Below are 55,674 nucleotides of genomic sequence, written 5' to 3'. Positions count from 1 at the left end.
GCTCGACAGCGAACTCGATGATGTCCGGTACCTGAGCGATATTCTGCCGGGTGATCGGTACGTTGAGCACCATGGGGAAGCCCATTGACTTGATCAGCCGCGCCATGCCGAGCTTGCGCTCCAAGACATCGACGCCAGCCAGCTGACGGGCCACATCGCGGTCGGTGGATTGAAAACCGAGCTGGATGTGGCGTAACCCGGCATCCTTCAGGGCGCGTAGGCGCGCCTCGGTCAGTCCTATGCCGGACGTGATCAGGTTGGTGTAGTAGCCCATGCGGTCAGCTTCGGCGACCAACGTTTCGAGGTCCTTGCGTAGCGTCGGCTCGCCGCCGGAGAAGCCGATCTGCATCGCACCCATGGCACGGGCCTGGGCCATCACGTCGATCCACTCGGCAGTGCTCAGTTCATCCTGGCGGTAACCGGCGAAGTTGCGTGGATTACTGCAGAACACGCACTGCAACGGGCACTGATAGGTCAGTTCCAGCAGCAACCAGACCGGGTTGCCACTGCCATCAAGCCTTAGCTCGGATCCAGCCCTTGCCATGAGATACCTCCAGGAAGTTCAGGACGCCGTTGCGAATCGCGTCGACGTTGGATGCGTTGTAGCTAAGCGCGAGCTGGTCGATCAGTTCGGCGACGCTGGTCTTGCCGTCGCAGCGCTGAAGAATCTTGCCGCCGGTGGTGTTCAGCTTGACGATGCCCTCGGGGTAGAGGAGCACGTGGGCTTGCTGCGAGTCTTCCCAGCGAAATAGGAAGGGCGGGCGAATCTCGTAGCAACAGGCTATTGAAATGATTGTTGTCGTCATGTTCATATCCTCGCTCGACCGGCGTGAAGCGATGTGCGATCACGCCGGTCAGGGGCTCAGCGTACGTAGACGTACGCGGTGACTTCGAAGCCCAGACGCAGGTCGCAGAAGTCCGGATCGATCCACTGCATGGCGTATCTCCTCATTGGTTGTTGTCAGGAAAAGCGATGTCGCACCCCGAAGCTAAGGCGCTTTTCCGGGGTGGCTAATAAGACTTTGGGGTTGGTTTTGCCGCCTTTTGGTCGCACTTTTCTTGCGTTGCAGGAGAATTTGCGCTCGGGGTCGACGCTCTTGTTCAGCGTCATTTTTAGCGTGCGGTTCAGGGCCTATCCTGCTCGGCTTTTTTCTCCGTTTCGGGCTGATCGAATCAATCGCAAAGCGCCATCAGCTCTGCCTCTGCGCCTTGCCATCTACTACCAAATGAGGAGCCCTCCGCTGCCATGGGTGCATACCGGAGCGAAGACCCCACTGCCTAAGATCGGTCCATGTCCTGTGCACTTTCCGGCACAGGCTCCGACAAGCAGAAGAAGAGAGGCCCATCATGATCTACGCCCAGCCCGGTACCCCAGGCGCCGTCGTATCCTTCAAGCCGCGCTACGGCAACTACATCGGCGGCGAATTCGTCCCGCCGGTCAAAGGCGAGTACTTCGTCAACACCTCGCCGGTGAATGGTGAAGTCATTGCCGAATTCCCGCGGTCGGGTGCCGAAGACATTGAAAGAGCGTTGGACGCCGCGCACGCTGCTGCCGATGCCTGGGGCAAGACCTCGGTGCAGGACCGCGCACTGATTCTGCTGAAGATCGCCGATCGCATCGAAGCCAACCTGGAAAAGCTCGCAATCGCCGAAACCTGGGACAACGGCAAGGCCGTTCGTGAGACCCTGAACGCCGACGTACCGCTGGCTGCAGATCACTTCCGCTACTTCGCCGGCTGCATCCGCGCCCAGGAAGGCAGCGCCGCCGAGATCAACGAGCACACCGCGGCCTACCACTTCCATGAGCCGCTGGGTGTTGTCGGCCAGATCATCCCGTGGAACTTCCCGCTGCTGATGGCGGCCTGGAAACTGGCTCCGGCCCTGGCCGCTGGCAACTGCATCGTGCTCAAGCCGGCCGAGCAGACACCGCTGTCGATCATGGTATTCATCGAAGTGGTAGGCGATCTGCTGCCACCGGGCGTGCTGAACATCGTTCAGGGCTTCGGCAAGGAAGCAGGCCAAGCGCTGGCCACCAGTACCCGCATCGCCAAGATCGCCTTCACCGGCTCGACCCCGGTCGGCTCGCACATCATGCGCTGCGCCGCCGAGAACATCATTCCGAGCACCGTGGAGCTGGGTGGCAAGAGCCCGAACATCTTCTTCGAAGACATCATGAATGCGGAGCCAGCGTTCATCGAGAAAGCTGCCGAAGGCCTGGTGTTGGCCTTCTTCAACCAGGGCGAGGTCTGCACCTGCCCGTCGCGCGCACTGATTCAGGAATCGATCTTCGAGCCCTTCATGGAAGTGGTGATGAAGAAGATCAAGGCGATCAAGCGTGGCAACCCGCTGGATACCGACACCATGGTCGGCGCTCAGGCATCCGAGCAACAGTTCGACAAGATCCTCTCCTACATGGAGATCGCCCAGCAGGAAGGCGCACAGATCCTCACCGGCGGTGCCGCCGAGAAGCTCGAAGGCAGCTTGTCGACTGGCTACTACGTGCAGCCGACCCTGATCAAGGGTCACAACAAGATGCGTGTGTTCCAGGAAGAGATCTTCGGGCCGGTGGTTGGCGTGGCGACCTTCAAGGACGAGGCCGAAGCCCTGGCGATCGCCAACGACACCGAGTTCGGCCTGGGCGCCGGCGTCTGGACCCGCGACATCAATCGCGCTTACCGCATGGGTCGTGGCATCAAGGCCGGTCGCGTCTGGACCAACTGCTATCACCTGTACCCGGCGCACGCAGCGTTCGGTGGCTACAAGAAGTCCGGCGTTGGCCGCGAAACTCACAAGATGATGCTCGACCACTATCAGCAAACCAAGAACCTGCTGATCAGCTACGACATCAATCCGCTCGGATTTTTCTGATGAGGGCCCCGGCGTGTGAGCTCCAGCGCGCCGGTTTATTTTGCTACGCACGTCATGTGCAGGGACCTGCGCCGCTTCTGCTGTAATCCCCCTCGAACCGAGCGTAAGGTTCCTATCGCAACGCGGCCCCGGCCGCGTTTTTTTTGCCCGGTGGTGAACCAGCCATCGCGTACATCGAACTCCCCGCCACTGACACGCCTCCCATCAACATGCCCCTGTGCCGAAGATGAGGAGAATCCCATGTCGCAACTGCTCGAACCCTGTTCGCTGAAACACCTGAAGCTGCGCAATCGTGCAGTCGTTGCGCCGATGACCCGCGTCAGTGCCGAAGCCGAAGGTGCCGCCAATGAGTTGATGCGCGATTACTACGCCTCGTTCGCCAAGGGCGGATTCGCCATGCTCATCAGCGAAGGCATCTATACCGATACGGCCTACAGCCAGGGTTACTTCAACCAGCCCGGGCTTGCGACCGAAGCTCACCGGGACAGCTGGAGGCTGGTAGTCGACGCCGTGCACGACGCTGGCGCCGCGTTCATCGCCCAGCTCATGCACGGAGGCGCGCAGACACAGGGCAACATCCATCATGCCCGGCACGTTGCGCCATCGGCGGTGCAGCCTGGTGGCTCGCAGCTGACCTTCTACGGCGGCGAAGGCCCCTATGCAACGCCCGCGCAGATCAGCGAAGACGAGATTCAGGAAGCCATCGCCGGGTTTGCACAGGCCGCGGTCCATGCTCGTGAAGCCGGTTTCGACGGCGTCGAGTTGCACGGTGCGAACGGCTACCTGCTGCACGAGTTCATCAGCACCGAGTTCAATCAGCGCGACGATCACTGGGGTGGAGATTTCCTCGACCGCCTGCGCTTGCCGCTGATGGTCATCGCGGCGGTGCGGGCCGCGGTTGACGATGAATTCGTGGTCGGCATGCGTCTGTCGCAGAGCATGGTGTGCGACAGCCAGCTGAAGTGGGAGGGTGGGGCGGACGAAGCCCGGCAGCGTTTCCGCACGCTGGCTGAGGCCGGCCTCGATTATCTGCATGTCACCGAGCCGGATGCCGCTGCGCCGGCTTTCGGCAGCGGATCGAGCTTCGCTGCGCTTGCCAAGGGTAGCGTTTCGATCCCGGTGATCGGCAATGGCGGCATCGTTACGGGCGAGCAAGCCGAAAAGTTGCTGACTCAGGGGGAAATGGACCTGGTCGCTGTCGGCAAGGCCGCGTTGGCGAACAACGACTGGCCGCAGCGAATCGCGCAGGGACTGCCGCTGAATGAATTCGACGGCACGATGTTCGTACCCATGGCGACCATCACCAATGAACTGGCCTGGCGTAATGCCAACGGTCGGCCGGCACTGGGTTCAAGTTGACAGCGCACCAGCGCCGGGCGTTAGCTGGTAATCGAAACGCAGCAATGACAGCCGTCTGTCGGGCACTACCAAGGCACGGCGCTGTCTCCTTCCAAAGTACCATTCTGCTAAAGGCAGAACAGGGGGCTTAATTGGGCTGTCGGAATCTTCCGGCACCATAAAAAGAGGACCGACCTATGTGGACTAAACCCGCTTTCACCGACATGCGTATTGGTTTCGAAGTCACCATGTACTTCGCAAATCGTTGATCGATCAGCCCCGGCTCCGGCCGGGGCTTCGCTTTTGGGGGCTGTCCATGTTCATCCGTATTCTTGGGTCCGCTGCGGGCGGTGGTTTTCCGCAGTGGAACTGCAATTGCGCCAACTGCGCCGGCCTGCGCGCCGGCACGCTCAATGCGAAGGCGCGCACCCAGTCGTCGATCGCCATCAGCGACAACGGTGTCGATTGGATTCTGTGTAATGCCTCGCCGGACATCCGCGCTCAGCTGGAGTCGTTCCCGACGCTACAGCCAGCCCGGGCGCCGCGAGATACCGCCATCGGTGCCATCGTTCTGCTGGACAGCCAGATCGATCACACCACCGGCCTGCTGACCTTGCGTGAGGGTTGCCCGCATGAGGTCTGGTGCACCGAGATGGTTCATCAGGACCTGACCACCGGGTTTCCGCTGTTCAACATGCTCGAACACTGGAACGGCGGCTTGAAATGGAACCCCATCGCCCTGACCGGCAGCTTCACCATTCCCTGTTGCCCTAGCCTGCACATCACGCCGATTCCGCTGCGCAGCTCCGCGCCGCCGTATTCACCGCACCGCAATGACCCGCATCCCGGCGACAACATCGGCCTTCTGATCGACGATCGCAAAACCGGTGGCACGTTGTTCTATGCGCCGGGCCTGGGCAAGGTCAGTGACGAACTGCTGGAAACCATGCGCCAGGCTGATTGCCTGCTGGTCGACGGCACCCTGTGGCGCGATGACGAAATGCTCGTGCGCGAGGTCGGCACCAAGCTCGGCAGCGAGATGGGACACCTGCAGCAGAGCGGCCCGGGCGGCATGATCGAGGTGCTCGACGGCATGCCCGCGGTTCGCAAGATCCTCATCCACATCAACAACACCAATCCGATCCTCGATGAAGATTCCGTCGAACGCGAAACCCTCGGCGAGCATGGAATCGAAGTGTCCTTCGATGGCATGAACATCGAGCTATAGCACCCGAATCGCGGCCTTCAGCCGCCTGGTGCTGCGATACGAATATCGGAACGATAAGAAAAGGAAAGACACTGCCATGATCCTGCCAGCCATGAGCCCCGCGGAATTCGAACAGGCGCTGCGCGCCAAGGGCGAGTACTACCATATCCATCACCCGTTCCACCGGGCCATGTACGCCGGGGAGGCGACACGCGAGCAGATTCAGGGCTGGGTCGCCAACCGTTTCTACTATCAGGTCTGCATTCCGGTGAAGGATGCGGCGATCATGGCCAACTGCCCGGATCGCGACACCCGTCGGGAGTGGATCCAGCGCATCATCGATCACGACGGCGCGCCAGGCGAAGAGGGGGGGATCGAGGCCTGGTTGCGACTGGCGGAAGCCGTCGGGCTGGACCGCGAGCAGGTGCTGTCGCAGGAACTGGTGCTGCCCGGCGTGCGTTTCGCCGTGGATGCCTACGTCAACTTCGCCCGCCGCGCCAGTTGGCAGGAGGCCGCCAGCAGCTCGCTGACCGAACTCTTCGCCCCGACCATCCACCAGTCGCGCCTGGACAGCTGGCCGCAGCACTATCCGTGGATCGATGCGTCCGGCTACGACTACTTCCGCAAGCGCCTGAAGGAAGCCCGCCGCGATGTCGAGCACGGCCTGCGGATCACCCTGGAGCACTACCGCACCCGCGAGGCGCAGGAGCGTATGCTGGAGATTCTGCAGTTCAAACTCGACGTGCTGTGGAGCATGCTCGACGCCATGAGCATGGCCTATGAACTGGATCGCCCGCCGTACCACACCGTGACCCGCGAGCGTATCTGGCACAAGGGCATCAGCCTCTAGGCGCGAGCCATATAGGCAAATCCTGCCCACCCATGAGGTATCCGGCCCCTGTAGAGTGGGCCGCCTGACGACCATGAACACGTGGCCAGGCAGCCACCTGCCCACTGGCGAGACGATGACGATGAGCGATATCCAACTGACCCAGATTCCAGCATTCCGCCGTGGCTTCCGCTTCCAGTGGGAACCCGCGCAGAGCTGCCATGTGCTGCTTTATCCGGAAGGGATGATCAAGCTCAACGAGAGCGCCGCGGCGGTGCTGACCGAAGTGGACGGGACGCGTAGCGTCGGTGCGATCGTCGCCGATCTGCAGGCCCGCTATCCCGATGCCGAAGGGATTCAAGAAGATATCGTTGCGTTCCTGGAGGTTGCCGTTGAACGGTTCTGGATCGAGCTTCGCTAAACCCGGCTACGAGCCCGGCCCGCCGCTCTGGCTGCTGGCGGAGCTGACTTATCGTTGCCCGCTGCAGTGCCCGTACTGTTCCAATCCGCTGGATTTCGCCCGTAGCCACGAAGAGCTGAGCACCGCCGAGTGGATCGAGGTGTTCCGCCAGGCACGCGAGATGGGCGCCGCCCAGCTGGGCTTCTCCGGAGGCGAGCCGCTGGTGCGTCAGGACCTCGCCGAGCTGATCGCTGTTGCGCGTGGGCTCGGCTACTACACCAACCTGATCACCTCCGGTATCGGCCTGACCGAAGAGAAGATCGCCAGCTTCGCCGAGGCCGGCCTGGACCATATCCAGATCAGCTTCCAGGCCGCCGACGAAGAAGTGAACAACCTGCTCGCCGGCTCGAAAAAGGCCTTTGCCCACAAGCTGGAAATGGCCCGGGCAGTGAAGAAGCACGGCTACCCGATGGTGCTCAACTTCGTCACCCATCGGCACAACATCGACAACATCGACCAGATCATTCGTTTGTGCATCGACCTCGAGGCCGATTTCGTCGAACTCGCCACCTGCCAGTTCTATGGTTGGGCCGAGCTGAACCGCGCCGGGCTGCTGCCGAGCAAGGAACAGCTGGTACGTGCCGAGCGCATCACCAACGAGTGGCGCGACAAGCTCGCCGCCGAAAACCATCCGTGCAAGCTGATCTTCGTGACGCCCGATTACTACGAAGAACGCCCGAAGGCCTGCATGAACGGCTGGGGCAACCTGTTTCTCGATATCACGCCGGACGGCACGGCGTTGCCTTGTCACAGTGCGCGCCAACTGCCTGTTGAGTTCCCCAACGTACGCGAGCACAGCATCGAGCACATCTGGCGACATTCCTTCGGCTTCAACAAATTTCGTGGCTATGACTGGATGCCGGAACCCTGCCGCAGTTGCGACGAGAAGGAGCGTGACTTCGGCGGCTGCCGCTGCCAGGCATTCATGCTCACCGGCGATGCCGCCAATGCCGACCCCGTTTGCAGCAAGTCGGCGCATCACGGCAAGATCCTTGCGGCTCGCGATCAGGCAGATCACGGCGCGCTGGGGCTCGATCAGCTGCAGCATCGTAACGAGAAGGCTTCCAAGCTCATCCTCAAGGTATGAAATCGCCCCGCAACGATTCGTCCACGTCCCTCCCATACGGCGAAGCGCTGCCCTATGGCTTCTGGCCGAGCGCCTGGAGCGCCGAGGCCGCCGCGGCCGCGAGTCGGGATTATGCCGAGTTGCGGGCCGGGCACGGAGGGCTGTTCTGGATCGAGTACGACCCCGTTCAAGGACGCTGCACGCTGTGGTTCTGGCAGGCCGGCCGCGCATGTTGCCTGACTCCGGCCGGCTTTTCGGTACGCAGTCGCGTCTATGAATACGGCGGCGGTGCGTTCTGCCTGACCGGGCAGGGCATCGCCTTCGTCAACGAGGCGGATCAGCAGATCTACCTGCAGCTGAGCGACGGCATCGATACCGCACCGCCGCCAATCGCGCTGACGGCCGAGTCTGGGCGCCGTTATGGCGATCTGCAGCATGACTCCGTCAGCGATGCGATCCTGGCGCTGGAGGAATCCCATGAGGCCGGAGGCGTCGTGCATCGCCTGGTGAGCATCTCCATGGTCGATGGCGCACGTCGGGTTGTTGTGGAGAGTGCCGACTTCTATGCCTCTGGGCTGCTCAGTCCGGACGGCGCACGGCTGGCCTGGATCGAATGGGATCGTCCTGAGCAGCCCTGGACCTCGACGCGCCTGTGCGTGGCTGAGCGACTGCCCGGCGGGCACTGGGGCAGCAGGCGCTGCCTGGCCGGCGCGAAGGGTGGTGAGTCCTTGCAGCAGCCACGCTTCGCCGCTGACGGCCGGCTGTTCTGCCTCAGCGACCGTCTGGGCTTTTGGCAGCCTTGGTATGAGGCAGACGGCCAGCTGCTTCATCATCCGCTGACGGCCTCTGGAGAGGCGGATACGGTACAGAACTTCGATTGTGCACCGGCACCCTGGCAGCTGGGCACCAGCAGCTACCTGCCACTGGCCGACGGCAGCCTGTTGTTGACACATATGGTCGATGGTTACGGCTGGCTGTTCGCGCACGCTGCCGATGGCAGTCGGCGCCAACTGGCTGAGGACTTCACCCGTTGCCGCCAATTGGCCGCCAACCAGACCCATGTGTTCTGTATCGCTGGCGCTCCGGAGCGAGCACCCACGGTCCTTGCCATCGAACAGATCAGTGGAGCGGTGCAGATTCTCGCCGGCGGCGCGCAGCCGCTGGCGGTCGATCAATTGTCGCGCCCGCAGCCCATGCGCTTTCCGACCGGCGCTGGCGAGGTCGCACATGCTTTCTTTTACCCTCCCGCCAATGCGAACTGCCGCGGCGAGTCGGGGGCCTTGCCGCCGCTGGTGGTATTCGCCCATGGCGGGCCGACTTCGGCGAGCTATCCGGTATTCGATCCACGCATCCAATATTGGACCCAGCGCGGTTTCGCCGTGGTCGACGTGAACTACCGCGGCAGCAGCGGCTTTGGTCGGGCCTACCGGCAGCGATTGCGCGAGCAGTGGGGCATTGTCGATGTGGAGGACGCCTGCCAGGCCGCACGAGCACTGGTGGAACAGGGCGAGGTCGATCCGCAGCGCTTGTTCATCCGTGGCTCCAGTGCCGGTGGCTTCACGGCGTTGAGTGCGCTGGCCACGACAGCGCTGTTTCGCGGCGGCGCCAGTCTGTATGGCGTCAGCGATCCGCTGGCCCTGCGGCGGGTGACGCACAAGTTCGAAGGTGATTACCTCGACTGGCTGATCGGCGATCCGCAACAGGTGCCGGAGCGCTTTCGTGAGCGCGCCCCTCTGCATAATGCCGATCGTATCGGTGCGCCCGTCATCTTCTTGCAGGGCGGGCAGGATGCAGTGGTGTTGCCGCAGCAGACCGAGTCGATGGTCGCGGCTTTGCGTGATCGCGGCATCGAGGTCGAGTACCGCCTGTACCCCGAGGAGCGGCATGGGTTTCGACAGGCGGCCAACCTTGCGGATGCGCTGCAAGGTGAATTGCTCTTCTACCAACAGCTGCTCTGAAGCATTCAGGTAGAGGGGTAGCGACCAGCCATTTGGCGCATTGCTTTACCTGAGCAATGCAGTAGGCTTGCGATCATTAGTTACAAAAAATAAAAAAGGCCGTAGTCATGAGCCCGAATATCAGCCTTCAGCGCAAGTTCGTCTCCCCTGAAATCATCTTTGGTGCCGGCTGTCGCCACAGCGTCGGCACTTGTGCAGCCAATTTCGGCGCACGAAAAGTGCTGGTGGTATCCGACCCCGGGGTCGTGAAGGCGGGCTGGGTGGCTGATGTGCAGGCCAGCCTCGACCGGCAGAACATCGAACATTGCCTGTTCACCGGGGTTTCACCCAACCCCCGTTGCGAAGAGGTGATGCTCGGCGCCGAGCTGTATCGTAGCGAAGGTTGCAACGTGATCGTCGCGGTAGGCGGTGGCAGCCCAATGGATTGCGCAAAGGGCATCGGCATCGTCGCGGCGCATGGGCGCCATATCTATGAATTCGAAGGGGTAGATACGCTGCGCGTGCCCAGCCCACCGCTGATCCTGATTCCGACGACTGCCGGGACCTCGGCGGATGTCTCGCAGTTCGTGATCATTTCCAACCAGGAAGAGCGGATGAAGTTCTCCATCGTCAGCAAGGCAGCCGTGCCGGATGTCTCGCTGATCGATCCGGAAACCACACTGAGCATGGACCCGTTCCTTTCCGCCTGTACCGGCATCGATGCGCTGGTGCACGCCATCGAGGCATTCGTATCGACTGGCCATGGCCCACTGACCGATCCGCACGCGTTGGAAGCCATGCGACTGATCAACGGCAATCTTGCGCAAATGATCGCCAATCCGGCGGATATCGCGCTGCGCGAGCAGATCATGCTCGGCAGCATGCAGGCCGGGCTGGCCTTCTCCAACGCGATTCTCGGTGCGGTGCATGCCATGTCCCATAGCCTCGGCGGCTATCTCGATCTCCCCCATGGCGTCTGCAATGCCGTGCTGGTCGAACATGTCGTCGCATTCAATTACGACGCTTCGCCGGATCGCTACCGCAAGGTCGCCGAAACCCTTGGCATCGATCCGCGCGGGCTGAATCACCGTCAGGTTCGCGAGCGGCTGGTGCAGCATCTGATCGATCTGAAGCAGCAGATCGGCTTCCGCGAAACGCTGAGCCTGCACGGCGTTAACCTTTCCGATATCCCGTTCCTCTCGCAACATGCGATGCAGGACCCCTGCATCCTCACCAATCCACGCTCGTCGACGCAGCGGGACGTCGAGGTCGTCTATGCCGAAGCCCTCTGACGACCAGCATCAGGCCCTGACGCAACTGCTCGGCTTCGGCAGCCATTCCGCACGCAAGAGCCACTATCCGGAACTGGTGGCACGCCTGGAGGAGCTGGAAAGCGAGCGCAACCGCTACAAGTGGCTGTTCGAGCATGCCGTACACGGGATCTTCCAGGCCAGCCTCCATGAAGGTATTCGTGCCGCCAATCCCGCGTTGGCGCGCATGCTCAGTTACGACACGCCGGAAGAGGCCCTGTGGGCGCTGACCGATCTGTCCCACCATCTGTTCATCGGCGGAGAGGAGGAGCTGCGGCAGATCCGCCATATCCTGAGTCAGCAGCATGGTTTGTTCGGCTACGAGACACGCCTGCGGCGCAAGGATGGCAGCACTATCCACGTGATCATGAACCTGCTGCTCAAACCGGACGAAGACGGCTTGGTGGAAGGCTTCGTCGCCGACGTGACCGAGCGCAAACTGGCACAGTTGCGCCTGTTGCAGCTAAACGAAGAACTCGAACAGCGCGTCGCCGAGCGCACCTGTGAACTGCGCGAAGCCCGCGATGCGGCTGAAGCGGCCAACCTGAGCAAGGACAAGTACCTCGCCGCAGCCAGTCACGACCTGCTACAGCCGCTCAATGCCGCGCGCCTGCTGATCTCGACCTTGCGCGAACGGCAACTGCCGCAGAACGAGTTGCATCTGGTCGAGCGGGCCCATCAGGCCCTGGAAGGCGCCGAAGACCTGCTGACCGATCTGCTCGACATTTCCAAGCTCGATCAGGCCGCGATCAAACCGGATATCGACATCTACCCGCTAAACGATGTCCTGCTGCCGCTGGTGTCGGAATTCCAGTCGGTTGCTTCGGCTGCGGGGCTGCAGTTGAAACACTACATCCCGCGTTTCGCCATCAAATCCGATTTCCGCCTGCTGACGCGAATCCTGCGTAATTTTCTCAGCAATGCCTGCCGTTATACCGATCGGGGTAGCGTCCTGGTGGGTGCGCGCATACGCGCCGGGGCGCTGCGTATCGAGGTTTGGGACACCGGGCGGGGCATTCCTGAGGAGGAGCTGCAGTCGATCTTCCTCGAGTTCAATCAGCTCGGGATCGGTCGATCCGCGAAACGCAGTGGAGTAGGGCTGGGGTTGGCCATCGTCGACCGAATCGCCAGCATGCTCGGCTACCCGGTGCTGGTGCGATCGAAGCCGGGGCGCGGCTCGGTGTTCAGTATCGACGTGCCATTGGCCGAGGCGATGCCCCGCGAGCGGGTTGCGGCTCCGGTGGTCGTGCCGCAGCTGGGCGATCCGCTGCCTGGGCGGCGCCTGCTGGTGATCGACAATGAGGAGAGCATCCTGCTCAGCATGGCTGTCTTGCTCGAACAGTGGGGCTGCACGGTGGTGACCGCCACCGACGAGCAAAGCGCAGTGACGGCGCTGGATGGAGTAGCGCCGGATGCGATCCTCGCCGATTACCATCTGGATCAAGGGCTGACCGGCTGGGACGTCGTGCTCGCGGTGCGAGCTCGCTTCAACCAGGCGCTGCCGGTGGTGATGATCACCGCCGATCGCAGCGACCAATGCCGTCAGCAACTGCAGGGCTGCGGCGTGCCGGTGCTGAATAAACCGGTCAAGCCCGGCAAGATGCGTTCGGTGCTCAGTCATCTGCTCACCGCCAACAGCAATGGCAGCGGACCGGATGCGGGGTGACACGATCTGGATCAAGTTTTACCGGGCGCCGTCTCGGATAGACTGCTTGCCATGAAAGCCCATCTGCATCTGCTACTCGTCCTGTTGCTCAGCCTCGCGCTCCCCGTGAGCAGCATGGCTGCGCTCGAGCTGAGGGCAGATCCGTGCCAGATGCAAAGCGACATGGAGACCTCCGGGCATTTCGCACACCAGGCTGAAGCCCAGGACGAGGGTGCGCATTCGCACGAGAGCAGCCCACTGTGTAAAAGCGGCCACCAGTGCAAGACCGGCAGCATGTTGCAGACCGGCGTAGCGCAGCCGCAGCTCGCCGTCTCCCTGCCGCAACTCGCAGTACATTATTCTGAGTTCTTTCCTGCCCGCTCCAACGCCGACGTCTGGCGCCCCCCGCGTTACTGATTCCATCGCTGACCTGACTCGCCCCACGTTCATACGTTGAGGCGCTGTAAGCATGCCTTGCGGCATGCAGGAAACCGAGGAATCCAATTCATGATCTCCCGACTGATAGGGAAATACCGGCCGTTCGCGGGCGTGGTTTTTGTCGCCGCGTTCGGCCTGCCCGGCGCAGCCGCCGGGCTTACATTCGACGATGCCCTGAGCCTTGCGCAACAGCAGGCGCCATCGCTGCGTGCCGAGGCGTCAAGGCTGCAGGCCGCGCGTAGCGAAGCCGTCGCAGCGGGCGAACTGCCCGACCCAAAATTGTTGCTGGGCCTGCAGAATCTGCCCATCGAGGGTGCCGAACGCTGGAGCCTCGATGATGATGGCATGACCATGCGCATGGTCGGCGTGATGCAGGAAGTACCGAATCGCGACAAGCGCAAGGCGCGTAGCGATGTGGCACAGGCGTCTGTAGCGCGCGCGGGCGCCTCGCGCGAGGTGGAAACCCTCAGGGTACGTCTGGCGACTGCCCAGGCGTGGATTGCCACGCACGCGGTGGAGCGCAAGATCCGGCTGTTCGACCAATTGTTCGAGGAGAACCGCCTGCTCGCCGAAGCGATTCGGGCTCGCATCGCCGGCGGGCAAGGGCAGTTGACCGACAGCGTCGCGGCGAAGCAACAGGCAGCGCTATTGGCTGATCGCCAGGACGAACTGGAGCAGCAGCGCCGCCAGGCACGCGCGGCGCTGGTGCGTTGGGTCGGCAGCGATGGCAACCGGCCGCTGCTCGGCGAACCGCCGCGCTGGACCATTGCCCCTGAGCAACTGGCGCAGCGGGTCGAGCAGCACCCGCAATTGACCGCCTATGCACCTATGACCCAGGTGGCGCAGGCACGCATCCGTGAGGCGACCTCCGAGAAACAGGTCGACTGGAGCTGGGAGGTCAGCTATCTCAAGCGCGGTCGCGAGTACGGCGACATGGTCAACCTGCAATTCAGTTTCGACCTGCCGCTCTTTCAGCGCTCGCGGCAGAACCCGCGGATCGCCGCCCGCTACGCCGAGCTCGAACAACTGGAAGCCGAGCGCGAAGCCATGACGCGCGAATTCGTCGAGCGGCTGGACAGCGAACTGGCCGAGCTGGATCGCTTGCAGCGCGCACTCGAACGCAACGCCGAGGTGCTGCTGCCGCTGGGAGAGGAGAAGGTGGAGCTGGCGATGACCGGCTACCGAGCCGGAACCAACGAGTTGGAAGCATTGCTGACAGCGCGCAACGAGCTGATCGAGACCCGCCTTGAACACATCGACCTGCAAGGTCTGGTAGCCATCGCGGCTGCGCGCCTGCACCTCGCTTACGGAGAAGCCAAATGAGCCGGAATATTCTCGCAAGCGTCACCCTGGCCGGAGTGACGGCACTGATCGGCGCGGGGGGCGGCTATTGGCTGGCCAGCTCTGATGACCAGACTTCAGAACCGCCTGTATCCGCGCTCAAGCGCGACGCCGAGGTACTGTACTGGTACGACCCGATGGTTCCGCAGCAGCGTTTCGAAAAGCCCGGCAAGTCACCGTTCATGGATATGGACCTGGTGCCGCGCTACGCAAACGAAGATGGCGATGTCGCCGCCATCAGTATCGATGCCGGCGTCACGCAGAACCTTGGTATTCGCCTGGCAACCGTCAGCCGCGGACAGCTGGCGAATGTGGTCGAAGCGGTCGGCGTGCTCGAATACAACGCGCGTGATGTCGCGCTGGTTCAGGCGCGAGCCGGCGGGTTCGTCGAACGCGTGTATCGGCATGCACCAGGCGATGTGCTGGACGAGGGCGCAGCGCTGGCCGATCTGCTGATCCCCGAATGGACGGCCGCCCAGGAGGAATACCTGGCCCTGCGGCGCATCGGCGAGCCAGCGCTGCTGGCAGCCGCACGGCAGCGCCTGCGTTTGGCCGGCATGCCGGCATCGACCATCAGCCAGCTCGAGCGCAGTGGCAAGGTCAACGCGTCCATTACCATTTCCACCCCGATCGCTGGCGTACTGCAGGAACTGGATGTTCGCGAAGGCATGACGCTTGCGGCCGGTGCGCCTCTCGCGCGGGTCAATGGGCTGGACAGCGTCTGGCTGGAAGTAGCGGTGCCAGAGGCGCAAAGCCAGGGCATCCGCGTTGGCCAGCGCGCCACCGCGCGGCTGCCGGCGCTGCCGGGTCAGCTCATCGAGGGTGAAATCACCGCGGTGTTGCCGGAAGCCAATGCCGCAAGCCGTACCCTGCGGGTGCGAGTACAGCTGCCCAATCCAGACGGACTGCTGCGGCCCGGGCTGACGGCTCAGGCCAGCCTGGCCGGTGGAGACAATGCGTCGGTTCTGCTGATTCCGGGCGAAGCTGTCATTCGCACCGGGCGCCGCAGCCTGGTGATGCTGGCCGAGGCTGGCGGCCGCTATCGTCCGGTGGAAGTCGAGACTGGGCGGGAGAGCGGCAGCCAGACTGTCATTCTCCGCGGCCTGGAAGAGGGCCAGCAGGTAGTCGCGTCCGGCCAGTTCCTGCTGGACTCCGAGGCCAGCCTGCGCGGCATCGTTGCGACGCCTGCGACTAGTGATATCCAGCACGATCACGATCACGATCACGATCACGACCATGGCCATGCTCAGCCGGCACCGGCGCTGCATGAATCCGAGGGCCGCGTCATGGCGCTCGCTGATGCGCGCGTGAAGATCGCACACGGCCCGTTCCATACGCTTGGCATGCCCGGCATGACGATGGCGTTCGCGGTGGCCGATGCGGCATTGCTGCAGGACATCGAGGTCGAGGACCGGGTCCGTTTCGCCGTCCGGGAAACCGATGAAGGCCTGCTGATCGAGCGAATCCAGCCGCTGGAGAAGCAGCCATGATCGCCGCGCTGATTCGCTGGTCCATCCTCAATCGGTTCCTGGTGCTGATGGCGACGTTGCTGATGACTGCCGTGGGCATCTGGGCGGTACGTACCACGCCGATCGACGCGCTGCCTGACCTGTCCGACGTGCAGGTGATCATCCGCACGCCCTATCCGGGGCAGGCGCCGCAGATCGTCGAAAACCAGGTGACCTATCCACTGACCACCACCATGCTTTCGGTACCCGGGGCAAAGACGGTGCGCGGCTATTCGTTCTTCGGCGACAGCTTCGTTTACGTGCTGTTCGAGGACGGTACCGATCTGTACTGGGCGCGCTCACGGGTGCTGGAGTACCTGAGCCAGGTGCAGAGCCGGCTGCCCGCAGGTGCCAAGCCATCTCTCGGGCCGGATGCCACCGGCGTCGGCTGGATCTACCAGTACGCGCTGGTCGACCGCAGCGGTACGCATGATCTCGCGCAGCTGCGCAGCCTGCAGGACTGGTTCCTCAAGTACGAACTGATCACGCTGCCCAACGTGGCCGAGGTGGCGACCATCGGTGGCATGGTCAAGCAGTATCAGGTCGTGCTCGATCCACTGAAGATGGCCAGCCTTGCCGTCACTCAGGCGCAGGTGATCGAGGCCATCGGCGCCGCCAATCAGGAGACCGGCGGCGCCGTACTCGAACTGGCCGAAACCGAATACATGGTCCGCGCCTCCGGCTACCTGCAGACGCTCGAGGATTTTCGCCAGATTCCATTGCAGCTAAGCGCCAGGGGCGTACCGGTCACGTTGGGTGATGTGGCACATATTCAGCTCGGCCCGGAAATGCGCCGGGGCATCGCTGAACTCGATGGGGAGGGAGAAACGGTCGGCGGGGTGGTGATCCTGCGCAGCGGCAAGAACGCGCGGGAAACCCTGGCCGCTGTACACGCCAAGCTGGAAGAACTGAAAAGCAGCCTGCCCGAGGGCGTCGAGATCATCACCACCTACGACCGCAGCGAACTGATCGACCGCGCGGTGGAGAATCTCAGCTTCAAGCTGTTGGAGGAGTTCATTGTCGTCGCGCTGGTGTGCGGAGTCTTTCTCTGGCACCTGCGCTCCTCCCTGGTGGCGATCGTCTCGCTGCCCATCGGCATACTGATCGCCTTCGTCGTGATGCGTTACCAGGGCATCAACGCCAACATCATGTCGCTCGGCGGTATCGCCATCGCCATCGGCGCGATGGTCGATGCGGCGGTGGTGATGATCGAGAACGCCCACAAGAAGGCCGAGGCCTGGCGCCACGCCAACCCCGGCAAGGCGCTGGAGGGTGAAGAGCACTGGCAGGTGATGACAAGCGCGGCGCAGGAAGTTGGGCCGGCGCTGTTCTTCTGCCTGTTGATCATCACCCTGTCGTTCATTCCGGTGTTCACCCTCGAAGCGCAGGAAGGCCGCCTGTTCGGCCCGCTGGCCTTTACCAAGACCTATGCCATGGCCGCAGCGGCCGGGCTTTCGGTCACCCTGGTGCCCGTGCTGATGGGCTACTGGATTCGCGGCAAGCTGCCGGACGAGGCGCGCAATCCGCTCAACCGCGGGTTGATACGGGTCTATCGTCCTGCGCTGAATGCAGTGCTGGATCACCCGAAATCGACCATCGCCGTAGCCGTGCTGATCCTGGCTACCACGCTGTGGCCGATGTCGCGACTGGGCGGGGAGTTCCTGCCGCCGATGGACGAGGGGGATCTGCTCTACATGCCTTCGGCGCTGCCGGGACTGTCAGCACAGAAAGCAGCGCAGCTGTTGCAACAGACCGATCGCATGATCCGCACGGTTCCGGAAGTCGAAACCGTGTTCGGCAAGGCTGGCCGCGCCGAGTCGGCGACCGATCCGGCACCGCTGGAAATGTTCGAGACCACCATCCGCTTCAAGCCGCGGGAGCAGTGGCGCGCCGGCATGACGCCGGAAACGCTGATCGATGAGCTTGACCGGGCGGTGCAGGTGCCAGGCCTGACCAATATCTGGATTCCGCCGATCCGCAATCGCATCGACATGCTCGCCACCGGTATCAAAAGCCCGATCGGGGTGAAGATCGCCGGCGCCAACCTGGAGGAGATCGACCGTGTCAGCCAGCAGGTGGAGGCCGTTGCCAGAAAGGTGCCGGGGGTCAGCTCGGCGTTGGCCGAGCGCCTGGTCGGCGGGCGTTACGTCGATATCGATATCGATCGTCAGGACGCCGCCCGCTACGGACTGAACATCGCCGACGTGCAGTCCATCGTCTCCAGTGCCATCGGTGGCGAAACCGTAGGCGAAACCATCGAGGGCCTGGCGCGCTACCCGATCAACGTTCGCTATCCCCGAGAGTGGCGCGACACTCCCCAGGCGCTGGAGCAGCTACCGATCCTCACGCCGCAGGGCGGCCAGATCACCCTGGGTAGCGTGGCGCGAGTGCGCATCAGCGACGGTCCGCCGATGCTGCGCAGCGAGAATGCGCGGCTGGCGGGTTGGGTTTACGTCGACGTGCGCGGCCGGGATATCGCTTCGGTCGTCGCCGATCTGCGCGATGCAGTCAGCACCGAAGTCAGCCTGCTGCCCGGCATGAGCCTGGCTTACTCGGGCCAGTTCGAGTTTCTCGAGCGTGCCAACGAGCGCCTCAAGCTGGTGGTGCCAGCGACGTTGCTGATCATTTTCTTCCTCCTGTACCTGACCTTCGGCCGGCTGGACGAGGCCGTGCTGATCATGCTGACCCTGCCGTTCGCACTGACCGGCGGCGTCTGGTTCCTCTATCTGATGGACTACAACCTGTCGGTGGCCACCGGCGTCGGCTTCATCGCATTGGCGGGGGTCGCTGCGGAATTTGGCGTGATCATGCTGCTGTATCTGAAAAACGCCTGGGCCGATCAGCGGCGCGACGGACCGAACGGCGAGGCCGCGCTGTGCGAAGCAATCCGTGAAGGTGCGGTGCAGCGGGTACGCCCGAAGGCGATGACCGTGGCAGTGATTGTCGCCGGTCTGTTGCCGATCCTGCTGGGGACGGGCACCGGCAGTGAGGTGATGAGCCGCATCGCGGCGCCGATGGTCGGCGGCATGCTGAGCGCGCCGCTGCTGTCGCTGTTCGTGATCCCGGCCGCCTATCGCTTGATGCGCAGACCTGGGAGATGAATCGCAGGCACGGCCAGCTCGACTACATCAGCAATAGAAGGAAGGAATAGCCGAGCGACCCGAGCAGGAATGCACCGAATCGGCTGTTCCGTTCCGTCGGCAGCTCCTCCTTGAGCACGTTGAGGATTATCGCGCCGGCGATGAAGGCGGTTACAGCCGAGACACCCAGCTCGGAGAGTTCGATGACCGAGCCGAACGCCCAGCCGATCAGTGTTGACCCCGCCAGGATCCAGCGGCCGCGTCGAGCGAACAGATCCTGGTGGTCATGCTGAAGGGCCACATCGTTGACCATGAAGTGCAGCGCCATGGCCACGGTGTACCAGACCAGTTCCAGCATCTGGCCAGGATCACGGTTGGCGAGGATATTCCCGATCAGTGCGTTGTAGCCGGCGAAGGCACCTATGTGCAGCCAGAACACGCCCGCGTGGGAAGGTGCGCCGTCAGGCCGCTCGTCTCGGTGCTGCTTGATCAGCCGCTCGAGTCCGTAGAAGCAGACCAGGCCGCCTAGCGCCAGCAGATAGGCGTGGTGCTCAAGGTAGCGCAACGGGTGAAACCCGCTATCCTCCATCACCCTCTGCCCGTCGGCCAGTTCGGGGAGCAGGTGCACGAAGACATACGCGACGGCGACGCCACCGGCTGCGGACAGCCAGCGGCTGCGCGGCAACTGATGTAGTTTGCTCAGCCTTCCGGCCAGCATATGGGTGGCTGTCAGCACCAGTGCGGCGATCAGGGTGAGCATGAGATATCCGCGGAAAAGGCCATCAGCTTTGTGACTTTGGCCGCCCATCGGCGTTCAGCATGCAGTTCGTCGGTTGGCACGCCGGACTTATGATCTCGATCAGTTACCTGCGTCGTGATCGGCCAGGTCGATGATTTTTTTGATAGAGTGCGCTCCTGAAAAAGCGAGCAGCCAGCCAGCTTTCAATTCGGTCAATGAGGTGTCTGCTTGATTAGGGTGCTGGTGGTCGATGACCACGATCTGGTTCGCACAGGCATCAGTCGCATGCTGGCGGACATCTCTGGGCTGCAGGTGATCGGTCAGGCGGATTCTGGCGAGGATGCGATCCGCAAGGCTCGAGAGCTCAAGCCCGATGTGGTGCTGATGGACGTCAAGATGCCGGGCATCGGTGGTCTGGAGGCGACCCGCAAGCTGCTGCGCAGCTACCCGGACCTGAAGGTCATTGCCGTGACCATCTGTGAAGAAGATCCCTTTCCGACTCGCCTGCTGCAGGCCGGGGCGGCAGGCTATCTGACCAAGGGCGCGGCGCTGGAGGAAATGGTGCAGGCCATCCGCATGGTGTTCGGCGGCCAGCGCTACATCAGCCCGCAGATCGCTCAGCAGCTGGCGCTCAAGTCCTTCCAGCCGCAGCTCAGTGAGTCACCGTTCGACCTGCTTTCCGAGCGAGAAATACAGATCGCGCTGATGATTGCCAACTGTCAGAAGGTACAGCACATTTCCGACAAGCTCTGCCTGTCGCCGAAGACAGTCAACACCTACCGCTATCGCATCTTTGAAAAGCTATCGATCACCAGTGATGTCGAGCTGGCCCTGCTGGCGGTTCGCCACGGGATGGTCGATACCGTCAACTGATGACAGAAGCCTTCGATTCCTCGGCGTTCCTGGCCGCCTGCAGCGGCCGGCCGGGCGTCTATCGCATGTTCGATGCGCAGGCCAAGCTGCTCTATGTGGGCAAAGCGAAGAACCTGAAAAAGCGCCTGGCAAGCTACTTCCGCAAGACCGGGCAGGCGCCGAAGACCGCGGCGCTGGTGGCCAAGATCGCGCAGGTCGAGACCACCATCACCGCCAACGAGACCGAGGCGCTGCTGCTCGAGCAGACCCTGATCAAGCAGTGGCGGCCGCCGTACAACATCCTGCTACGGGACGATAAGTCCTACCCCTATGTGTTCCTCTCGGCCGGTGAATTTCCAAGACTGAGTATTCATCGTGGCGCCAAGAAGGAGCCCGGACGCTACTTCGGCCCCTATCCTAGCGCTGGCGCGATCCGCGAAAGCCTGAGCCTGCTGCAAAAGGCCTTCTTCGTGCGGCAATGCGAGGACAGCTATTACCGCAACCGCACCCGGCCCTGCCTGCAATACCAGATCAAGCGCTGCAAGGCGCCATGCGTGAAGCTGGTCGACCCCGAAGAGTACGCCGAAGACGTGCGTCACTCGGTGATGTTCCTCGAAGGTCGCAGCAACGCGCTGGCGGAGGAGCTGTCGCGCAACATGGAAAAGGCGGCGATGAATTTGGATTTCGAGCGCGCCGCCGAGATCCGTGACCAGATCGGCATCCTGCGCCGCGTGCAGGACCAGCAGAGCATGGAAGGGGGTTCGGGCAATGTCGACATCGTCGCCGCGGTGGTCAGCCCAGGCGGCGCTTGCGTGCATTTGATCACCGTGCGTGGTGGGCGAGTGCTGGGCAGCAAGAACTTCTTTCCGCAGGTCGCCATCGAGGAAAGCGTCAGCGAGGTGCTGCAGGCCTTTCTGGAGCAGTACTACCTCGGGGCTACGGAACGCGACCTGCCCAGCGAGCTGATCGTCAATGCGGTGCACGAGGATTTCGCCACGCTGATCGACGCCATCTCCGAGCTGCGTGGCGTCGAGCTGACCATCACCCATCGGGTACGCGCGACGCGGGCACGCTGGCAGCAACTGGCGCTGACCAACGCCGAACAAGCGTTGGGCGCGCGCCTGGCCAATCGTCAGCATCTGTCGGCACGCTTCGACGCACTGGCCGAAGCGCTGGAGCTCGACGAGCCACCGATGCGCCTGGAATGCTTCGACATCAGCCACTCCAGCGGCGAGGCTACCGTCGCCTCCTGCGTGGTGTTCGGCCCGGAAGGCCCGCTGAAATCCGACTATCGCCGCTACAACATCGAGGGCGTCACCGCCGGAGACGACTATGCGGCAATGCATCAGGCACTGTCGCGGCGTTTTCGCAAGGCGGCGGAGGGCGAGGGCAAGCTGCCGGACATCCTGCTGGTCGATGGCGGCAAGGGCCAGCTGAACATGGCGCGAGAAGTGCTCGAAGAACTGGCCGTGCCGGACCTGATCCTGCTTGGCGTGGCCAAGGGCGTGACGCGCAAGCCAGGGCTGGAGACCCTTTACCTCAACGATGCGGCTCACGAGTTCACGCTCCCCGCAGACTCGCCGGCTCTGCACCTGATCCAGCAGGTGCGCGACGAGGCTCACCGTTTCGCCATTACCGGCCACCGTGCCAGACGGGGAAAAGCGCGACGAACTTCGACCCTGGAAGGCGTTCCGGGCATCGGCCCGAAGCGCCGTCGCGAACTGCTTACGCATTTCGGCGGTCTTCAGGAGCTGTGCAGAGCGAGCCTCGACGAGATCGCCAAGGCTCCTGGCATCAGTAAAAAGCTTGCCGAGTCGATTTATGCCGCTCTGCACAGTGAGTAAACTGTCCCCGAATTCCGCCGATCAGTGGTACCGATGAATATCCCGAACCTGCTCACCGTTCTACGCGTGCTGCTGATACCCATCTTCATTCTGCTGTTCTATCTTCCGTTCTACTGGAGCTATCTGGCTGCGAGTGCGGTATTCACCGTCGCCGCGCTGACTGATTGGCTCGATGGCTACCTGGCCCGCCGGCTGGAGCAAAGCACGCCGTTCGGTGCCTTTCTCGATCCCGTGGCGGACAAGCTGATGGTCGCAGTAGCCCTGGTACTGCTGGTCGAAGAGCACTCCAACCTCTGGCTGACATTGCCGGCAGCGATCATCATCGGCCGGGAGATCGTCGTCTCGGCGTTGCGCGAATGGATGGCCGAGCTCGGCGCTCGCGCACAGGTGGCGGTGTCGAACCTGGGCAAGTGGAAGACCGCCGCGCAGATGGTCGCGCTGGTGATCCTGCTGGCCAATCCGCCTCAGCCAACAATCTGGGTGGGCCTGGGCTATGCGCTGTTGATCGTCGCGGCGGGGCTGACGCTTTGGTCGATGATCAATTACCTGATGGCTGCCTGGCCGCACCTGAGCACCTCAGAAAAGAAATAAAAACTTTTTTAATCAAAGGGTTGACGGCAGCATTCGATCGTATAGAATGGCGCCCGTCACCAAGACAACGCGGGAATAGCTCAGTTGGTAGAGCACGACCTTGCCAAGGTCGGGGTCGCGAGTTCGAGTCTCGTTTCCCGCTCCAGTTTGTAAGATCGCGCCGCAGTAATCATGCGGCGCCTTCGTTTTGAGGCCGGTTGGCAGAGTGGTTATGCAGCGGATTGCAAATCCGTGTACGCCGGTTCGATTCCGACATCGGCCTCCATATTGAAAGCCCCAAGCAATTCGTTGCTTGGGGCTTTTTATTGCGCGAGCAAAAAGCTAGCTTCTTAAAAAGCCATGCTTGTTGGTGCACCAATTCGTTCGCCAGCGAGCGGCTCCGCAAAGGCTATCTATACTTCGTGAGCGACTTCCTCGCGAGGAGAACAGCCATGCGACGCCTCACAGCTTTTACCTTTGCCGTCCTGTTCAGTACGCCACTGCTGGCAATGCATTGTCCCATGGACATGGCCAAGATCGATGAGCGGCTCAAGACCAATCCGCCCAAGGATGCCGCCACGCTGCAGCAGGTTCGCGAGTTGCGCGCCGAAGGTGAACAGCTGCACCAGGCTGGCAAACATGCCGATTCGGTGCGGGTGCTGGGTAAAGCGCTATATCTGTTGGGCTTGAAACCCTGATCAGCGCGCCCGGCGCAAGCCAACCAGCAGCCAGAACAGCAAGTCCCGGTATCGGGAGGACGGCAATAGCGATTGCCCAAAGCGCTTTTGCGCCTACGGTTCGCTGGCTTTGAAGGCCATCGCAGCGGCGATGACGAATGCTGGCAACAGGCAGAGGATCACATGTTCGCGGGCATGCCACAGCGTCAGGCGCAGGCCTTCCAGTACTGCATTCTCGAAACGCGGCTGGTCCATCGGCAGAAAGAAGATCAGCAGGAATGCGGCGCAGCAGCTTCGCTTCGGTAGGGCGGCTCCGCCAGAAACTGCCCAAATGCACCCCTTGTTGAGGGCGGCGTATCGCTGGCCGGTGCAGGCTGCTCTTGTACGGGGCTGTCCATGCCTCTGTCGTCAGTAGGCTGCATTGATGGAGCCAGCCTGTGCGCAGCTCAGGATCAAGTGCTGGTCGGCGCTCCTTGCTCAGTCAGCAGGCAGTGCGCGGTGGTACCAGTCACGACTGCGGTTGATGCTGCGCACCAGCCAGAGCATGACCGGTACCTCGATCAACACGCCCACCACGGTGGCGAGGGCCGCTCCGGAATTGAAACCATAGAGCACAATGGCGACGGCAACCGCCAGTTCGAAGAAGTTCGAAGCACCGATCATCGCGGAGGGGCCGGCAACATCATGGCGAACCAGAAAGCGACGATTGAGCCAGTAGCCGAGCCCGGCGATAAGGAGTGTTTGTAGCAGGATCGGTACCGCGAGCATGGCGATGATCAATGGCTGAGCAACGATCGCTTCGCCCTGGAAGGAGAACAGAAGCACCAGGGTTGCCAGCAGCGCTACGATGGAAAATGGCTGCACTTTCGCCAGTGCCGCCTGGAAGGCCGATTCATCGCGCCTCATCAGCCGGCTGCGGATGAACTGGGCGATGGCCAGCGGAATGACGATGTACATCACTACCGAGAGCAGCAGGGTGTCCCAGGGCACCGGTATCGAGGACACGCCGAGCAGCAGCGCGACGATTGGCGCAAAGGCGAACACCATTACCACGTCGTTCAGCGCCACCTGGGTCAGGGTGAAGTTGGCGTTGCCGTTGCAGAGGTTGCTCCAGACGAAGACCATCGCCGTGCAAGGTGCGGCACCCAGGAGGATCAGGCCGGCCATGTAGCTGTCGAGTTCGGAAGCCGGGAGCCACGGGGCGAAAACGTGCTTGATGAATACCCAGCCAAGCAGCGCCATGGTGAATGGCTTGACTGCCCAGTTGACGAACAGCGTGATGCCCATGCTCGTCCGCTGCGCATAAACCTCGCGCAGTGCCGAGAAATCGATCTTCATCAGCATCGGGATGATCATCACCCAGATCAGCAGGCCGACCGGGATGTTCACGTGGGCGATTTCCAGCGCACCGACCGCTTGCGCGGCGGCGGGCATGCCCAGCCCGAGGAGGGTGCCGGCGATGATGCAGAGGAACACCCAGAGCGTCAGATAACGCTCGAAGAAGCCGAGCGGGGCGCCGTCGGCTTTCTTGCTGGCGACTTCACATTGACTGGACATCGCTAATTACACCTTCTGCACGGTAGTCGGGATTGCATTGATGGTGTCGCTACGGGCGCCGCGAAGGCGTTGCGGTCAATGCCTGAACGACCTGATCGGCGGTGCTTCGCGCCGTGCGGGTGACGCCGATCAGCGTGGCAGACGCCATGCCGGTCCAGTCGCCATAGCCCACCAACCATAGATTGGGCTGCTTCACGACACGGGTATCCTCTACCTGTACTTTGCCATCTGCCTCGACGACGCCGAGCTCACGAAGATGGTCCAAGGCTGGACGAAAACCGCTGCACCAGATCACCGCATCGAGGTTCTCACGACGCCCATCCGCCCACTCGACGCCCGTTTCGGTGAAGCGCGCAAAGGGGCGTTCGGCGACCAGGACGCCACGCTCGCGGGCTTCGCGCACCGGCGGCACCATGACGATGTCACCGAAGCCGCCGGCCGGCTCGTCGATGCTGCGCCCCTCCTGCTGCGCCTTCCAGCGCGCAGTGGCGCGCTCGAACAGCACGCGACCGTCTACCTCGTCGGGCAGAAACGCAGGTGGCTCCTGGGTGATCCAAAGCGTTTCGCTGACACTGGATAGCTCGGCGAGGACCTGCGCACCGGAGTTGCCGCCGCCCACCACCATTACCCGTTTCCCTGCGAAGGGAGCAGGGGTACGGTAGTGAGCTGAGTGAATCTGCGCACCCTGAAAAAGCTCGCGTCCTTCATAAGGCGGAATGAAAGGCTTGCTCCAGGTGCCCGTCGCACTGATGACCGCGCGAGCCAGCCACTGCTGATCGCCAGCTTGCACACGCCAGAGATCGTCAAGACGGGTGACCGTATCGACGCGAACCGGACGCTGAATCGGAAACTGATAGCGGTCTTCGTAACGTCGCAAGTAGTCGATAACGTCGTTGCGCGTTGGATTGCCCGGCTCGGTTGGGCTGGGCATCGGCCAGCCGGCAATCGAGCTCCAGGCGGCGGGCGAGAACAGCCGCAGCGAGTCCCAGGCATGCAGCCATGCGCCGCCGGGACCGGGCTGCTCGTCGAGTAGCAGGTAAGACAGCGAGGTGCGACGCAGGAAGTACGCGGTTGTCAGCGCGGCCTGTCCGCCGCCGATGACGATCACATCGAGAATGGGGGGCATCAAGCGGCTCCCGGCAAAAGTTCATATTCGCTTGAAAAGATATATGTGATCTCGAATATACGCTCCTTGCTTCGTCTGAACAAACCTCTGCAAAAGGCTTTGCATTCCATGCCCGGTAAAATAAAAGGGCGCTTTACTTGTTCATGCGATAAACAATATATTCGGCCAGACGCATATTGCTGAGATGCGAACAGCGACCAGCCGGATGCTTGCCAGCGCGCGCTTTACGAGATGCCGGGCGGATCAAGGTGTTCGTGCTGGTCAAGAACAAGCGCTGAGAAGATAGCAATGGTCGAGCACCTGACACCCACCACCGTATTCAAATGCCTGGCCGACGAGACGCGCGTGCGGATCGCCTTGCTCGTCGCTCGAGAAGGCGAACTGTGTGTCTGCGAACTGACCTGCGCGTTGGCTGAGAGCCAGCCGAAGATCTCGCGGCATCTGGCGCTACTGCGCGGCTGTGGAATCCTGGAAGACCGCCGTCAGGGCCAGTGGGTCTATTACCGACTCCATCCGCATCTGCCCGACTGGGTGACCGACATGTTCAAGCCGATCCTCGCCGCCAACAAGAACTGGCTGAGCGACAACGTGCAGCGCCTTGAAAGCATGCGCAATCGTCCCGAGCGGGCGGCGGCGTGTAATTGAATCGCTTCGTTCACTCGCCACAACGTTCAGGAATGCCCCATGCACGACGACCTGCCCAATATCGATCCGGAACTGCTCGATCTGCCCGACATCGCCAAGCTAGGCCTCCCAGACGGGCCTGCGCACAAGCCGCGCATCCTGCTGCTCTATGGCTCCAATCGGGAGCGCTCCTACAGTCGCTTGCTGGTGCAGGAAGCTGCGCGTCTGCTCGAGCGTTTCGGTGCCGAAGCACGCATCTTCAATCCGTCCGGATTGCCGCTGCCGGACGATGCTCCGGACACCCACCCTAAGGTGCAGGAGCTGCGCGAGCTGATGCAGTGGTCGGAAGGGCAGGTGTGGTGTTCGCCGGAGCGTCATGGTTCGATGAGCGCGGTGTTCAAGGCGCAGATCGACTGGGTGCCGCTGGCCATGGGCGCAGTGCGGCCGACCCAGGGCAAGACGCTGGCGATCATGCAGGTCAGCGGCGGCTCGCAGTCATTCAATGCGCTCAATCAGATGCGCGTGCTGGGTCGCTGGATGCGCATGCTCACCATCCCCAACCAGTCCTCGGTGGCCAAGGCCTTTCTCGAATTCGATGATGCGGGCCGGATGAAGCCCTCGGCTTATTACGACCGTGTGGTGGACGTGATGGAGGAGCTGATCAAGTTCACCCTGCTGGTACGCGGCCGGGCCGACTACCTGGTCGATCGCTATTCGGAACGCAAGGAGTCGGCCGAAGCGCTGTCCCGTCGCGTCAATCAACGCTCCATCTGACTTCCAGGAATCGCTCGCGTGTCCCATCCCTACGACATCCTCGATGTGCCCGGCAGCGCCGGTCAGCTGATCTTCACGCCGTGCCCCGGTAGCAAGGGCACCAGTGTTCAGGCGCTTCGCCCCAAGGTTATCCAGCATCCGGCGCATGTCGGCTGGATCGAGCGCTTCGGCGCATGACGGGCCTCTCATGCTGAATACGCTTGGCCTGTTCATCATTACCGCGATAGCGGAGATCGTCGGCTGCTATCTGCCGTACCTCTGGCTGAAACAGGGCAAGAGTATCTGGTTGCTGCTGCCGGCTGCGCTTTCCCTGGCGCTGTTCGCCTGGCTGCTGTCGCTGCATCCCACCGCCGCTGGGCGTGTGTACGCGGCATACGGCGGCGTGTATGTCGGCGTAGCGTTGGTCTGGCTGTGGCTGGTCGATGGTGTTCGCCCGACCTGGTGGGACCTGCTTGGCTGCGCCGTGGCGATGTTGGGCATGGCGATCATCATGTTTGCGCCACGACCCCCCTGATGCACCTTTCCAAAAGCGAGTCATCCATGAGCATCAAAGTTGGCATCAATGGCTTCGGCCGCATAGGACGTCTGACACTGCGCGCGGCGTGGGATTGGCCGGAGCTGGACTTCGTGCAGATCAACGATCCAGCAGGGGACGCGGCCACCCATGCGCATTTGCTGAACTTCGATTCCATCCACGGCCGCTGGCAGCACGAAGCAGGAGCCGATGGCGACTGCCTGGTGATCGACGGTCAGCGCGTGAAAGTCAGCGCCAACAAGGCGATCGCCGACACCGACTGGTCGGGCTGCGATCTGGTCATCGAGGCCAGCGGCAAGATGAAGACCGTTGCCGTGCTGCAGCAGTATCTGGAGCAGGGCGTGAAGCGCGTGGTGGTCAGCGCGCCGGTGAAGGAACCGGGTGCACTGAACATCGTCATGGGCGTCAACGATGGGCTGTTCGATCCGGTGCAGCATCGCATCGTCACCGCGGCGTCCTGCACCACCAACTGCCTGGCGCCGGTGGTCAAGGTGATCCACGAGCAGCTCGGCATCCGCCACGGTTCGATCACCACCATCCATGACCTGACCAACACGCAGAGCATCCTCGATCAGCCGCACAAGGACCTGCGGCGTGCGCGGGCCTCCGGCATGAGTCTGATTCCTACCACGACCGGTTCGGCCACGGCGATCGCCGAGATCTTCCCGGAGCTGCGCGGCAAGCTCAACGGCCATGCCGTGCGGGTGCCGCTGGCCAATGCTTCGCTGACCGATTGCGTGTTCGAAGTGGAGCGTGCTACCGATGCCGCCGAGGTGAACCAGCTGCTCGAGGCCGCAGCAGAGGGCGAGCTGAAGGGCATTCTCGGGTATGAGGAGCGGCCACTGGTTTCCATCGATTACCGCACCGATCCGCGCTCGTCGATCATCGATGCGCTATCGACCATGGTGGTCAACGGCACCCAGGTGAAGATCTATGCCTGGTACGACAACGAATGGGGCTACGCCAACCGCACCGTGGAGCTGGCGCGCAAAGTGGGATTGGCCGGCTGAGATGCCAACGGCTGGAACTTGCGGGTGAGTGAAGATCGGATGGAAGTGAGCTGACGGCCACTCCATGACTCTGACGCCCCATCGCTCTTTGCTCCAGTGCAGAAAACTGATCGGCAGTCTCATCCCGACGACCACGCAGCACCCCAGGCCAATCAATCCGGAACCTTATGCGAGCCCTTGCCCGACTGTCCCCCGAGGTGCGCCAGTACCTGATCGTCACTGGTAACTACTGGGCTTTCACGCTCACCGATGGCGCGCTGCGCATGCTGGTGGTGCTGCATTTCCACACGCTGGGCTACACGCCGCTGCAGATCGCGGCCCTGTTTCTGTTCTACGAGGTGTTCGGTGTCGTCACCAATCTGGTTGGCGGCTATCTCGGCGCTCGGCTCGGCCTGAACCGGACGATGAACCTTGGCCTGGCGATGCAGGTGGTGGCGCTGCTGATGCTCACCGTACCAGCTGCGTGGCTGACGGTGCCCTGGGTGATGGGTGCGCAGGCGTTGTCCGGTATCGCCAAGGACCTGAACAAGATGTCGGCCAAGAGCTCGATCAAGCTCCTGGTACCCGACAGCCAGCAGGGCACGCTGTACAAGTGGATCGCCATCCTCACCGGCTCGAAGAATGCGCTCAAGGGCGTAGGTTTTTTCCTCGGCGGTGCGCTGCTCACGCTGCTAGGATTCGGTGGCGCGGTCCTGGCGATGGCTGCGGTGCTGGCGGTGATCTGGATCAGCAGCCTGGTGCTGTTGAAAAAGGATCTTGGCAAAGCGAAGGCCAAGCCGAAATTCAAGGACATCCTCTCCAAAAGCCAGGCAATCAATGTGCTGTCGGCAGCTCGGCTGTTTCTCTTCGGGGCTCGCGATGTCTGGTTCGTCATCGCGCTACCGGTGTACCTGAGCACCGTCTTCGGCTGGAATTTCTGGATGGTCGGCGGCTTTCTGGCCTGCTGGATCATCGGCTACGGCATCGTCCAGTCGATGGCGCCGGCCATTACCGGCAAGCGCAGCGGCAAGGTGCCGGATGGCCGTGCAGCCTTCATCTGGGCTGCACTGCTGGCGGTGCTACCGGCGGCGATCGCCGTGGGCCTGACAACCGATGCGTCGTCCCAATGGGTGTTGATCGGCGGGCTGCTGCTGTTCGGTGCGCTGTTCGCGGTGAACTCTTCGCTGCACAGCTATCTGATCGTCAGCTACGCCAAGGAAGACGGCGTCTCGCTGGACGTGGGCTTCTACTACATGTCCAACGCCATGGGCCGACTGATCGGTACCCTGCTTTCCGGCTGGGTATCCCAGGCCTATGGGCTGCAGGCCTGCTTGTGGGTTTCATCCTTGTTCGTGCTGCTCGCCGCGCTCATCTCGCTGCGATTGCCTCGTCACGCGCGATAGCGGATAGGGCAGGTCGAGCGCGAACGCCCGACCTGAACCGGCTCAGTAGCTGTACTGCAGCTGTGCCCAGAGCTTTTCGGTGTCCACCGAGTAGTCGTCCGCGTCGTAGCCGGCGTATTTGACCGTTGCCACCAAGCCTTTGACCAGCGGAATGGCGCGGCTGTAGGCGATATCGATTTCCTCGCCATACTGCTGGCTGCCGCGCTCGGCGCGGAAGTCGTGGTACCAGGCCTGCAAGGTGCCGCCGAACAACGGCAAGGTGCCGCCGAGATAGACATCCTGCATGCCGTCTGCCGGCGTCAGCAGAAAGGTATCGGCCCAACCCTGAAACGCATGCTTGGTCGCAAGCGGCGTCTGGAAAGCGCGATTGCCTGGCCCCGAATCGCCACCCAGCACCTCCATGCCCGCTTTCAAAGTCGCGCCGTGCAATGCATAGCCGAGTTCGGCCAGGTAGTACTCGCTGCTCAGCTCCTGCGGATTGCCTGCGTAGTCCTGCTGGCGCGCATATTCAAAGGCGTAGCTGATGTCGTGGAGGGCACCGTTCAGGCGCAGGCCTGTGGTCTTGCTGGACAGGGTGCCGAGTTCCGCGGTGGGCGCAGTGGCGATGTTGTTCAACCCCAACAGATAGCTGTAGGCGGTGGCCGTCAGCGCCGGTGAATACGCATAGCGAGCGTTGATCAGATGGCTGTGGCCTTCGATATCGGCCGGGTTGCTGCGATTGTCGAAACGATTGTCACCCGGGCCGAAGATCGTGTTGATGTTGTCGATGTAGGCGTAAGTCAGCGTCAGCTTGTCGAGCGGTTGCAGTTGGCCGAGCACACCGTCGTAGGTTTGTTCGTTCTGCCGCCAACCGACGCCACCGACGAAGCGCTGGTTGTCCAGATTGATGCGCTGACGGCCGGCAATCGCGTTGCCGAGATCGTGGTCGTAGCGCAACAGCGCCTGGTTTATTTCGCTGCCGTCGGGGTCGGCTACCACGGAATAATCGCTCTGGCCGTTGCGTGTGCTGTTGTAGGCGGCATCACCCAGGCGGCTTACGTTGTCTGCCTCGAGCAGAGCCGATAGGCCATACCACTTGCCGGTCTGAAAGCCGACGCGGGTGCGCAGCGTCTGCGCGTTGGCGTGCTTGAGGGCGTTGTCCTGATCGACATGCTCGTAGCGATAGCGCAGATCCAGAATCGGCTTCGCATCGGTGAATATGCTGCTGAAGCTTTCCTGAGCGAAAGCCGCTGGACTGCATAGCAGACCGGCACTCAACAGGTAGGGGGTCAGGTGATGAGGGTGCAGGTTCTTCATGTGCCGCTCCTTGGTTGACATCGGAGCGAAAGATAGGCTGCTTACTATTTTTGCCATTGACAGCCGTCAAGGCCGTAAAAAAGCTCTGGAACGAGCCCTGTGGCCCGTTCGCGAGGCCTGAAGGAGTCGAGCTTAGCTGTGCGCGGCGGTTCTCAATATGCCGATATCATGTGTGGCGCGCTGAATCAGCGCTGCTGCGTTCGGTCCGGTTCTGTCCTGACCGTTACGACGGCCGCGGCGCCAATGCACCATGGGCTGGAGTGAGCTGATATCCGATCGGGTAACCAGTTCTTCGAGTGATCGCTTGCTCATGTTCGCGTCCTCACGTCGTGAGTTCGGTGGAGCGTCCTTGCGCCATGGGGAGTCCATGAGCAGACGATGCGCGATGATTGTTACAGCGGTTTGGCAGCAGGGCGCAATCGGATGGCCGGTGCAGGGAGGAGAGGGCGGCTAACGCACCTGGGTGCATCAGACTTCGGTAATCGTGCTGACGCTGGTGATGCCAGCGTTCCAGATCATCTCGTAGTGCGCAGTCTGAACGATGGACAATACGCGCCGCGGCGTCATGAGTGCCCAGCAGAGCCGGCCTGGGCTGCGCACCGAGTGATACCGCAACCCGGGGAATCCCTCTTGTCTGACGAGACGACCGAACTGGCGGGAGTGAGCGTAATCATCGGTGTCGTAGATAGGATCCGACATCGCCACGCTCGTGGCATCCAGCAGCCCGGCCTCGTTGAACTGGCATGACAACCCGCGAAAAACGAACCGCTCGAAGTTCAAGCCCACGACATTCGACCAGTATTGCTCCTGGTGATGCCTCACCTCGGCCAGCGCCGTTTCCATGCTGTCGGCCAGATACAGCACGCCGTAACTGCCATCGCTGAAGCGCGAACCGGCGGGGTTCACGTGGGTGAACGGTGCCGTTGCGTAGGAGCAGCCCGGAATACCGAACGGTATCTCTGATCGTGGGATCAGCTCGAGGTGGCCAGTCTCGTTGTGCAACCGCGGGTTGGTCAGCGCCTGCAACTGATAGAGGATTTCAAACTCCTCGGCGTCGGCTACGTCATCAAACAGTTCGATGGGGGGATACTTGGAGTTCACCAGCCGGTACGACTGACAACGGGCATCGGCCCGTATTGGCAGTCGCTGCGGCACTACCACTGCGCGCCTCGCAGACTGTCGATACGGCGGAACGACTCGTACAGGGAAATCATGTCCCCTTGAGCCATTACCTCCAGCGGCGATCGTCCGTTGAAGAATTCGTTGTGATTGGGCATTGCCGGAAAACCGTAAGTGTTCTCCGGGTTATCGAAGATCAGCCGCAGTGCTGCATGGATGTTGAGAATGAAACTGACGCGCTGCATCTGGTCGGGATCCAGACTGACCGACCAATCCGCATTACGCAGCTTGGCCCGCGCGTGAGTACTGCGGGAAATACGCAGTATCCGACAGGCCTGCTCGGTAGATGCCTGCCATTTTTCGAGAATGTTCACCGCCGTTCGAAGGCCGGCGGCGCACTGGTCTTTGCTAAACGCGGGTGCCTGAAGAGTCGCAGTCATGGCAATTGCTCGATTAATTCCATGGACTCAGCATAGCACCATATGTGTCTGCAGACACAATTGTGCGCGCACTAACTTTCTGGACATTTAAAAAGAGAAGTGGCGCAATGCCAGCAAGCTCGATAGGAACTTCAGTCAAAACAGCCTGGTAATTGCGTTCGATTGCGGTGTGACGGGAGCGCTCGCGCTATTGCAAAAATCAGCAATGCACATGACAGGACGAAGCTGGAAGGCTGAAAGCCGCGTGGTGACTGGTGCCCGGAGCGGGGGTCGAACCCGCATACCCTTTCGGATGAGAGATTTTAAGCCAGAGCATGGCTTCCGCACCGGGGCAACGATAGGGTTGGATGGGGCTTGCTGTAGCAGGTTTTCCAGCTAACCAATGCCTTCCATCATATCCCGGTGCGCGATGCAAACCGCCCCGGTTCCCTTTCGCTTGGCTCCTAGCCGGCCCCTGGAATCGGGGCCTTTAAGGAGCACCCTCATGGCGAAAATCAAACTCACCAAGTCCGTCGTTGACACGGCACAGGCGCAAACCTGCGACGTGGAACTCCGGGATACGCTCGTTCCGGGTTTCTTGTGCAAGGTTACACCAACCGGGCGCAAGGTATTCATGCTTCAGTACCGCACGAACTCCGGCGTGCGGCGCAAACCGTCGCTCGGCCAGTTCGGGGAGCTGACGGTCGAACAGGCCCGATCGCTGGCGCAAGACTGGCTGGCCGAAGTCCGGCGCGGCGGCGACCCCGGACTGGACAAGGCGGATGCCCGCAAGGCCCCGACGGTCAAGGAACTGTGCGGCCGGTTCATGGATGACCACTCCAAGCCGCACAACAAGCCGAGCACCCAGGCCGGCTACCAGTACCAGATCGACACCTTCGTCATTCCGGCCTTTGGAACCAAGAAGGTCCACGAAGTCACGCGCAACGACATTACCGCGCTGATGAAGCGCATGGAGAAGTCGCCCACCCAGGCCAACCGGGTGCTGTCGCTCGTGCGCAAAATGTTCAATCTGGCCGAGCTATGGGGCTACCGGCTAGACGGCTCCAACCCGTGCCGCCATGTGCCCAAGTACCCGGAGAAAGGCTCGACCCGGCTCATTACCGATGACCAGATGGTCAAGCTGTTCGCCTATCTGGACAAGGCCGAGGCCGAGAACTTGGAGCATCCCATCCTCTTGCTGGCCGTCCGGCTGCAATTTGAGTTCGCGGCGCGCATGTCGGAAATCCTGCTGTTGCAGTGGGATTGGCTCGACCTGCCCAATGGCCGGGTGGTCTGGCCGGACAGCAAGACTGGCGATATGTCCAAGCCCTTGAGCGAGGAAGCCAAGCGGCGGCTGACGAGCGCCCCCCGCTATGGCGATTCGCCCTATGTCTGCCCGGCGATCATCGACCACCGCAAGCCCCTCAGCACCCACACCTACTATCAGGGGTGGCGGCGCATCCTTCGCAATGCCGGCGTGCCGAAGGTCGGCACCCACGGCATTCGCCACCGCTCCGCGACCGACATTGCCAATTCGGGTATTCCGGTCAAGGTCGGCATGGCGCTGACGGCGCACAAGACCGTGGCGATGTTCATGCGCTATGTCCATACCGAGGACGATCCGGTGCGCCAGGCCGCCGAACTGGTGGCGACCCGGCGGCAGACCATCACCGGGGCGCGGCAGCAGCAGCCGCAGGAGGCCACGGCATGAGCGCCCGGACGCCCAAGGCATCCAAAGACGCCGCCCTGCCTGCCGGCTACGCCGGCATCCACGGCGGCATCGTGGAACTGCTGGACGCTGCGCGCCAGGCGGCGGCGCGCAGCGTCAATGCGCTGATGACGGCCAGCTATTGGGAGATTGGCCGCCGTATCGTGGAGGCCGAACAACAGGGCAAGCGGCGTGCGGGATATGGCGAGCAGTTGATTGCCCGGCTGTCCGCTGACCTGACCGCGCGCTTCGGGCGCGGTTTCAGCCCGGACAATTTGGAGAACATGCGGCGGTTCTTCGCCGCATACCCTCGGCCCGTGATTTCCGAGGCACTGTCTCGGAAATCGGGTGACGAGCTACCTGCCGAGATTTCCGAGACAGTGTCTCGGAAATTCACCCTGACCGAGCTGGCGCAGGTGTTCCCGCTGCCGTGGTCGGCTTATGTGCGCCTGCTGTCGGTCAAGGACGACCATGCCCGCCGCTTCTACGAAGCCGAAGCGCTACGCGGCGGCTGGAGCGTGCGCCAGCTTGACCGGCAGATCGGCAGCCAGTTCTACGAGCGCACGGCCTTGTCCAAGGACAAAGCGGCAATGCTGGTCAAGGGCGCAGCGCCGAGGCCCGAGGATGCCGTCAGGCCGGACGATGCGATCAAAGACCCCTATGTGCTGGAGTTCCTGAACCTCAAGGACGAGTATTCCGAATCCGATCTGGAGGCCGCGCTGATCCAGCGGCTGGAGGATTTTCTGCTGGAGCTGGGCGAAGGGTTCACCTTCGTCGGGCGGCAGCGACGCTTGCGCATCGACCAGACCTGGTATCGGGTGGATCTTCTGTTTTTCCACCGACGACTGCGCTGCCTGGTCATCATCGACTTGAAGCTGGGCAGCCTGTCCCATGCCGACGTGGGCCAGATGCTCATGTATTGCAACTACGCCAAGGAGCATTGGGCCTATCCCGATGAAAACCCGCCCGTGGGTTTGATCCTCTGCGCCGACAAGGGCCATGCGCTGGCGTGGTATGCGCTGGAAGGCTTGCCGTCGAAGGTGATGGCGGCGAACTACCGTACCGTGCTGCCGGATGCCGAGCTGTTGCAGAAGGAATTGGAGACTACGCGGCGCTTGCTGGAATCGCGCACGTCGAAGCAGCCCAAGAAACTCCAGCAGTAACCGGGCGTCCCGGCGTTCCGCCGTCGGGTTCGCGGGCTGCGCCCCGCGCCTCGTTCCGAGTCACGGCCATTCGGCTTTGACCCCTGACGCCTCCGGCCCTATCGGGCCTGCGCGCTCCGCTTGCCCCGAAAGCCGAGGGTGTGCAGTGGGCGGGTGTGGGCGGTCTTGCTGTTCCCTTCACCGTATCACGGCGTTCTCGCCGTCAAGGGCGGCGCGCGCTTGAGCGCGCTTGCGTCCTGGCGGCCGTCTGCGACCCCTGACTGCTTGCGCTGCGCCGTGCCGGTGCCGGTTCCGGGCAATTCCGCCCGAGCAACCGGAGCACGATCATGTCGCAACTCACACTCTCTCTCGATACCCCGCTGATGGTGCGCGATGGCCGAGGGCGCTATCGGCCGGCGGACGCTGACCAGATTCTGGAAGCCGCGCGCCAGGTCATCGAACAGAAGATGCAGCGCGGTGCATCGTTCAGTTCGCCGGCGGCAGTCAAGGATTATCTGCGCGCCAAGCTGGCCGGCTTCGAGCACGAAGTCTTTGCCGTCCTGTTTCTCGATACGCGCCATCGGCTGATCGACTACGTGGAGATGTTCCACGGCACGATCGACGCGGCCGAGGTGCATCCGCGCGAAGTGGTGAAGCAGGCACTGCGGCTCAATGCGGCGGCGGTCATCGTTTCGCACAATCATCCAAGCGGCAACCCCGAGCCGAGCGCGGCCGACAAGGCGCTGACCTCGCAGCTTCGGCAGGCGCTGGCACTGGTGGACGTTCGCACGCTGGATCACGTGATCGTCGCAGGCAGTAGCACCACGTCCTTCGCCGAACGCGGCCTGATCTGACCAAGGGGGCTTCGGCCCCCTTTTTGCTACGTCCGGCGCGTAACTCGGTTTGTGAACAAGCATCCTTGCCTCGACATATCCCCCCTGGGGGGATATAGTTCTTGCATGACGGAAGCACACAAGCACTCAAGTCATCCCGATTTGATAAAGCGTCTCAAGCGTGCCGAAGGCCACCTTCGGCACGTCGTCGGCATGATCGAGATGGGGAAGCCCTGCCTTGACATCGCCCGCCAGCTATCGGCGGTGGAAAGCGCCGTGACTGCGGCAAAGCGTGCTCTGATCCACGACCACATCGACCATTGCCTTGACCATGACGCCGCTTCCGTCATGAGCGAAATGAAGGCACTCGCCAAACTTCTTTAAGGCCGTCCGATGCTCGCTGTCCTTAAAAACCGAACCTATCGCCACCTGTTCGCCGCGCAGGTGATCGCGCTAGTCGGCACCGGCCTGATGACAGTGGCGCTGGGCCTGCTCGCCTACGAACTGGCGGGCGCGGACGCCGGAGCGGTGCTTGGTACGGCGCTGGCTATCAAGATGCTTGCTTATGTTGGCATCGCCCCAATCGCTCAGGCGTTCGCTGACCGTCTGCCGCGTAGGTCGCTGCTGGTCGCCCTTGACCTAGTTCGGGCAGCCGTGGCTCTCTGTCTGCCATTCGTCACCGAGGTCTGGCAAATCTATCTCTTGATCTTTGCCTTGCAGGCAGCCTCTGCCGGATTCACGCCGACCTTTCAGGCGACGATCCCGGACATCCTGCCGGACGAAGATGAGTATACGAAGGCGCTGTCGCTTTCGCGGCTGGCATACGACCTTGAAAGCCTTGTTTCCCCGATGCTGGCGGCTGCGCTGCTGACCATCATCAGCTTCCACAACCTGTTTGCCGGGACAGTGCTTGGCTTCCTTGTCTCGGCCGCGCTGGTGGTCAGCGTGGTGTTGCCCGCCTCGACACCTGGCCCACGTCGCGGCATCTGGGAGCGCACCACGCGGGGCGTTCGCCTCTACCTTGCAACGCCGCGGCTGCGGGGACTTCTAGCAGTTAGCCTCGCCGTGTCAGCAGCAGGTGCGATGGTGATAGTGAATACGGTGGTCATCGTGAAGGCACGCTTCGGCCTGGGCGAAGCAGAAGTAGCTTGGGCTTTGGCGGCGTTTGGGGGCGGTTCGATGATCGCTGCATTTGCACTGCCTGGGCTGCTCAACAAATTAGCGGATCGACCTGTCATGGTCACGGGAGCGGCGGTGCTGGTTATCGGTACGGCCATCGGGGCGCTGATTCCGTCTTATGTTCTATTGCTTCCACTTTGGCTGGTGATCGGTTTCGGCTACAGCGTGGCACAAACGCCTTCTGGTCGGCTGCTGCGCCGTTCCGCCCATGCCGAGGATCGGCCTGCGCTATTCGCTGCACAGTTTGCGCTGTCACATGCCTGCTGGCTGATCTGCTACCCGCTGGCGGGACGCTTCGGTGCTGCCTTCGGACTGCAATCAACCTTCATCGTTATGTCGTTGATTGGCCTCGCCGGTGTAGTGCTTGCGCTAATGCTTTGGCCTGCCGGCGATCCATCGGATATCGCCCATGACCACCCGGATCTACCGCCGGATCATCCGCATATGCGCGAACATTCAGGCCAGGGCCGACACCACCACCTTCTGATCGTGGACGACCTACATCAAGGGTGGCCACGCATGTAGCGTTGTGTCCTTCGCCAAACGCGATCTAACTTGACCAAGGGGGGGCTTCGGCCCCTTTTTGCTGCGTCCGTTGGCGCAACTCCGGCCCTCACGGGCCTGCGCGTGCTACGCACTTTCCCCAAAGCCGGGGTGCGTGGAGGTGCGAGGGAGGCGGTCTTGCTGTTCCCCTCATCGTGCCACGGCGTTCTCGCCGTCAAGGGCTGCGCGCCGATGGCGCTTGCGTCCTGGCGGCCGTCTGCGACCCCTGACTGCTTGCGCTGCGCCGTGCCCCGGAAGGGTCGGGCAATTCCGCCCGGCAACCTTTCAGGAGTTCACCGTGAACAACGCACTCATCACCGACGAGCAGCGCATCGTGCTGCTGGCCAACGGCCACGAATCCTTGGAGAGCGCGGACTTCGATCCGGCCCCCGTGGTCAAGCTGTTCACGCCGGACGCCGGCGCGACCTGGCTGCTGACCGAGATTGATCCCGACGACCACGACCACGCCTTTGGTCTTTGCGACCTGGGCCTGGGGGAGCCGGAAATCGGCTGGGTCAGCCTGGGCGAGTTGGCGACGGTGCGCGGCGGGCTGGGCCTGCCGATCGAGCGCGACCTGTCTTTCCGTGCCGAGAAGCAATTGAGCGCCTATGCGCGCGATGCGCGGCTGGCCGGGCGGATCGTCGTCTGACTTCGCCCTTGGAGCGCCGCAAGGCGCTCCTTGCGCTTTCTCAATCATCGAAGGAGATCAATGCCATGAGCAGCCATCACGACTACATCATCGAAATCACCGCGCAGCACGATGCACTCCAGCCGTTCGCACCGGAGAACGGCAAGCCCTTGCGCTTCAAGATCGGCGACGCGGTGATCTTCACCAACGAGTTCGGCGCACAGTTCCGGCGCCGCGTCACCGGGTTCTACCGGCCCACCGGGCTTTCGGGCATGTACGCCCGCGGTGCGCGCTACCTGCTGGACTCGTCATCGCCGTGGATGCCCGTTGCGGAATCCAGCCTGCGTCTTGACGACTCGGCGTGATGCCTACGCGCCCCTCACGGGGCGCTGCGCGCTTCGCTTGCCTCCAGGGGAAAGCCCTGCGGGCTATCCCCGCCGCGCGATGCTTGGCACCCCTAAAGACCGCCGAACCGGCTGCGCCGGCTCGGCCAGAAATCCGCAGCCACAGCAGACCCGGCTTTCCGATGCCTGGGGTGTAGTGCATCCCTTGCGCATGGTGCTCATCGAGCCTTGAAGGCTGGGCGTCCCCGGCCACCTGGGAGATGGCCGGTCGCGCTGTCGTGCGCGTAGCGCATCGAGCCGCCTGCGGCGTCTCGCCCCTGACGGGCTTCCATCGTTCCCTCGCTCCGCTCGGCTGACGCCTCCGGCCCGGCTTCCAGATCCGGGCCTGCGCGCTTCGCTTGCCGTGCGGTCAGCGCAAAGGGAAGGCCGTTGCCATGTCCAGCCGTCTTCCCTGACTCCATCACCTTGTCCGCGACTGTAGCCCGCGTCCGTGTGCAGTCAAGGCGCGCAGGGCCGTGTCCTCGGCTGCGCCTGCGGGCCGCACCACCCCCTGCGCTTGTTTCCTTGACAGCCCCCGTCCGCGCGCTCCTGACCGTCGCGGGCGATGAACTCAGGAAAGACGGTGGCAACAGGGCCAACCGGGTTCCTCGTGCCGACCGCACCAAACAGCCGAAAGGCTGGGCTCCGAATCTTGGAATCCGGTGTGCGGTGAACAGCAGACCCTTCTTTCTATGTCAGGAGAAATGCCATGCAACTCGCATCCCGCTTCGCTTCCCGTTCCCCGGTGCTGCGTTCGGAACGTCCCTTGTCGGATGACCAAATCCGGGCCATAGCCCCGTCCATCTTCGCGGAAGCCCCGCACGAAAGCCGCTCGCAGCGGTACAGCTACATCCCCACCGCGACCGTGCTGCAAGAACTGCGCGGGGAAGGCTTCGAGCCTTTCATGGTGACGCAAACCCGCGTGCGCCACGACGACCGCCGCGACTACACCAAGCACATGATTCGGCTGCGCCATGCCAGCCAGATCAACGGCCGCGAGGCCAACGAAATCATCCTGCTGAACTCCCATGACGGCACCAGCAGCTATCAGATGCTGGCCGGAATGTTCCGCTTCGTTTGCAGCAATGGCCTTGTCTGCGGCGACACCGTGGCGGACGTGCGCGTGCCCCACAAGGGCGACGTAGCCGCCCACGTCATCGAAGGCGCTTACGAAGTCCTGCACGGCTTCGACCGGGCGCAGGAATCGCGCGATGCCATGCGCGCTATCACGCTGGATGCCGGGGAATCGGAAGTGTTCGCCCGCGCTGCGCTGGCATTGAAGTACGACGAGGACAAGCCCGCGCCCATCACGGAATCGCAAATCCTGATGCCGCGCCGCCACGACGACGACCGCCGCGACCTGTGGAGCGTGTTCAACCGCACGCAGGAGAACTTGACCAAAGGCGGCCTGTCCGCCCGCGCCGCGAATGGCCGCCGCCAGACCACCCGACCCGTGCAGGGCATCGACCAAAGCGTGCGCCTGAATCGCGCCCTGTGGCTGCTGGCTGACGGCCTGCGCCAGTTGAAAGCCTGAATCCCCACGCGGCAGGGGCAGGCAGCAGCCCTTGCCGCTTCTCTCGCTGCTGCATCCCAAACCGCTAGGAGAAATCACCATGAACGCCGTACCCAAAACCGAAGCCGTCGCCATCGAAGCCGCCGCACCGCTGGAAGTGGCCGACCCGACCAAGAACCTGATCTTGGTTTCCCTCTCGCAGTTGTTGCCGCGCCGCTCCAAGCGCAACGTGCGGACGACCCCGCGCCAGTCCATCCCCGAACTGGCCGCGAGCATCGCCCGCATCGGCCTGCTGCAAAACCTGATCGTCATCCTTGCCGCCGATGGTGAGCAATACGAAGTCGTCGCAGGCGACCGCCGCCTGACCGCCTTGAAGCTGCTGGGGAAGAAGAAGCGCATCCCCGCCGACTACGAAGTGCCGTGCCTGCTGGTGGCCGATGCTTCCGCCCGCACCGTCAGCCTCGCCGAGAACGTGCAGCGCGAGAACATGCACCCCGCCGACCAGTTCGCGGCCTTCGCCGCGCTGGTCAAGGAAGGCCGGCCCATCGAGGACATTGCCGCCGACTTCGGCGTGTCCCCGCTGGTGGTGCAGCGCCGCTTGAAGCTGGCGAACGTCTCGCCGCGCCTGATGACCGATTACCGGGCCGGTGGCGTGACGCTGGAACAGTTGATGGCCTTGACCATCACCGACGAGCACGCCGCACAGGAAGCCGCGTTCTACGGTGCGCCGGAATGGCAGCGCAGCCCGTCCAAGCTGCGCGAGCGCCTGACCGAGCGCGAAATCGACGCCACGCACGCGCTGGTGCGCTTCGCCGGACTGGACGCCTACAGGGCAGCGAACGGCGGCATCCGCCGCGACCTGTTCGCAGAAGGCGATGCCGGAACCTACCTCACCGATACCGGAGTGCTGGAAACGCTGGTGCGCGACAAGCTGGAAACGCTGGCCGAGGACGTGCGCGCCGAGGGCTGGGCATGGGTGGAGGCCGTGCCGCATCTTGCCTACGAGGAACGGCAGGCGTTCCAGAACGCCCCGCGCCACCGCCGCGAGCCGACCACCCGCGAGGCCCGCCGCATCGCCTCGCTGGAAACCCGCCTCGAAAGGATCGACGCCGAACTGGAAGAAGCCTGCGACGCCGAGGACGAGGCCAAGGCCGAGAAGCTGGAACAGCGGCGCGATCAGGTGGTCGGGGAACTGCAAGACGCGGAGGACGCCTTGCAAGGCTATGCGCCCGAGGTGCGCGACGTGGCCGGCGCCATCGTCACCATCGACCGCAACGGCGAGGCCGTCATTCATCGCGGCCTGCTGCGCGAAGCCGAAGCCAAGGCGCTGCGCACGCTCGACAAGCTGCGGCGCGGTTTCGGCAGCACCGAAGGCGAAGCCGCCAACGACGGGCACGAGGACGACGACGACGCGCCCAAGGCCGCGAGCCTGTCCGACCGGCTGGCGCAGCGGTTGAGCGCCCACCGCACGGCGGCGCTGCAAATCGAAGTGGCAAGGCATCCGCAAGTGGCGCTGGCCGCGCTGGTGCATGGCATGGTGCAGGAGGTTTTGCAGCCTGACGCCTACGGCGACGGCCTGCCGCTCGGCGTGCGCCTCAACGTGCAAGACCGGCTGGAAGGCATGGCCCCGGACTGGCCGGAATCGCCCGCCGCCGTGGCGCTGCGCGAACTGCAACAGGTGGCAGGTGTTGCCTTGCCGCAGGACAGCGCCGAACTGTTCGCCGTGCTGCTGGCGAAGCCGCAAGATGAACTGGTGCGGCTGCTGGCCGTATGCGTAGCTTCCACCGTGGACGTGGTGACACCTCGCGCCACGCCGCACCAGCCCGGTGAGGAACTGGCGCAGGCCGTGGGCCTCGATATGGCCGCATGGTGGAAGCCGACCGCAGAAGGCTACTTCAAGCACGTTTCCAAGGCCGTGATTCTGGATGCCGTGGGCGAGTACGCGCCCGAGCAGGTTTCCCGGCTGGCGAAGTTGAAGAAGGCCGACATTGCCAGCGAGGCCGAGCGGCTGGCCGATGGTACGGGCTGGATGCCCGCCATCTTCAAGGCCGCAGGCCCGCAGGAGGCCGCGCAGGAAGAAGGCCCGGAGCAGGACGCCCCGGAGGATGCCGAAGCAATGGCGGATGAACCCGCCGAGGCGCTGGCCGCTTGACCCGCGCCGAAGGCAAACGCTCCGGCCTCGACCGGGGCGCTTCGCTGGAAGGAGAACCGCCCATGACCCGCACCACCACCAGCCGCCCACGCATGGCGGCGACCTATGCCCCCGGCACGGTACGCGCCCGCCACTGGCACGGCGAAGGCGACGTGCGCGGCTATCGTCCGCCCTCGGGCTGGACGGCCTGTGCCGACCTCACCGACATTCACCCCATCACGGGCCGCGCCTTGCCGCGTGCCGTGTGGTGGCTCATCGAGACGAAGGAATAACCCGAGCAGCACCGCGCCCAGGCCGTTCCGTTCTGGGCGCGGTGAAATGCAAATCCGGGCGCGGCGGTGGCCGCGCCCGGCGTTCAAGGCCAACAGCCGAATCAGAACACCGCCGCCTTCGCGGTGGCTCAGGCGGCGGTGTTGAAGCAGCCGCGCATCTTGCGCGCGTTGCCGTCTTAGCCAATCACTCCACTTTCCTGCTTAGACACATCTGCGCCGTTGCGTCTCAACGCTCGGCACGGACACACAATGCGCAGTCTCATGTAATATACCCCCCTAGACTATATTGGACGCTCTCTCATGTCCCATACCACCCGACAAAAAGACAAGCTGATCGCTCGCGTGCGCCGCATCAAAGGACAAATGGAAGGCATCGAACGTGCCTTGGAGGCCGAAGCCGCCTGCGTCGAAGTGCTGCGCCAGATTGCATCCGTGCGTGGCGCGGTCAGCGGCTTGACCGCCGAGGTGATGGAAGACCATTTGCGCGAACACGTCCTGGCCGTTCCCACCGACAAGGAGCGGCAACAGGGCGGCGAGGAAATGATCGAGGTCATCCGCGCTTACATGAAATAAGCCTGCTGCGTTCCGGCAGCCTCGCAGAACACATAACAACAGGGATTTACCGATGACCACGAACAGCCCCCACACACCGGGCCACGATCACGTCTTCCTCGGCGGCGACCACCAACGCAATGAGCGCAAGGTGTGGCTGGTAATTGTACTGACCGCCAGCATGATGGTGGTGGAAATCGTCGCCGGCACCGTCTATGGCTCAATGGCGCTGGTAGCCGATGGCTGGCATATGTCCACCCATGCCGGTGCCATGCTGATCGCTGCACTGGCCTACCGTTTCGCGCGCCGCCATGTCGGCAATCCGCGTTTCACCTTTGGCACCGGCAAGCTCGGCGACCTCGCCGGTTTCGCCAGCGCGGTGCTGCTGGCGCTGATCGCCTTGCTGATCGGCTGGGAGAGTCTGGTACGTTTGACTCAGCCCATCCATATCGACTTCGAGCAGGCGATTGCCGTGGCAATCGTGGGATTGATCGTCAATCTGGTCTGCGCATGGCTGTTGAAGGACGACCATTCCCATCATGGCCACCACCATCACGGTCACGACCATCACGACCACGACCACGACGACAGCCATCACGACGCGCACCACGAACCGGGCAAGGCCCGCGACAACAACCTGCGCGCTGCATATCTGCATGTGATGGCCGATGCCCTGACTTCCGTGCTCGCCATCGTCGCGCTGCTGCTGGGACGCAGCTATGGGTGGACGTGGGCCGATCCAGTCATGGGCGTGGTCGGCGCTCTGGTGATCGCGCGATGGTCGTGGGGTCTGATCCGGGACACAGGCAGCGTGCTACTTGATGCCGCAGCCGAAGGCGAGGAAGTCCGGGAAGAAATCCGCGAAGCGATCGCGCCCACGGGCAGCGAGGTCACGGATCTTCACGTGTGGCAGGTCGGCCCCGGCCATTTCGCGGCTATCGTTTCGCTGATGGCGAGGGAACCTCGTGAACCCGCACATTACAAGGCGCTGCTTACCCACATCCACGAACTGGCGCACGTCACTGTTGAAGTGGAACGCGGGGCGGCGGCATGAACGCCTGTGCTGCGTTGAGGCGTTAGGCAAGTCTTTCTACATGATGCCCTGAGCGGCCGGGGCGTGTCGGCGCGATGCGCCGCCGGGCTTTCGGGCTGCGCCCCGTGCCGTCTTTGCCGTCACGGCCATTCGGCTTCAATCCCTCACGCCTTCGCGCCTGCGGCGCTGCGCGCTGCGCTTGCCTCGGGGAAAGCCCTGCGGGCTATCCCCGTCGCGCGATGCTTGGCGTCCCTCGATGCGGCCGAACCGGCTGCGCGGATTGGCCCGGCCAGTGCCCCGCCGCGATAGACGGGGCGCTGGCGAACACGCTGACGCTTGCTGCGGCAGGTTGTGCAAATGCGTGCCGCCCTCAACGCTGGCGGTTCCTGCCTGTCGCGTCACGAAGGACGGTTCACGGACAACCCGCCCGGCATCGCTATGGAGCTTCCACGTCACGCCTCAAGACCAGCGCCGCAAGGTGCGGCAGGGGCGTTCTCGCCTGTCGTCGGGTCGTTGACCTGGCCCGCGTCAGCGGACGAGCCGGCGCAGCCTTCATGCGGGGATGCCGAGCCGGCCAAATCTCCTTTCGGAGCGGTTCGGCCCAAGGCGTCCTTGTCTCGTTGTGAATCCTGGCGGTGGCGCGGCTGCGCCTCGGGCTTCATGGCTGCAACCGTCCGGCGAAAACAATTTCCCCGCCGCTGCGCGGCTTCCTCGCGCAGCAAATTCTTTTCGCCTTCCGGTTCTCCACTGCGTTTCAACCGCAAGCGGTGCAGCCAGCCCGTCCCCCGCCGGCCGGATCACAACAAGGACGCGATGGGCGCGAACCTTGTTCAACCGAACGGAGAAAACATCATGGCCAACATCGGCACCTTCACCGCAGACAAGGACGGCTTCACCGGCACGCTTCGCACCCTGACGCTCAACGTCAGGGTCAAGCTGGTTCCCAACGACAAGGGAGACAACGAGAAAGCCCCGGACTTCCGCGTCCAGGTCGCCGGCCACGACATCGGCGCGGCATGGAACAAGACCAGCGAGGCCGGACGGGATTACAAGTCCGTGACCCTCGACGATCCTTCGTTCCCGGCTCCGGTCTATGCTCGCCTGATCGAAGGCGAGGACGGCACACACGACCTTATCTGGTCGCGCAGCAAGCCCCAGGCGGCGTGACCGCCGCCGCAGCGCCCCGCCACGCGGCGGGGCGCTGCGCTGTTAGTTCGTTCCGAACTTGGCGGCAGGCAGTTGCCCGTATGGGGTTGCGTTTCCATTGGGTGCAGCGATGTTTGCCGTTGCAGTCAGGGCATGGCGTGTCGGCGCGATACGCCACCGGGCTTTCGGGCTGCGCCCCGTGCCGTCTTTGTCGTCACGGCCATTCGGCTTCAATCCCTCACGCCTTCGCGCCTGCGGCGCTGCGCGCTCCGCTTGCCTCTAGGGGAAAGCCCGGCGGGCTATCCCCGCCGCGCGATGCTTGCCACCCCTTGAACACCGCCGAACCGGACTTCGCCGGATCGGCCCGGCCTGCACCTACGGCTGGGCCGCTGCTGCGAGCTGGCTTTCAGCCTCGCTCATCAGTACCGCCGTGCTGCATTCGAGCGCGCCGGCGATCTTGAAAATGAGCGCGAGCGTGGGCATGTGCTCGCCGCGCTCGATCTTGCCAATGTGCGAACGCTCCACGCCGGCCATGTGCCCAAGCGATTCCTGCGCGATGCCGCGCTCCTTACGCAGAGCACGCACTGCTGCACCGAAGGCACGGGCCAACTCGGCGTCATAGGTGGCGGTGCCAGCCGGTCGGCCGGGCTGAACGGAACGCTTCTGCATAGACAGAAGCGTCGATTCGCACCACAATTAAAACCACGTTATCTTTAACTCATTCATAGAAATCCCACTGTTTTGCGCTTCTACAGAAATCCGCTTCTACAGAAATCCGCACTTACGGGTTTCAACAAAGGCGCGAAGTAACGGAACCGCAAGCGTGTTTCTGCACAAATCCGCCGATACGGCTGTACGCCTTCACGCTTTGGCGGATTCGTGTAGCCAGAGAGCATCGCCATGAACCTGCTCATCACCGAGGACGACCGGACGCGGCTACTGGCCCACGGGGAGGTCCGCGCCGCTGGCCGGGCCTTCGACCCGGTGCCCGTGGTGCGGCTGTTCACGCCGGACGCACATGTGACCTGGCTGCTGGCCGCGCTCGACCCCGCCGACGGCGACACTGCCTGGGGCCTCATCGACCTGGGTATCGGGATGCCGGCACAAGGCACCGTCAAGCTGTCTGACCTGGCCGGCATCGTCGGGCCGCTCAAGCGGCCCGTACTGCGCGACCTCTATTTCCGGCCCACGCGCACGCTGTCGGAATACACCCGCTTGGCCGAGCAGGACGGGGCCATCCCGGACTGACCCCCCGCGCACTGTGACTTTTTCAGTCTGGTGTCATACCGGGAAAGTCTCAATCGGGATTCTTGCGGCATACCCACGCCAGTCTGATCCAAATAGACATGATGCCCTGTGCGAACTGCGGCAGGCTGGGCTGTACGGTGTTCCACAACCGGGACGCCGCTGCCCCGCCATTGAGACGCCTACCGCAACGCATCGGAGCCAATCGGTCTTGACAGCCCTATCCTTATTCTTAACCCATGACGTTCTGACGATGCCGATGTAGCGCGTAGTTCTCCCGTGGCGGCCAGTCCTGCTTGCAGGGAGCTTGCGTCATGGTCGATCGCAGCGCCGAGCCTTGGTATCCGACTGCTGCGTACTTGTACGCGCTGCATCTGGACGACCTTGCGCTCGCCTGGGAATACCTGCGCAGGCATCCCGACTACCGGCTCGACTGGCTGCGCCGTCATCGCCGGCCGCAGGCGGCACAGGACGCGGCGCATCGCTGGGGCTTGCGCATGCTGGAAGATCCGGCTCTGGATGCGCGCGACGCGCATCCGGCCTGGCTGCCCGGCCACGCTGCCGTGGTGCAGCTCTATGCCGATGCTGACCCGCCGCCCGATGCGGTCGCCTTTGCGTTCTGGCGCATCCTTGGGCACAAGCAACTGCTGCATGACGGCAAAGGGCTGGCGCTGATCGCGCGCAGCCCCGGTCGATGCGCGCGCTTCGCGCTGGCGCCCGGCCTGGAGGATGGCATGGCTGTCGCTTATGCCCACCGCGGCGGCGCTGCCGCGCCTGCGCGCGGGCATGTGCCCAGTTCTGACCTGGCCGATGCCAAGCCCCGCCCGACACTCGCCGTACTGCTGGAACTGCATACCTTGCAGGCGCTCGACGCGACCCTGGCGGGCGCGTCCTTGCGCGAAGTCGCCGAAGGGCTGTTCGGCGCCGATGCCGTGGCGGCCGACTGGCACGCCGACGGCGATCTGCGCGCCCGCGTGCGCCGTCTGGTACGGCGCGGCGATGCGCTGATGCGCGGCGGCTATCGCCGCCTAGCACAGCTTGCGCCGCTTGAGAAGGGACGTTTTGCAGCCGACGCAAAACGTCCCTGATCGAAAACCCCTCGTTTCTTGAGACTGCCTCTATCCGGTCGCGCTGTGTGGTCGGGCGTCTTCAAACGATGGAGGTTCACACCATGCGTCCCGCTCCCTTGCGGCCTGCCGCCACTGTCTCGACCGCTGCCGCGCAGCCGCAGCGTTATCTCACCAACGACGAAGCCGCCGAGTACCTGCGCCTGTCGCCACGCACGCTGGAAAAGCAGCGCGTGATCGGCGGTGGCCCGCGCTTTCGCAAGTTCGGCCGGCGCGTCATGTACGCCGTGGCCGACCTCGACGCCTGGGCGGCTGATCGCAGTTTCGAGACGACTTCCGATCCCGAGTACGCCGAGCACCACTCGGCCGACAGCCGTGCGCGCTGATCGCTGGCGCGCGTCAGGCCATCGCCATGTCCAGCCCCGCGCTGCCCGTGCGGCAGCGGCCGATGCAAGAGCGCGAACAGCTCGACCTGTTCCGCGCCTTGCCCGGCGACATGGCGCCGCGCGACAGCCAGGACTTGATGGCCTTTCCGTTCTTCTCGCTGGCGAAGTCGCGGCGCACGGCGCCGATCGACTTCCGGGCCGGCAACGTCACGATCCGCGTGGAGGGCACGGCCGAGCACGGCATTGCCACCATTTGGGATGCCGACATTCTGATCTGGGCCGCCAGCCAGATCGTGGAAGCCCGCGACGCGGGCCTGCGCCCGTCGCGGCTGATGCAGGCCACGCCCTACGAGATCCTGCGCTTCATCGGGCGCGGCACGTCGCTGCGCGACTACCAGCGCCTCAAGGCGGCCCTGGATCGCCTGCAATCGACCACGGTGGCCACGTCCATCCGCGAGACGACAGGCCGGCGCCTGCATCGCTTCTCATGGATCAACGAATGGAAGGAACTGGCCGATGCCGGCGGCACGCCGCTGGGCATCGAGTTGATCCTGCCGGACTGGTTCTATGCGGGCGTGATCGACGCTGCCCTGGTACTGACCATCGACCCGGCGTATTTCCGGCTGACCGGCGGCATCGAGCGGTGGCTGTACCGCCTGGTGCGCAAGCACGGCGGCAGGCAGGAACACGGCTGGCAGTTCGACTTTCAGCACCTGTACCGCAAATCGGGCAGCGTGGCGCGCTACTACGACTTCGCCGCCGACTTGCGGGCATTGGTCGCGCGGCAGTCGTTGCCCGGCTACCACTTGGGCATCGAGCACGTCTCCGGGCTTTCCTCGCCGCTGCTCACGTTCCGGCCCGTGCCGTCCACGGCACGGAGATAAGTGCGGGACAGCCTGTGGACGGACTCGTGCTATCAGGCAACAGAAGTATCGTGCTATCAGGCAACGAACTATCGTGCTATCAGGCAACAAAATCGGCCGCAAACCCGCGCCAGCACTGGGTTTTCGCGCCCTCTAACTTCCCTAACTTAATTTCTCTAACTTTTAGTAGGGAAACGCCGCTGCGGTGGATAACCGCCACGCGGCCACCAACGCAGCAACAGCCGGGCTTTCCAACACGGAGGGCCAGGCCATGATCGTCGCGCTGCTCAACCAGAAAGGCGGCGTGGGCAAGACCACGCTCGCCACCCACATCGCCGGCGAGCTGGCGATGCGCGGCCAGCACGTCGTGCTGCTGGACGCCGACCCGCAGGGTTCATCGCTGGACTGGACGCAGCGCAGAAGCCAGCAAGGCTTGCCACGGCTGTTCAGCGCCGTGGGCCTCGCACGCGAAACGCTGCATCAGGAAGCGCCAGAGCTTGCCAGGCGGGCCGATCACGTCGTCATCGACGGGCCGCCGCGCATCGCCGCCTTGGCGCGCTCCGCGCTGCTGGCGGCCGAGCGCGTGCTGATCCCGGTGCAACCCAGCCCGTATGACCTGTGGGCCAGCGCGGAGATGGTCGCGCTGATCCGCGAGGCGCAGGTGTTCCGGCCTGCGCTGCGCGCGGCCTTCGTCATCAACCGGCGCGTCAGTACCACCGTGATCGGGCGCGAAGCACGCCAAGCACTTGCCGACCAGCCGCTTCCTGCGCTGCGCGCGGAAGTGCATCAGCGCATCGTGTTCGCCGACAGCGTGGCCGCTGGCCGGCTTGCACGCGAGACGGCGCCGGACAGCGCCGCCGCGCGCGAGATCACCGCGCTGGTGGACGAACTGCTGCGGTGGACGACATGACAGCGAAGCCACCACCGAACAGCAAGCGCGCAGCGAAGCGCGTCGGCATCGGCGCGCGTCCGCCTGCGAATCCGCACGCTGAAGCGTGGATTCGGCAAGGCGACGCCGATGCGCTGGGCAAGGGCGACCTCTACACGGCCCGCCTCACCCTCGACATCACGCCCGCCATGCGGGCGCGCATCAAGGTCTCGGCCTTCACGCAAGGCGTGACCGTGGCCGACCTGCTGCGCGGCATGCTAGAGCGGGAGTTTCCCGAGCAACGCAGGGAGAACACACCATGACCGTATCCACTGCACCTGCCGCCGCGCCTTCCAGCCTGCCGGCCAGCGCGCCGCTGACGCGCGTGGCGCTGGCCTACATCGAGGCCCGTTTCAAGCTCTACCTGCGCTTTGGCGAACCCGCGCGCACGCACCAGCTCGACCGCTGGCGACGCTGCGCCGTGTTCCTGCCGGGCGCGTTGTTCTGCCGCATCCGCTGGCAGGCCAACGACTACGGTACCGTGCGCTGGCAGCTCATGGTGATGCAAGCCTGCACACCGCTGGACGACGCGCAGCGCATCCCCGGCGTGCAGCCGGGCGCGCGCCTGCTGTTGCACGCCGAGGGCGACGGGCAAGTGCGCGCCGTGCTGGAGTGCATCGACGCCATCGAGGCGCTGGGCATCGCGCCTGTCGCCGTTTCGCCCGCGTACTGGCGCACGCTCGCCAACCGGCTCGCCGCGCGCCTGCCGCTGCCCGAATACACCGCCGAGCGGCACGCCGCCTGGCTGACCGGGAGGGCGCTGCCATGACCGCCGTTTCCACCCCTGGCACCGCGCCGCGTCCTCGCTCGCACGCCCGCTCACGCTTGCGCGCTCGCATCGTGCTCGCGGGCCTCGCCGCCTGCGGCCTCGCTGCGCTGGCCTGGGCGTCTTTCGTGCATCCGCTGCCGCGCCTGATCTACAACCCGTCCGACAGCGTTCCCGTGGGCTGGTATCGCGTCGATCCGCTGCACCATCGGCCCGGCTCGCTGCCACGTCCGTTGTCCGTGGACAGCATCGTCCTGAGCACGCTGCCGCCAGATGCCGCCGCACTGGCCGCGCAGCGCGGCTACCTGCCAGCGCGCGTGCCGCTGCTCAAGCGCGTGGGCGCCATCGCGCCGCAGGAGGTGTGCATCGCTGGCGGCATCGTCCGCATCGACGGCGTGCGTTCGGCCGCCGTGCTGCCCGCTGATCGCTGGGGCCGCCCGCTGCCATCCTGGCAGCAATGCCGTCGCCTTGAAGCCGGCGAACTGTTCCTGCTCAGTGTGACCAACCCGGCGTCATTCGACAGCCGGTATTTCGGGCCGGTCAGCACGTCCGCCGTGATCGGCGTCGCGCGCCCGATCTGGCTGGAGGTCCGCCCATGATAGCCGCCGACTCGCTGCACGTTGCCGTGCATCTTGTCGTGCCATCGGGCGTGCCGATCCAGTGGCTTTCCGCATGTCGTCGCGCGTGCAGTGCGAGCGCATCCGCGCTGCACTTCGCGCTGCCTTCCCATGTGCAGGCGTCTTGCCTCGAACGCTGCTGGCCTATGGCCGTCGCCGCATTCGCCGGCGCGCTTGCTGCTCGCGCAGCAGCGCCGCCGTGCCGCCGCTGCCCGGAGCGCCAGCGAGGGGCAAAGGCGGAAGGCAAGACAAAAGGACGCGGCACCGGGCCGCGTCGAAAGCCAGTCTGCACGTGGGGTTGGCGCGGCACGGAGCGGCTTCGCCGCCGTGCCGCGCATGGCGGGAGGCCCGCGCCAATGCGGGCATGTCCGCGTGCTTCACACGACAGGACACGCCAGAGCTTGCAGGGAGCGCAGCCATGAGCGACCGCCGCGACGACGATTTCCGCGTGCGCCCCAGCGCGCCGAAGAACCGGGGCAAGGGCCAGGGGCAGAGCTTCGTTTCCAAGGTGCTCAAGCAGGCGGGCAAGGCCAGCAGCGGCAAGTCTACCATGCGCCGTCCGGCATCGGCGCGCGGCACCGGCCAGCGGCCCGGCTCGCGCCTGGGGCGCGGCCACACGGCGGCGCGCTTCGCCGGGGCGAAGCTGACGCCCATGTCGCGGCGCGTGACCATCAAGACGCTGCTGGTCAATCACCAGCGGGCCAGCCCGCAGTCGCTCGCCAAGCACCTGCGCTACATCGAGCGCGACGGCGTGGGCCGCGATGGCGAGCCGGGCCAAGCCTACGGGCCGCAGACCGATGCCGCCGACCTCGATGCCTTCAAGGAACGCTGCGCCGACGACCGGCACCATTTCCGCTTCATCCTCTCGCCCGAGGATGGCGCGGAGCTGGAAGACTTGCGCACCTACACGCGGCACCTCATGGGCCGCATGGAGGCCGACTTGGGCACGGGCCTCGATTGGGTGGCCGTGAACCACTGGAACACCGACAACCCGCACACGCACATCGTCGTGCGCGGGCGCGACGACACCGGCAAAGACCTCATCATCGCGGGCGACTACATCGCCGATGGCTTCCGCCACCGCGCCGCCGAACTGGCGACCGAATGGCTGGGGCCGCGCACCGAACTGGAGATCCAGCAGACCTTGCAGCGCGAGGTGGAGCAAGAGCGGTGGACGAGCCTGGATCGCACCTTGAAGCGCGAGGCCGGCGACGATGGCCTGGTGCATGTCGAACGGCTCAACGAACCCCGACTGCAACGCCAGCGCCTGCTGCTGATCGGCCGCCTGCAACGCTTGCAGCGCCTGGGCCTGGTCGACGAGACGCAGCCCGGCACCTGGGCCGTCCATGCCGATGCGGAGAAGACCCTGCGCGTCCTGGGCGAGCGTGGCGACATCATCCGCACCATGCAGCGGGCCATGCGCGGCGAGCCGCGCGAGCTGGCGGTATTCGAGCCGGGAAACGAGGGCCGAACCATCCTCGGGCGCGTGGCGGCGAAAGGACTGGCCGACGAGCTGCGCGACCGGGGCTATCTGGTCATCGACGGCGTGGACGGCAAGGCCCACTACGTCGCACTCAATGCCCGCGACGAGCTGGCGAACTATCCGACCGGCGCCGTGGTGGAGGTGAAGGGATCGGCCGACGTGCGCGCGGCCGACAGGAACATCGCCGCGCTGGCCAGCGACGGCCTGTACCGCACAGATCACCACCTGGCCGTGGCGCAGGGCCAGGCCGTGCCCGGCCGCGACCCGCAGGAGGTTGTGGCGGCCCACGTCCGCAGGCTGGAAGCCCTGCGCCGGGCGGGCATCGTGGAGCGCATGGCCGAGGGGCTATGGAAGGTGCCGGGCGACCTGCCCGAGCAGGGCCGCCGTTACGACGCGCAGCGCCTGGGCGGCGTGGCCGTGGAGCTGAAATCGCACCTGCCCATCGAGCGGCAGGCGCGCGTGATCGGGGCCACCTGGCTCGACCAGCAGTTGATCGGCGGTGGCTCGGGCCTGGGCGACCTGGGCTTTGGCGGCGAGGCCAAGCAGGCAATGCAGCAGCGGGCCGACTTCCTGGCCGAGCAGGGGCTGGCCGAGCGGCGCGGACAGCGCGTGATCCTGGCGCGCAACCTGCTGGGCACGTTGCGCAACCGGGAACTGGCGCAGGCGGCCAAGGACATTGCCGCCGAAACCGGCCTGGAGCATCGCCCGGTGGCCGATGGGCAGCGCGTGGCCGGCATCTACCGGCGTTCCGTCATGCTCGCCAGCGGGCGCTACGCGATGCTCGATGACGGCATGGGCTTCTCGCTGGTGCCGTGGAAGCCGGTGGTCGAGCAGCGACTGGGGCAGCAGCTTGCTGCGACGGTGCGCGGTGGCGGGGTGTCCTGGGAGATTGGGCGGCAACGCGGGCCTACTGTCGCTTGATCGCCCGCAAGAGCGAGGCGGAGTACCGGCATGGCACAATAAACCGATTGACGGTCGGTTTTTTCTGGACGATACTCATTGATTCGAGTCAAAGCTCGGAGCTGACAACCTTGACCAACCACAGCGTACCAACACTTGGCGATCTGGAAATCGCCGTGCTTGAAGACATCTGGCGCTTCGGCCCGTCCGACACCAAGGCGGTTTATTCCCGCATTGGACAGTCGCGCTCGATTTCTTTGAACACCGTGCAATCTACGCTGGAACGTCTATTTCGCAAAGCCATGCTTCAGCGCGAAAAGATCAGCCATGCCTATGAATACTCAGCGCGAGTTTCCCGCCGCGAATTGATCCAGAAACTGGTGGAATCCACGGTGCGTCGTGTCGCAGGGCCGCAGCCCGATGCGTTGCTGAGCGCATTTGTCGATCTTGCTGCAAGGGCGGATGACGACCAGCTCAAGAGGTTGGAGGAATTGATCGCACGTCGTCGGGCTGAATTGGATCAGCCGTGATGACGAGCTATGGCCCACTACTTCAGTTTGCATTGCTGTCCGGCTTCGTGCTGGCAGTGACGCTTACTCTGCTGATCGGTGCTTGCGAGCATCCATTGCGTCGTGCGCTGTCAGGTAAGACCGCTTCTCAGCGGGCGCGGGTATCTTGGTGGATGCTGGTAACGCCTGCATTGGCGGGCATCACCTACGCGGTGATGACCATTGCAATGCCGTCGATGTTTGACGACTCAGCCCGATTTGCCGCTGCCTGTTCT

At 63.7% G+C, this 55,674-nt stretch carries 60 protein-coding genes and 2 tRNA genes (2 of these 62 running past the window's edge); 50 read left to right on the top strand and 12 right to left on the bottom strand.

Going from position 1 to position 55,674, the window contains the following annotated elements; translation table 11 throughout:
• The 3 genes in view from pqqE (P5704_002335) to pqqA (P5704_002325) are tightly spaced (at most 56 nt apart) and all read right to left on the bottom strand, a layout consistent with a single transcriptional unit that may run on beyond the window.
• A protein-coding gene (pqqE, locus tag P5704_002335; GenBank protein ID WOF79365.1) for a pyrroloquinoline quinone biosynthesis protein PqqE crosses the window boundary here: on the bottom strand, positions 1 to 544 show its 5' portion. The gene continues 602 nt to the left of window position 1, outside the view; 544 of the gene's 1,146 nt are visible here — the first part of the coding sequence; the start codon lies at positions 542 to 544; its stop codon lies beyond the left edge, outside the window.
• A complete protein-coding gene (gene pqqD / locus P5704_002330) occupies positions 513 to 806 on the bottom strand; it encodes a pyrroloquinoline quinone biosynthesis peptide chaperone PqqD (protein WOF79364.1) in 294 nt (97 codons plus the stop codon). The genes pqqE (P5704_002335) and pqqD (P5704_002330) overlap by 32 nt, the downstream gene beginning before the upstream one ends.
• A 56-nt stretch (positions 807 to 862) precedes the next feature.
• Positions 863 to 952, bottom strand: a complete 90-nt coding sequence (gene pqqA, locus P5704_002325; GenBank protein ID WOF79363.1) for a pyrroloquinoline quinone precursor peptide PqqA — start codon at positions 950 to 952, stop codon at positions 863 to 865.
• Positions 953 to 1,347: 395 nt separating this feature from the next.
• Here pqqA (P5704_002325) and P5704_002320 point away from each other — a divergent pair, with 395 nt between their 5' ends.
• The 14 genes from P5704_002320 to P5704_002255 all read left to right on the top strand — a co-directional run bounded on the left by P5704_002320 (position 1,348) and on the right by P5704_002255 (position 19,048).
• Positions 1,348 to 2,868, top strand: a complete 1,521-nt coding sequence (locus P5704_002320) for an aldehyde dehydrogenase family protein (protein ID WOF79362.1) — start codon at positions 1,348 to 1,350, stop codon at positions 2,866 to 2,868.
• 240 nt (positions 2,869 to 3,108) lie between these two features.
• Positions 3,109 to 4,227 carry an NADH:flavin oxidoreductase gene (locus tag P5704_002315; protein WOF79361.1) on the top strand — a complete coding sequence of 373 codons (1,119 nt, stop codon included), beginning with the start codon at positions 3,109 to 3,111 and terminating at the stop codon, positions 4,225 to 4,227.
• Between the two features lie 176 nt (positions 4,228 to 4,403).
• The gene (gene pqqA, locus P5704_002310; GenBank protein ID WOF81150.1) at positions 4,404 to 4,475 is read left to right on the top strand and encodes a pyrroloquinoline quinone precursor peptide PqqA; all 72 of its coding nucleotides are present in this window, start codon (positions 4,404 to 4,406) and stop codon (positions 4,473 to 4,475) included.
• A gap of 47 nt (positions 4,476 to 4,522) precedes the next feature.
• Positions 4,523 to 5,434, top strand: a complete 912-nt coding sequence (pqqB, locus tag P5704_002305) for a pyrroloquinoline quinone biosynthesis protein PqqB (protein ID WOF79360.1) — start codon at positions 4,523 to 4,525, stop codon at positions 5,432 to 5,434.
• Between the two features lie 76 nt (positions 5,435 to 5,510).
• Positions 5,511 to 6,263 (top strand): pyrroloquinoline-quinone synthase PqqC, encoded by a 753-nt coding sequence (pqqC, locus tag P5704_002300; protein ID WOF79359.1) that lies wholly within the window; start codon positions 5,511 to 5,513, stop codon positions 6,261 to 6,263.
• A gap of 121 nt (positions 6,264 to 6,384) precedes the next feature.
• Complete coding sequence (gene pqqD, locus P5704_002295) at positions 6,385 to 6,663, top strand: pyrroloquinoline quinone biosynthesis peptide chaperone PqqD (protein WOF79358.1); 279 nt, start codon at positions 6,385 to 6,387, stop codon at positions 6,661 to 6,663.
• Complete coding sequence (pqqE, locus tag P5704_002290) at positions 6,635 to 7,789, top strand: pyrroloquinoline quinone biosynthesis protein PqqE (protein WOF79357.1); 1,155 nt, start codon at positions 6,635 to 6,637, stop codon at positions 7,787 to 7,789. Before pqqD (P5704_002295) ends, pqqE (P5704_002290) begins: the two co-directional genes overlap by 29 nt.
• Positions 7,786 to 9,726 carry a S9 family peptidase gene (locus P5704_002285; protein WOF79356.1) on the top strand — a complete coding sequence of 647 codons (1,941 nt, stop codon included), beginning with the start codon at positions 7,786 to 7,788 and terminating at the stop codon, positions 9,724 to 9,726. Before pqqE (P5704_002290) ends, P5704_002285 begins: the two co-directional genes overlap by 4 nt.
• A 107-nt stretch (positions 9,727 to 9,833) precedes the next feature.
• Entirely contained in the window at positions 9,834 to 10,997 is a 1,164-nt protein-coding gene (gene ercA / locus P5704_002280; GenBank protein ID WOF79355.1) for an alcohol dehydrogenase-like regulatory protein ErcA, read from the top strand.
• Positions 10,981 to 12,681, top strand: coding sequence for a NahK/ErcS family hybrid sensor histidine kinase/response regulator (locus tag P5704_002275; protein ID WOF79354.1), 1,701 nt, complete (start codon positions 10,981 to 10,983; stop codon positions 12,679 to 12,681). Before ercA ends, P5704_002275 begins: the two co-directional genes overlap by 17 nt.
• Before the next feature lie 51 nt (positions 12,682 to 12,732).
• Positions 12,733 to 13,077 carry a hypothetical protein gene (locus P5704_002270; GenBank protein WOF79353.1) on the top strand — a complete coding sequence of 115 codons (345 nt, stop codon included), beginning with the start codon at positions 12,733 to 12,735 and terminating at the stop codon, positions 13,075 to 13,077.
• Positions 13,078 to 13,167: 90 nt separating this feature from the next.
• Positions 13,168 to 14,421 carry a TolC family protein gene (locus P5704_002265; protein ID WOF79352.1) on the top strand — a complete coding sequence of 418 codons (1,254 nt, stop codon included), beginning with the start codon at positions 13,168 to 13,170 and terminating at the stop codon, positions 14,419 to 14,421.
• Positions 14,418 to 15,929: an efflux RND transporter periplasmic adaptor subunit gene (locus P5704_002260; protein WOF79351.1), complete on the top strand. Its 1,512-nt coding sequence runs from the start codon at positions 14,418 to 14,420 to the stop codon at positions 15,927 to 15,929. Before P5704_002265 ends, P5704_002260 begins: the two co-directional genes overlap by 4 nt.
• Positions 15,926 to 19,048, top strand: coding sequence for an efflux RND transporter permease subunit (locus tag P5704_002255; protein WOF79350.1), 3,123 nt, complete (start codon positions 15,926 to 15,928; stop codon positions 19,046 to 19,048). The genes P5704_002260 and P5704_002255 overlap by 4 nt, the downstream gene beginning before the upstream one ends.
• Before the next feature lie 22 nt (positions 19,049 to 19,070).
• Here the strand turns inward: P5704_002255 and P5704_002250 are convergent, their stop codons facing one another.
• The gene (locus tag P5704_002250; protein WOF79349.1) at positions 19,071 to 19,787 is read right to left on the bottom strand and encodes a hypothetical protein; all 717 of its coding nucleotides are present in this window, start codon (positions 19,785 to 19,787) and stop codon (positions 19,071 to 19,073) included.
• Between the two features lie 207 nt (positions 19,788 to 19,994).
• On the opposite strand from P5704_002250, the gene uvrY reads away from it, so the two are divergent.
• The 6 genes from uvrY (at position 19,995) to P5704_002220 (ending at position 23,730) form a co-directional block, all read left to right on the top strand.
• Positions 19,995 to 20,639, top strand: a complete 645-nt coding sequence (uvrY, locus tag P5704_002245; GenBank protein ID WOF79348.1) for a UvrY/SirA/GacA family response regulator transcription factor — start codon at positions 19,995 to 19,997, stop codon at positions 20,637 to 20,639.
• Positions 20,639 to 22,462: an excinuclease ABC subunit UvrC gene (gene uvrC / locus P5704_002240; protein WOF79347.1), complete on the top strand. Its 1,824-nt coding sequence runs from the start codon at positions 20,639 to 20,641 to the stop codon at positions 22,460 to 22,462. Before uvrY ends, uvrC begins: the two co-directional genes overlap by 1 nt.
• 33 nt (positions 22,463 to 22,495) lie before the next feature.
• On the top strand, positions 22,496 to 23,053 hold the full coding sequence (pgsA, locus tag P5704_002235) for a CDP-diacylglycerol--glycerol-3-phosphate 3-phosphatidyltransferase (protein WOF79346.1): 558 nt from the start codon (positions 22,496 to 22,498) through the stop codon (positions 23,051 to 23,053).
• 69 nt (positions 23,054 to 23,122) lie between these two features.
• A tRNA-Gly gene (locus P5704_002230) sits at positions 23,123 to 23,198 on the top strand.
• Between the two features lie 46 nt (positions 23,199 to 23,244).
• Positions 23,245 to 23,318 (top strand) — tRNA-Cys (locus P5704_002225).
• A 166-nt stretch (positions 23,319 to 23,484) separates the two neighbouring features.
• Entirely contained in the window at positions 23,485 to 23,730 is a 246-nt protein-coding gene (locus P5704_002220; protein WOF79345.1) for a hypothetical protein, read from the top strand.
• A gap of 93 nt (positions 23,731 to 23,823) precedes the next feature.
• Here the strand turns inward: P5704_002220 and P5704_002215 are convergent, their stop codons facing one another.
• The 3 genes from P5704_002215 to P5704_002205 form a co-directional block, all read right to left on the bottom strand.
• Complete coding sequence (locus P5704_002215) at positions 23,824 to 23,964, bottom strand: hypothetical protein (GenBank protein ID WOF79344.1); 141 nt, start codon at positions 23,962 to 23,964, stop codon at positions 23,824 to 23,826.
• Between the two features lie 222 nt (positions 23,965 to 24,186).
• The gene (gene arsB / locus P5704_002210) at positions 24,187 to 25,266 is read right to left on the bottom strand and encodes an ACR3 family arsenite efflux transporter (protein WOF79343.1); all 1,080 of its coding nucleotides are present in this window, start codon (positions 25,264 to 25,266) and stop codon (positions 24,187 to 24,189) included.
• Between the two features lie 49 nt (positions 25,267 to 25,315).
• Entirely contained in the window at positions 25,316 to 26,392 is a 1,077-nt protein-coding gene (locus P5704_002205) for an ArsO family NAD(P)H-dependent flavin-containing monooxygenase (GenBank protein ID WOF79342.1), read from the bottom strand.
• 288 nt (positions 26,393 to 26,680) lie between these two features.
• Here P5704_002205 and P5704_002200 point away from each other — a divergent pair, with 288 nt between their 5' ends.
• From P5704_002200 to arsJ, 6 genes are all read left to right on the top strand, one after another.
• Positions 26,681 to 27,037: a metalloregulator ArsR/SmtB family transcription factor gene (locus P5704_002200; protein ID WOF79341.1), complete on the top strand. Its 357-nt coding sequence runs from the start codon at positions 26,681 to 26,683 to the stop codon at positions 27,035 to 27,037.
• Between the two features lie 39 nt (positions 27,038 to 27,076).
• Entirely contained in the window at positions 27,077 to 27,790 is a 714-nt protein-coding gene (gene arsH / locus P5704_002195; GenBank protein WOF79340.1) for an arsenical resistance protein ArsH, read from the top strand.
• Positions 27,791 to 27,808: 18 nt separating this feature from the next.
• Positions 27,809 to 27,967 (top strand): hypothetical protein, encoded by a 159-nt coding sequence (locus P5704_002190; GenBank protein ID WOF79339.1) that lies wholly within the window; start codon positions 27,809 to 27,811, stop codon positions 27,965 to 27,967.
• Between the two features lie 10 nt (positions 27,968 to 27,977).
• Positions 27,978 to 28,304, top strand: a complete 327-nt coding sequence (locus tag P5704_002185) for a YnfA family protein (protein ID WOF79338.1) — start codon at positions 27,978 to 27,980, stop codon at positions 28,302 to 28,304.
• A gap of 26 nt (positions 28,305 to 28,330) precedes the next feature.
• Positions 28,331 to 29,335, top strand: a complete 1,005-nt coding sequence (locus P5704_002180) for an ArsJ-associated glyceraldehyde-3-phosphate dehydrogenase (GenBank protein ID WOF79337.1) — start codon at positions 28,331 to 28,333, stop codon at positions 29,333 to 29,335.
• A gap of 167 nt (positions 29,336 to 29,502) precedes the next feature.
• Positions 29,503 to 30,717, top strand: a complete 1,215-nt coding sequence (gene arsJ, locus P5704_002175; GenBank protein WOF79336.1) for an organoarsenical effux MFS transporter ArsJ — start codon at positions 29,503 to 29,505, stop codon at positions 30,715 to 30,717.
• A 42-nt stretch (positions 30,718 to 30,759) separates the two neighbouring features.
• Here the strand turns inward: arsJ and P5704_002170 are convergent, their stop codons facing one another.
• The 4 genes from P5704_002170 to P5704_002155 all read right to left on the bottom strand — a co-directional run bounded on the left by P5704_002170 (position 30,760) and on the right by P5704_002155 (position 33,572).
• The gene (locus P5704_002170) at positions 30,760 to 32,013 is read right to left on the bottom strand and encodes an alginate export family protein (GenBank protein ID WOF79335.1); all 1,254 of its coding nucleotides are present in this window, start codon (positions 32,011 to 32,013) and stop codon (positions 30,760 to 30,762) included.
• A 132-nt stretch (positions 32,014 to 32,145) separates the two neighbouring features.
• Entirely contained in the window at positions 32,146 to 32,325 is a 180-nt protein-coding gene (locus tag P5704_002165; GenBank protein ID WOF79334.1) for a hypothetical protein, read from the bottom strand.
• Between the two features lie 156 nt (positions 32,326 to 32,481).
• Positions 32,482 to 33,168, bottom strand: coding sequence for an RES family NAD+ phosphorylase (locus tag P5704_002160; GenBank protein WOF79333.1), 687 nt, complete (start codon positions 33,166 to 33,168; stop codon positions 32,482 to 32,484).
• On the bottom strand, positions 33,168 to 33,572 hold the full coding sequence (locus P5704_002155) for a hypothetical protein (protein WOF79332.1): 405 nt from the start codon (positions 33,570 to 33,572) through the stop codon (positions 33,168 to 33,170). Before P5704_002155 ends, P5704_002160 begins: the two co-directional genes overlap by 1 nt.
• A gap of 484 nt (positions 33,573 to 34,056) precedes the next feature.
• Between P5704_002155 and P5704_002150 the strand changes: the two genes are divergently transcribed.
• The 13 genes from P5704_002150 to P5704_002090 all read left to right on the top strand — a co-directional run bounded on the left by P5704_002150 (position 34,057) and on the right by P5704_002090 (position 46,656).
• Entirely contained in the window at positions 34,057 to 35,262 is a 1,206-nt protein-coding gene (locus tag P5704_002150; GenBank protein ID WOF79331.1) for a site-specific integrase, read from the top strand.
• Positions 35,259 to 36,422: a PDDEXK nuclease domain-containing protein gene (locus tag P5704_002145; GenBank protein ID WOF79330.1), complete on the top strand. Its 1,164-nt coding sequence runs from the start codon at positions 35,259 to 35,261 to the stop codon at positions 36,420 to 36,422. The genes P5704_002150 and P5704_002145 overlap by 4 nt, the downstream gene beginning before the upstream one ends.
• 326 nt (positions 36,423 to 36,748) lie before the next feature.
• Positions 36,749 to 37,255: a DNA repair protein RadC gene (gene radC, locus P5704_002140; protein WOF79329.1), complete on the top strand. Its 507-nt coding sequence runs from the start codon at positions 36,749 to 36,751 to the stop codon at positions 37,253 to 37,255.
• Between the two features lie 105 nt (positions 37,256 to 37,360).
• On the top strand, positions 37,361 to 37,618 hold the full coding sequence (locus P5704_002135) for a metal-sensing transcriptional repressor (GenBank protein ID WOF79328.1): 258 nt from the start codon (positions 37,361 to 37,363) through the stop codon (positions 37,616 to 37,618).
• 9 nt (positions 37,619 to 37,627) lie between these two features.
• Positions 37,628 to 38,938, top strand: coding sequence for an MFS transporter (locus tag P5704_002130; GenBank protein WOF79327.1), 1,311 nt, complete (start codon positions 37,628 to 37,630; stop codon positions 38,936 to 38,938).
• A 316-nt stretch (positions 38,939 to 39,254) separates the two neighbouring features.
• Positions 39,255 to 39,605 (top strand): DUF2958 domain-containing protein, encoded by a 351-nt coding sequence (locus P5704_002125; protein WOF79326.1) that lies wholly within the window; start codon positions 39,255 to 39,257, stop codon positions 39,603 to 39,605.
• A 65-nt stretch (positions 39,606 to 39,670) separates the two neighbouring features.
• Positions 39,671 to 39,949, top strand: coding sequence for a hypothetical protein (locus tag P5704_002120; GenBank protein WOF79325.1), 279 nt, complete (start codon positions 39,671 to 39,673; stop codon positions 39,947 to 39,949).
• Positions 39,950 to 40,676: 727 nt separating this feature from the next.
• Positions 40,677 to 41,501: a DUF932 domain-containing protein gene (locus tag P5704_002115; protein WOF79324.1), complete on the top strand. Its 825-nt coding sequence runs from the start codon at positions 40,677 to 40,679 to the stop codon at positions 41,499 to 41,501.
• Positions 41,502 to 41,580: 79 nt separating this feature from the next.
• Entirely contained in the window at positions 41,581 to 43,632 is a 2,052-nt protein-coding gene (locus tag P5704_002110) for a ParB N-terminal domain-containing protein (protein ID WOF79323.1), read from the top strand.
• Positions 43,633 to 43,694: 62 nt separating this feature from the next.
• A complete protein-coding gene (locus tag P5704_002105; protein WOF79322.1) occupies positions 43,695 to 43,904 on the top strand; it encodes a hypothetical protein in 210 nt (69 codons plus the stop codon).
• A 300-nt stretch (positions 43,905 to 44,204) separates the two neighbouring features.
• A complete protein-coding gene (locus P5704_002100; GenBank protein WOF79321.1) occupies positions 44,205 to 44,477 on the top strand; it encodes a metal/formaldehyde-sensitive transcriptional repressor in 273 nt (90 codons plus the stop codon).
• A gap of 52 nt (positions 44,478 to 44,529) precedes the next feature.
• A complete protein-coding gene (gene dmeF, locus P5704_002095) occupies positions 44,530 to 45,510 on the top strand; it encodes a CDF family Co(II)/Ni(II) efflux transporter DmeF (protein WOF79320.1) in 981 nt (326 codons plus the stop codon).
• A gap of 831 nt (positions 45,511 to 46,341) precedes the next feature.
• Positions 46,342 to 46,656, top strand: coding sequence for a DUF736 domain-containing protein (locus P5704_002090; protein WOF79319.1), 315 nt, complete (start codon positions 46,342 to 46,344; stop codon positions 46,654 to 46,656).
• A 354-nt stretch (positions 46,657 to 47,010) separates the two neighbouring features.
• On the opposite strand, the gene P5704_002085 is transcribed toward P5704_002090, so the two are convergent.
• Positions 47,011 to 47,304, bottom strand: coding sequence for a helix-turn-helix transcriptional regulator (locus P5704_002085; GenBank protein WOF79318.1), 294 nt, complete (start codon positions 47,302 to 47,304; stop codon positions 47,011 to 47,013).
• Positions 47,305 to 47,535: 231 nt separating this feature from the next.
• Between P5704_002085 and P5704_002080 the strand changes: the two genes are divergently transcribed.
• The 11 genes from P5704_002080 to P5704_002030 form a co-directional block, all read left to right on the top strand.
• Positions 47,536 to 47,883, top strand: coding sequence for a DUF2958 domain-containing protein (locus P5704_002080; protein ID WOF79317.1), 348 nt, complete (start codon positions 47,536 to 47,538; stop codon positions 47,881 to 47,883).
• Between the two features lie 311 nt (positions 47,884 to 48,194).
• Positions 48,195 to 48,968, top strand: a complete 774-nt coding sequence (locus P5704_002075; GenBank protein WOF79316.1) for a DUF2285 domain-containing protein — start codon at positions 48,195 to 48,197, stop codon at positions 48,966 to 48,968.
• An 83-nt stretch (positions 48,969 to 49,051) separates the two neighbouring features.
• Entirely contained in the window at positions 49,052 to 49,333 is a 282-nt protein-coding gene (locus P5704_002070) for a helix-turn-helix domain-containing protein (protein WOF79315.1), read from the top strand.
• A 26-nt stretch (positions 49,334 to 49,359) separates the two neighbouring features.
• Complete coding sequence (locus tag P5704_002065; GenBank protein ID WOF79314.1) at positions 49,360 to 50,217, top strand: replication initiator protein A; 858 nt, start codon at positions 49,360 to 49,362, stop codon at positions 50,215 to 50,217.
• 250 nt (positions 50,218 to 50,467) lie between these two features.
• Positions 50,468 to 51,106 carry a ParA family partition ATPase gene (gene parA / locus P5704_002060; GenBank protein WOF79313.1) on the top strand — a complete coding sequence of 213 codons (639 nt, stop codon included), beginning with the start codon at positions 50,468 to 50,470 and terminating at the stop codon, positions 51,104 to 51,106.
• Positions 51,103 to 51,387: a chromosome partitioning protein ParB gene (locus P5704_002055; GenBank protein WOF79312.1), complete on the top strand. Its 285-nt coding sequence runs from the start codon at positions 51,103 to 51,105 to the stop codon at positions 51,385 to 51,387. Before parA ends, P5704_002055 begins: the two co-directional genes overlap by 4 nt.
• Positions 51,384 to 51,893, top strand: a complete 510-nt coding sequence (locus P5704_002050) for a DUF2840 domain-containing protein (protein WOF79311.1) — start codon at positions 51,384 to 51,386, stop codon at positions 51,891 to 51,893. The genes P5704_002055 and P5704_002050 overlap by 4 nt, the downstream gene beginning before the upstream one ends.
• The gene (locus P5704_002045) at positions 51,890 to 52,489 is read left to right on the top strand and encodes a S26 family signal peptidase (protein ID WOF79310.1); all 600 of its coding nucleotides are present in this window, start codon (positions 51,890 to 51,892) and stop codon (positions 52,487 to 52,489) included. Before P5704_002050 ends, P5704_002045 begins: the two co-directional genes overlap by 4 nt.
• A 436-nt stretch (positions 52,490 to 52,925) precedes the next feature.
• Entirely contained in the window at positions 52,926 to 54,911 is a 1,986-nt protein-coding gene (locus tag P5704_002040) for a relaxase/mobilization nuclease and DUF3363 domain-containing protein (protein ID WOF79309.1), read from the top strand.
• 110 nt (positions 54,912 to 55,021) lie between these two features.
• Positions 55,022 to 55,420 carry a BlaI/MecI/CopY family transcriptional regulator gene (locus tag P5704_002035; GenBank protein ID WOF79308.1) on the top strand — a complete coding sequence of 133 codons (399 nt, stop codon included), beginning with the start codon at positions 55,022 to 55,024 and terminating at the stop codon, positions 55,418 to 55,420.
• Positions 55,420 to 55,674, top strand: the beginning of a protein-coding gene (locus P5704_002030) for a M56 family metallopeptidase (GenBank protein WOF81149.1). Its footprint extends 741 nt past the window's final position; the window shows 255 of its 996 coding nt (coding positions 1-255); its start codon is at positions 55,420 to 55,422; its stop codon lies off the right edge, out of view. The genes P5704_002035 and P5704_002030 overlap by 1 nt, the downstream gene beginning before the upstream one ends.

This window comes from Pseudomonas sp. FeN3W, assembly GCA_030263805.2.
In the GTDB taxonomy this organism is placed as follows: domain Bacteria; phylum Pseudomonadota; class Gammaproteobacteria; order Pseudomonadales; family Pseudomonadaceae; genus Stutzerimonas; species Stutzerimonas stutzeri_G.
Note: the sequence above shows the minus strand (reverse complement) of the source record. Positions and strands in the feature narration are given on the sequence as shown.

Coding starts and splice junctions, on each gene's coding strand:
- pqqD (WOF79364.1), bottom strand. CDS start 806: ATGACGACAACAATCATTTCAATAGCCTGTTGCTACGAGATTCGCCCG.
- pqqA (WOF79363.1), bottom strand. CDS start 952: ATGAGGAGATACGCCATGCAGTGGATCGATCCGGACTTCTGCGACCTG.
- P5704_002320 (WOF79362.1), top strand. CDS start 1,348: ATGATCTACGCCCAGCCCGGTACCCCAGGCGCCGTCGTATCCTTCAAG.
- P5704_002315 (WOF79361.1), top strand. CDS start 3,109: ATGTCGCAACTGCTCGAACCCTGTTCGCTGAAACACCTGAAGCTGCGC.
- pqqB (WOF79360.1), top strand. CDS start 4,523: ATGTTCATCCGTATTCTTGGGTCCGCTGCGGGCGGTGGTTTTCCGCAG.
- pqqC (WOF79359.1), top strand. CDS start 5,511: ATGATCCTGCCAGCCATGAGCCCCGCGGAATTCGAACAGGCGCTGCGC.
- pqqD (WOF79358.1), top strand. CDS start 6,385: ATGAGCGATATCCAACTGACCCAGATTCCAGCATTCCGCCGTGGCTTC.
- P5704_002285 (WOF79356.1), top strand. CDS start 7,786: ATGAAATCGCCCCGCAACGATTCGTCCACGTCCCTCCCATACGGCGAA.
- ercA (WOF79355.1), top strand. CDS start 9,834: ATGAGCCCGAATATCAGCCTTCAGCGCAAGTTCGTCTCCCCTGAAATC.
- P5704_002275 (WOF79354.1), top strand. CDS start 10,981: ATGCCGAAGCCCTCTGACGACCAGCATCAGGCCCTGACGCAACTGCTC.
- P5704_002270 (WOF79353.1), top strand. CDS start 12,733: ATGAAAGCCCATCTGCATCTGCTACTCGTCCTGTTGCTCAGCCTCGCG.
- P5704_002265 (WOF79352.1), top strand. CDS start 13,168: ATGATCTCCCGACTGATAGGGAAATACCGGCCGTTCGCGGGCGTGGTT.
- P5704_002260 (WOF79351.1), top strand. CDS start 14,418: ATGAGCCGGAATATTCTCGCAAGCGTCACCCTGGCCGGAGTGACGGCA.
- P5704_002255 (WOF79350.1), top strand. CDS start 15,926: ATGATCGCCGCGCTGATTCGCTGGTCCATCCTCAATCGGTTCCTGGTG.
- P5704_002250 (WOF79349.1), bottom strand. CDS start 19,787: ATGCTCACCCTGATCGCCGCACTGGTGCTGACAGCCACCCATATGCTG.
- uvrC (WOF79347.1), top strand. CDS start 20,639: ATGACAGAAGCCTTCGATTCCTCGGCGTTCCTGGCCGCCTGCAGCGGC.
- pgsA (WOF79346.1), top strand. CDS start 22,496: ATGAATATCCCGAACCTGCTCACCGTTCTACGCGTGCTGCTGATACCC.
- P5704_002220 (WOF79345.1), top strand. CDS start 23,485: ATGCGACGCCTCACAGCTTTTACCTTTGCCGTCCTGTTCAGTACGCCA.
- P5704_002215 (WOF79344.1), bottom strand. CDS start 23,964: ATGGACCAGCCGCGTTTCGAGAATGCAGTACTGGAAGGCCTGCGCCTG.
- arsB (WOF79343.1), bottom strand. CDS start 25,266: ATGTCCAGTCAATGTGAAGTCGCCAGCAAGAAAGCCGACGGCGCCCCG.
- P5704_002205 (WOF79342.1), bottom strand. CDS start 26,392: ATGCCCCCCATTCTCGATGTGATCGTCATCGGCGGCGGACAGGCCGCG.
- P5704_002200 (WOF79341.1), top strand. CDS start 26,681: ATGGTCGAGCACCTGACACCCACCACCGTATTCAAATGCCTGGCCGAC.
- arsH (WOF79340.1), top strand. CDS start 27,077: ATGCACGACGACCTGCCCAATATCGATCCGGAACTGCTCGATCTGCCC.
- P5704_002185 (WOF79338.1), top strand. CDS start 27,978: ATGCTGAATACGCTTGGCCTGTTCATCATTACCGCGATAGCGGAGATC.
- P5704_002180 (WOF79337.1), top strand. CDS start 28,331: ATGAGCATCAAAGTTGGCATCAATGGCTTCGGCCGCATAGGACGTCTG.
- arsJ (WOF79336.1), top strand. CDS start 29,503: ATGCGAGCCCTTGCCCGACTGTCCCCCGAGGTGCGCCAGTACCTGATC.
- P5704_002170 (WOF79335.1), bottom strand. CDS start 32,013: ATGAAGAACCTGCACCCTCATCACCTGACCCCCTACCTGTTGAGTGCC.
- P5704_002165 (WOF79334.1), bottom strand. CDS start 32,325: ATGAGCAAGCGATCACTCGAAGAACTGGTTACCCGATCGGATATCAGC.
- P5704_002155 (WOF79332.1), bottom strand. CDS start 33,572: ATGACTGCGACTCTTCAGGCACCCGCGTTTAGCAAAGACCAGTGCGCC.
- P5704_002150 (WOF79331.1), top strand. CDS start 34,057: ATGGCGAAAATCAAACTCACCAAGTCCGTCGTTGACACGGCACAGGCG.
- P5704_002145 (WOF79330.1), top strand. CDS start 35,259: ATGAGCGCCCGGACGCCCAAGGCATCCAAAGACGCCGCCCTGCCTGCC.
- radC (WOF79329.1), top strand. CDS start 36,749: ATGTCGCAACTCACACTCTCTCTCGATACCCCGCTGATGGTGCGCGAT.
- P5704_002135 (WOF79328.1), top strand. CDS start 37,361: ATGACGGAAGCACACAAGCACTCAAGTCATCCCGATTTGATAAAGCGT.
- P5704_002130 (WOF79327.1), top strand. CDS start 37,628: ATGCTCGCTGTCCTTAAAAACCGAACCTATCGCCACCTGTTCGCCGCG.
- P5704_002120 (WOF79325.1), top strand. CDS start 39,671: ATGAGCAGCCATCACGACTACATCATCGAAATCACCGCGCAGCACGAT.
- P5704_002115 (WOF79324.1), top strand. CDS start 40,677: ATGCAACTCGCATCCCGCTTCGCTTCCCGTTCCCCGGTGCTGCGTTCG.
- P5704_002110 (WOF79323.1), top strand. CDS start 41,581: ATGAACGCCGTACCCAAAACCGAAGCCGTCGCCATCGAAGCCGCCGCA.
- P5704_002105 (WOF79322.1), top strand. CDS start 43,695: ATGACCCGCACCACCACCAGCCGCCCACGCATGGCGGCGACCTATGCC.
- P5704_002100 (WOF79321.1), top strand. CDS start 44,205: ATGTCCCATACCACCCGACAAAAAGACAAGCTGATCGCTCGCGTGCGC.
- dmeF (WOF79320.1), top strand. CDS start 44,530: ATGACCACGAACAGCCCCCACACACCGGGCCACGATCACGTCTTCCTC.
- P5704_002090 (WOF79319.1), top strand. CDS start 46,342: ATGGCCAACATCGGCACCTTCACCGCAGACAAGGACGGCTTCACCGGC.
- P5704_002085 (WOF79318.1), bottom strand. CDS start 47,304: ATGCAGAAGCGTTCCGTTCAGCCCGGCCGACCGGCTGGCACCGCCACC.
- P5704_002080 (WOF79317.1), top strand. CDS start 47,536: ATGAACCTGCTCATCACCGAGGACGACCGGACGCGGCTACTGGCCCAC.
- P5704_002075 (WOF79316.1), top strand. CDS start 48,195: ATGGTCGATCGCAGCGCCGAGCCTTGGTATCCGACTGCTGCGTACTTG.
- P5704_002070 (WOF79315.1), top strand. CDS start 49,052: ATGCGTCCCGCTCCCTTGCGGCCTGCCGCCACTGTCTCGACCGCTGCC.
- P5704_002065 (WOF79314.1), top strand. CDS start 49,360: ATGTCCAGCCCCGCGCTGCCCGTGCGGCAGCGGCCGATGCAAGAGCGC.
- parA (WOF79313.1), top strand. CDS start 50,468: ATGATCGTCGCGCTGCTCAACCAGAAAGGCGGCGTGGGCAAGACCACG.
- P5704_002055 (WOF79312.1), top strand. CDS start 51,103: ATGACAGCGAAGCCACCACCGAACAGCAAGCGCGCAGCGAAGCGCGTC.
- P5704_002050 (WOF79311.1), top strand. CDS start 51,384: ATGACCGTATCCACTGCACCTGCCGCCGCGCCTTCCAGCCTGCCGGCC.
- P5704_002045 (WOF79310.1), top strand. CDS start 51,890: ATGACCGCCGTTTCCACCCCTGGCACCGCGCCGCGTCCTCGCTCGCAC.
- P5704_002040 (WOF79309.1), top strand. CDS start 52,926: ATGAGCGACCGCCGCGACGACGATTTCCGCGTGCGCCCCAGCGCGCCG.